The sequence below is a fragment of the Streptomyces ipomoeae 91-03 genome, assembly GCF_000317595.1.
GTDB lineage: Bacteria > Actinomycetota > Actinomycetes > Streptomycetales > Streptomycetaceae > Streptomyces > Streptomyces ipomoeae.
In genome coordinates this window covers 1-57,671 of record NZ_AEJC01000250.1, presented here as the reverse complement: position 1 = coordinate 57,671, position 57,671 = coordinate 1, and the positions used below count along the sequence as shown (strand labels likewise).

Annotated in this window: 36 protein-coding genes and 1 pseudogene (1 of these 37 running past the window's edge); 21 read left to right on the top strand and 16 right to left on the bottom strand. The window is 69.9% G+C overall.

Annotated features, from left to right (window positions below):
- On the top strand, positions 1 to 579 hold the 3' portion of the coding sequence (gene galE, locus STRIP9103_RS16390) for a UDP-glucose 4-epimerase GalE (protein WP_009313041.1). Its footprint begins 480 nt before the window's first position; the window shows 579 of its 1,059 coding nt (coding positions 481-1,059); its start codon lies off the left edge, out of view; the stop codon is at positions 577 to 579.
- Positions 580 to 757: 178 nt separating this feature from the next.
- Positions 758 to 3,829: a putative bifunctional diguanylate cyclase/phosphodiesterase gene (locus STRIP9103_RS16385; RefSeq protein WP_048820389.1), complete on the top strand. Its 3,072-nt coding sequence runs from the start codon at positions 758 to 760 to the stop codon at positions 3,827 to 3,829.
- 32 nt (positions 3,830 to 3,861) lie between these two features.
- Here STRIP9103_RS16385 and STRIP9103_RS16380 read toward each other — a convergent pair whose 3' ends face one another.
- The 3 genes from STRIP9103_RS16380 to STRIP9103_RS16370 form a co-directional block, all read right to left on the bottom strand.
- A complete protein-coding gene (locus tag STRIP9103_RS16380) occupies positions 3,862 to 4,650 on the bottom strand; it encodes a leucyl/phenylalanyl-tRNA--protein transferase (RefSeq protein WP_100243926.1) in 789 nt (262 codons plus the stop codon).
- On the bottom strand, positions 4,650 to 7,928 hold the full coding sequence (locus STRIP9103_RS16375; protein ID WP_009312990.1) for an amino acid adenylation domain-containing protein: 3,279 nt from the start codon (positions 7,926 to 7,928) through the stop codon (positions 4,650 to 4,652). Before STRIP9103_RS16375 ends, STRIP9103_RS16380 begins: the two co-directional genes overlap by 1 nt.
- Positions 7,929 to 8,040: 112 nt before the next feature.
- Positions 8,041 to 11,196, bottom strand: coding sequence for a putative bifunctional diguanylate cyclase/phosphodiesterase (locus STRIP9103_RS16370; protein WP_009313024.1), 3,156 nt, complete (start codon positions 11,194 to 11,196; stop codon positions 8,041 to 8,043).
- 315 nt (positions 11,197 to 11,511) lie between these two features.
- Here STRIP9103_RS16370 and STRIP9103_RS16365 point away from each other — a divergent pair, with 315 nt between their 5' ends.
- A complete protein-coding gene (locus STRIP9103_RS16365; RefSeq protein ID WP_048820387.1) occupies positions 11,512 to 12,702 on the top strand; it encodes an MFS transporter in 1,191 nt (396 codons plus the stop codon).
- Here the strand turns inward: STRIP9103_RS16365 and STRIP9103_RS16360 are convergent.
- The 5 genes from STRIP9103_RS16360 to STRIP9103_RS16340 form a co-directional block, all read right to left on the bottom strand.
- Positions 12,629 to 14,488, bottom strand: coding sequence for a glycoside hydrolase family 15 protein (locus STRIP9103_RS16360; protein ID WP_009312996.1), 1,860 nt, complete (start codon positions 14,486 to 14,488; stop codon positions 12,629 to 12,631). The two genes, STRIP9103_RS16365 and STRIP9103_RS16360, sit on opposite strands and share 74 nt — an antisense overlap.
- Positions 14,489 to 14,842: 354 nt before the next feature.
- Complete coding sequence (locus STRIP9103_RS16355; RefSeq protein ID WP_009313007.1) at positions 14,843 to 15,811, bottom strand: UDP-glucuronic acid decarboxylase family protein; 969 nt, start codon at positions 15,809 to 15,811, stop codon at positions 14,843 to 14,845.
- Positions 15,808 to 17,130 (bottom strand): UDP-glucose dehydrogenase family protein, encoded by a 1,323-nt coding sequence (locus tag STRIP9103_RS16350; protein ID WP_009313002.1) that lies wholly within the window; start codon positions 17,128 to 17,130, stop codon positions 15,808 to 15,810. Before STRIP9103_RS16350 ends, STRIP9103_RS16355 begins: the two co-directional genes overlap by 4 nt.
- Positions 17,121 to 18,203, bottom strand: a complete 1,083-nt coding sequence (galE, locus tag STRIP9103_RS16345) for a UDP-glucose 4-epimerase GalE (protein ID WP_048820386.1) — start codon at positions 18,201 to 18,203, stop codon at positions 17,121 to 17,123. The genes STRIP9103_RS16350 and galE (STRIP9103_RS16345) overlap by 10 nt, the downstream gene beginning before the upstream one ends.
- Before the next feature lie 28 nt (positions 18,204 to 18,231).
- Positions 18,232 to 19,911 (bottom strand): glycosyltransferase, encoded by a 1,680-nt coding sequence (locus STRIP9103_RS16340; protein ID WP_009313043.1) that lies wholly within the window; start codon positions 19,909 to 19,911, stop codon positions 18,232 to 18,234.
- A 54-nt stretch (positions 19,912 to 19,965) separates the two neighbouring features.
- Here STRIP9103_RS16340 and STRIP9103_RS52775 point away from each other — a divergent pair, with 54 nt between their 5' ends.
- The 4 genes from STRIP9103_RS52775 (at position 19,966) to STRIP9103_RS16325 (ending at position 23,751) form a co-directional block, all read left to right on the top strand.
- Positions 19,966 to 20,094, top strand: coding sequence for a hypothetical protein (locus STRIP9103_RS52775; protein WP_009313055.1), 129 nt, complete (start codon positions 19,966 to 19,968; stop codon positions 20,092 to 20,094).
- A gap of 272 nt (positions 20,095 to 20,366) precedes the next feature.
- Positions 20,367 to 21,338 (top strand): NAD-dependent epimerase/dehydratase family protein, encoded by a 972-nt coding sequence (locus tag STRIP9103_RS16335; RefSeq protein WP_009313077.1) that lies wholly within the window; start codon positions 20,367 to 20,369, stop codon positions 21,336 to 21,338.
- A 188-nt stretch (positions 21,339 to 21,526) separates the two neighbouring features.
- On the top strand, positions 21,527 to 22,957 hold the full coding sequence (locus STRIP9103_RS16330) for a right-handed parallel beta-helix repeat-containing protein (protein WP_234022217.1): 1,431 nt from the start codon (positions 21,527 to 21,529) through the stop codon (positions 22,955 to 22,957).
- Between the two features lie 71 nt (positions 22,958 to 23,028).
- Complete coding sequence (locus STRIP9103_RS16325) at positions 23,029 to 23,751, top strand: TetR/AcrR family transcriptional regulator (protein ID WP_048820385.1); 723 nt, start codon at positions 23,029 to 23,031, stop codon at positions 23,749 to 23,751.
- Between the two features lie 32 nt (positions 23,752 to 23,783).
- Here the strand turns inward: STRIP9103_RS16325 and STRIP9103_RS45505 are convergent.
- Together STRIP9103_RS45505 and STRIP9103_RS16315 are read right to left on the bottom strand one after the other, a co-directional pair.
- Positions 23,784 to 25,283 (bottom strand): annotated as a pseudogene (locus STRIP9103_RS45505) (IS200/IS605 family accessory protein TnpB-related protein); the annotation flags it as partial.
- A gap of 162 nt (positions 25,284 to 25,445) precedes the next feature.
- Complete coding sequence (locus tag STRIP9103_RS16315) at positions 25,446 to 28,076, bottom strand: glycosyltransferase family 1 protein (RefSeq protein ID WP_009313053.1); 2,631 nt, start codon at positions 28,074 to 28,076, stop codon at positions 25,446 to 25,448.
- A 452-nt stretch (positions 28,077 to 28,528) separates the two neighbouring features.
- On the opposite strand from STRIP9103_RS16315, the gene STRIP9103_RS16310 reads away from it, so the two are divergent.
- The 6 genes from STRIP9103_RS16310 to STRIP9103_RS53445 all read left to right on the top strand — a co-directional run bounded on the left by STRIP9103_RS16310 (position 28,529) and on the right by STRIP9103_RS53445 (position 39,628).
- Complete coding sequence (locus STRIP9103_RS16310) at positions 28,529 to 29,746, top strand: S8 family peptidase (protein WP_100243925.1); 1,218 nt, start codon at positions 28,529 to 28,531, stop codon at positions 29,744 to 29,746.
- A 309-nt stretch (positions 29,747 to 30,055) separates the two neighbouring features.
- Positions 30,056 to 32,221, top strand: a complete 2,166-nt coding sequence (locus STRIP9103_RS16305; protein WP_009312993.1) for an alpha-1,4-glucan--maltose-1-phosphate maltosyltransferase — start codon at positions 30,056 to 30,058, stop codon at positions 32,219 to 32,221.
- Positions 32,218 to 33,918 (top strand): maltose alpha-D-glucosyltransferase, encoded by a 1,701-nt coding sequence (treS, locus tag STRIP9103_RS16300; protein WP_009313036.1) that lies wholly within the window; start codon positions 32,218 to 32,220, stop codon positions 33,916 to 33,918. Before STRIP9103_RS16305 ends, treS begins: the two co-directional genes overlap by 4 nt.
- Positions 33,919 to 34,012: 94 nt before the next feature.
- A complete protein-coding gene (locus tag STRIP9103_RS16295) occupies positions 34,013 to 35,533 on the top strand; it encodes a maltokinase N-terminal cap-like domain-containing protein (RefSeq protein WP_009312999.1) in 1,521 nt (506 codons plus the stop codon).
- 47 nt (positions 35,534 to 35,580) lie between these two features.
- Positions 35,581 to 38,610, top strand: a complete 3,030-nt coding sequence (gene glgB / locus STRIP9103_RS16290; protein ID WP_009313039.1) for a 1,4-alpha-glucan branching enzyme — start codon at positions 35,581 to 35,583, stop codon at positions 38,608 to 38,610.
- 613 nt (positions 38,611 to 39,223) lie between these two features.
- Positions 39,224 to 39,628 (top strand): hypothetical protein, encoded by a 405-nt coding sequence (locus STRIP9103_RS53445; protein WP_158696880.1) that lies wholly within the window; start codon positions 39,224 to 39,226, stop codon positions 39,626 to 39,628.
- 594 nt (positions 39,629 to 40,222) lie between these two features.
- On the opposite strand, the gene STRIP9103_RS16275 is transcribed toward STRIP9103_RS53445, so the two are convergent.
- From STRIP9103_RS16275 to STRIP9103_RS16265, 3 genes are all read right to left on the bottom strand, one after another.
- Positions 40,223 to 42,475, bottom strand: coding sequence for a HelD family protein (locus tag STRIP9103_RS16275; RefSeq protein WP_048820382.1), 2,253 nt, complete (start codon positions 42,473 to 42,475; stop codon positions 40,223 to 40,225).
- A 181-nt stretch (positions 42,476 to 42,656) separates the two neighbouring features.
- Positions 42,657 to 43,013 (bottom strand): thioredoxin family protein, encoded by a 357-nt coding sequence (locus STRIP9103_RS16270; RefSeq protein WP_258543955.1) that lies wholly within the window; start codon positions 43,011 to 43,013, stop codon positions 42,657 to 42,659.
- A gap of 4 nt (positions 43,014 to 43,017) precedes the next feature.
- Complete coding sequence (locus STRIP9103_RS16265) at positions 43,018 to 43,446, bottom strand: MerR family transcriptional regulator (protein WP_009313008.1); 429 nt, start codon at positions 43,444 to 43,446, stop codon at positions 43,018 to 43,020.
- A gap of 227 nt (positions 43,447 to 43,673) precedes the next feature.
- On the opposite strand from STRIP9103_RS16265, the gene STRIP9103_RS16260 reads away from it, so the two are divergent.
- The gene (locus tag STRIP9103_RS16260; protein ID WP_009313034.1) at positions 43,674 to 44,705 is read left to right on the top strand and encodes a hypothetical protein; all 1,032 of its coding nucleotides are present in this window, start codon (positions 43,674 to 43,676) and stop codon (positions 44,703 to 44,705) included.
- Between the two features lie 211 nt (positions 44,706 to 44,916).
- Here the strand turns inward: STRIP9103_RS16260 and STRIP9103_RS16255 are convergent, their stop codons facing one another.
- A complete protein-coding gene (locus tag STRIP9103_RS16255; protein ID WP_009313017.1) occupies positions 44,917 to 46,302 on the bottom strand; it encodes a cation:dicarboxylate symporter family transporter in 1,386 nt (461 codons plus the stop codon).
- 368 nt (positions 46,303 to 46,670) lie between these two features.
- Between STRIP9103_RS16255 and STRIP9103_RS16250 the strand changes: the two genes are divergently transcribed.
- A complete protein-coding gene (locus STRIP9103_RS16250) occupies positions 46,671 to 48,458 on the top strand; it encodes a sensor histidine kinase (RefSeq protein ID WP_009313000.1) in 1,788 nt (595 codons plus the stop codon).
- Positions 48,455 to 49,141, top strand: coding sequence for a response regulator (locus STRIP9103_RS16245; RefSeq protein WP_009313032.1), 687 nt, complete (start codon positions 48,455 to 48,457; stop codon positions 49,139 to 49,141). The genes STRIP9103_RS16250 and STRIP9103_RS16245 overlap by 4 nt, the downstream gene beginning before the upstream one ends.
- A gap of 21 nt (positions 49,142 to 49,162) precedes the next feature.
- Here STRIP9103_RS16245 and STRIP9103_RS16240 read toward each other — a convergent pair whose 3' ends face one another.
- Positions 49,163 to 49,729, bottom strand: a complete 567-nt coding sequence (locus tag STRIP9103_RS16240; protein ID WP_009312991.1) for a hypothetical protein — start codon at positions 49,727 to 49,729, stop codon at positions 49,163 to 49,165.
- Between the two features lie 215 nt (positions 49,730 to 49,944).
- On the opposite strand from STRIP9103_RS16240, the gene STRIP9103_RS16235 reads away from it, so the two are divergent.
- The 5 genes from STRIP9103_RS16235 to STRIP9103_RS16210 all read left to right on the top strand — a co-directional run bounded on the left by STRIP9103_RS16235 (position 49,945) and on the right by STRIP9103_RS16210 (position 56,877).
- Positions 49,945 to 51,345, top strand: coding sequence for an extracellular solute-binding protein (locus STRIP9103_RS16235; protein ID WP_009313086.1), 1,401 nt, complete (start codon positions 49,945 to 49,947; stop codon positions 51,343 to 51,345).
- A 68-nt stretch (positions 51,346 to 51,413) separates the two neighbouring features.
- Positions 51,414 to 52,268, top strand: coding sequence for a carbohydrate ABC transporter permease (locus STRIP9103_RS16230; protein ID WP_048820397.1), 855 nt, complete (start codon positions 51,414 to 51,416; stop codon positions 52,266 to 52,268).
- Positions 52,269 to 52,273: 5 nt separating this feature from the next.
- Entirely contained in the window at positions 52,274 to 53,113 is an 840-nt protein-coding gene (locus STRIP9103_RS16225) for a carbohydrate ABC transporter permease (RefSeq protein WP_009313010.1), read from the top strand.
- A 799-nt stretch (positions 53,114 to 53,912) separates the two neighbouring features.
- Positions 53,913 to 54,779, top strand: a complete 867-nt coding sequence (locus STRIP9103_RS16215; RefSeq protein WP_009313021.1) for a 5'-methylthioadenosine/S-adenosylhomocysteine nucleosidase — start codon at positions 53,913 to 53,915, stop codon at positions 54,777 to 54,779.
- Between the two features lie 187 nt (positions 54,780 to 54,966).
- The gene (locus tag STRIP9103_RS16210; RefSeq protein WP_048820396.1) at positions 54,967 to 56,877 is read left to right on the top strand and encodes a tetratricopeptide repeat protein; all 1,911 of its coding nucleotides are present in this window, start codon (positions 54,967 to 54,969) and stop codon (positions 56,875 to 56,877) included.
- A 118-nt stretch (positions 56,878 to 56,995) separates the two neighbouring features.
- Here the strand turns inward: STRIP9103_RS16210 and STRIP9103_RS16205 are convergent, their stop codons facing one another.
- Positions 56,996 to 57,628: a hypothetical protein gene (locus tag STRIP9103_RS16205; protein ID WP_009313082.1), complete on the bottom strand. Its 633-nt coding sequence runs from the start codon at positions 57,626 to 57,628 to the stop codon at positions 56,996 to 56,998.
- Positions 57,629 to 57,671: the final 43 nt, after the last annotated feature.

The following is a 57,671-nucleotide window of genomic DNA, read 5'->3' as shown; positions in this document are numbered from 1 at the left end:
GAGCAGCTCCTCGCCGACATCTGCCGCTGGCATCCCGAGTACACCGTGCTGTGCCTGCGGTACTTCAATCCGGTCGGGGCCCACCCCAGCGGGCTGCTCGGCGAGGACCCGCGTGGCACGCCCGACAGTCTGATGCTGTTCCTGGCGCAGGTCGCCGTCGGCACACGGGAACAGCTGACCGTCCACGGCGCCGACCACCCCACCCCGGACGGGACCGCGGTCCGCGACTACATCCACGTCATGGACACCGTCGACGCGCACCGCGTCGCCCTCGACCATCTCGCCGACTCCCCCGGCATGCACGTGTACAACCTGGGTCTGGGCCGGGGCAGCTCGATCCTCGACGTCGTCGCCGCGTTCTCCAGAATCTGCGGCCGGTCCATCCCGTACCGGGTCGCGCCGCGCCGCCCCGGCGACGTGGCCGAACTCGTCGCCGACGTCGGCGCCGTGGCGCGCGCATGGGGCTGGCATCCCACCCGGGACCTCGACGACATGTGCCGGGACGCCTGGCGCTTCCAGCGGTTCAATCCGTACGGCTACGCGGACTCGGCCCGGCGGCCGACGACGAAGGAGGAGTAGCACCGGAATTGAAGGAGTGCCGGCACCGGAACCGCAGGAGGACCGGGCACCGGAACACGACATGCGGGGCAGCGCGGCGGTGTCTACGATCAGTACAGGAAGCCCACGTCGGAGCGTGCCGCACAGTTCGGTCTCCACCGATTCGGGGTGCTTGCCCTTGTTGCCGGTCCACCGTTCGATGGCCACCTACGCCGGCCTGGTAGGGGCCGTCACCGGCGTCTATCTGACCGTCCCGGACCTGCGTGCGCCGCTGTGGGCCGCCGTCGCTCTGGCGGGAACCGTCGCTGTCCTGACCGGGGTTCGTGTCCACCGCCCCGCGCAACGCCGGCCGTGGTGGGCGGCAGCCGCCGGGCTGCTGCTCTTCGCCGCGGCCAACACCTACTACGACGTGCGGGAGCAATACCTCCCCGCGTCCGACCCGTTGCCGTCCCCGGTGGTCGCCTGCTACCTCGCGGCCTACGCCCTGCTCATCGCGGGTCTGCTCGGTCTGGTGCGGCACAAACGGGTGGGCCGTGGTCTGCCCGGCCTGCTCGACGCGCTGATCATCACGGCCGGGTTCGCCCTGCCGATGTGGGTCTTTCTGCTGCGACCGCCGGCCCGGCTGGAGGACCTCACCTGGCATCAGCGCGCGATCGGCATCGCCTTCCCGCTCGGGGACGTCGTGATGCTGGCGATGCTGGCCCTGCTGCTCGCCCCCCGGCCCGTCTCCGGCCCCAACCGTGCCGTACAGCTGCTCGCCCTGGGCACGAGCACACTGCTCTGCTTCGACATCGCCTACAGGATCCTGCGGCTCAACGACGTGTCGCCGGGACGCACCCTGCCGGACTCCGGCTGGATCGTCTTCTGCACGGCCTGGGGGCTGGCCGCTCTGCACCCCTCCATGGCGGCGGTGAGCAGGTCTGAGCCCCGGTCGCAGTCCCCGCTTCCGTCGCGGCGCCGGCTCCTGCTGCTCGCGGCGGCCACACTGATCCCGGCCTCGGTGCTGATCCATGAGGCGGGTGTGGGCGGCATACACGACGACGCGGCGGCCACCGCGGCAGCCGCGCTGCTGGTGCTGGTGATCCTGCGGCTCGCCGTGATGGTGATGGCGCACCACAGCGCGGTCGCGCGGGAACAGACACTGCGCGCCGCAGCCGCCTCACTGGTGGAGGCGTTCCTGCCGGGGGATGTCGCGCGGGCATGCGAAGCGGCGGTCACCGCGCTGTTCGCACCGAAGGCCCGACACGCGACCTTGGTCCTGTCGGCCCGCCACGCCGCGAACCTGTACGGGCGTCTGAACGAGGGAGAGCCCACGCGGACCGGGGCGGAGTGCCTCGCTCGGCACCGCACTCTTCTGGTGCCCGTCGCCGCGCTCGGGCCGGACATCGCCGCGCGCCTCGCGGGCCTGCCGACCGCGCTGGTCTGTCCCATGGTCCTGCCGGGCCGTCCGGCCGACGGCGAGACCTCGGGCGTACTGCTGGTGGCGGGCCCCGAGCGGCGGCTCTCCGAGATGCGCGGCTCGCTCGAGATCCTGGCCTCGCACGCGGGGCTGGCGGCGGAACGCATCGCGCTGCGGCGGGAGATCACCCGCAAGGAGAGCGAGGCGTACTTCCGCACCCTGGTGCACAACGCCTCGGACGTCATCCTCATCGTCGACGACGACACAACCGTCCGTTACGCCAGTCCGTCGGCGCGCGCCGTGTTCGGCAGCTCCGACCTGGTGGGCATCGAACTGCAGGACCTGGTGGAACCCCAGGAGCGCGGCCGGGTCGACCGCACCCTGACGAGCCTGCTGAACGACGGACGGCAGGAAGCGCACGACCACTGGTGGGTGGTGCGGAACTCGGACCGCATCGAGGTGGAGGTGCGCTGCCGCGACCTGCGGCGGGACCGGACCGTGGGCGGGCTGGTCATCACGTTGCGGGACGTCACCGAGCAGCGCCGGCTGGAGCACGAGCTGACGCAGCGCGCCTTCCACGACTCCCTGACCGGTCTGCCCAACCGGACGCTGCTTCTGGAGCGGACCACGCGCGCGCTGCTGCGTGGCCGGCGCGAGTCGGCGATCACGTGCCTTCTCTTCATCGACCTGGACGACTTCAAGATCGTCAACGACACGCTCGGGCACGCGGTCGGCGACCGACTGCTGCGCGCGGTGGCGGAGCGCCTGTCGGCGACGCTGCGCCGGACCGACACGGCGGCGCGTCTCGGCGGCGACGAGTTCGCCGTGCTGATGGAGGACGCCAAGCAGCCCCTTGACGCCGAGCTGCTGGCCGCGCAGGTGATCCAGACGCTGAACCGGCCCTTCCGGCTGTGGGAGGAGTCGGTGAGCGTCTCCGCCAGCGTGGGCGTGGCCACGGCCCGGGACACCACGGACGCCGACGAACTCCTGGCACTCGCCGATCTGGCCCTGTACGCCGCCAAGGCCGCGGGGAAACGGCAGTGGCGGCGTTTCCAGCCCCAGCAACGCATCCGGATGGTCGAGCGCCACGATCTCCAGGCACAGATGGCCGGGGCGATAGGCCGAGGGGAGTTCTCCCTGTGCTACCAGCCGGTCGTGGACATCATCACGGACCAGGTGGTGGGCTTCGAGGCGCTGGCCCGCTGGCCGCACCTGCCCACCGGACCGGTCCCACCGGGGCGGTTCATCCCGCTGGCCGAGGAGTCCGGGCACATCTCGATGCTGGGCGCCTGGGTGCTGCGCCACGCCACGGCCGACATCGCCCGGCTGCAGCGCCGCGTCCGGCTGCCCACGCCGCCGTATCTCAGCGTCAACGTGTCGGCCCGGCAGTGGCGGAACATGAGCTTCCTGGACGAGGTCCACGAGTCCCTCGACGCCACCGGCCTGGTACCGGGCACGCTGCAGCTGGAGCTCACCGAGTCGGTGCTCATGCAGCGGACGGACCAGATCGACGCGCTCATCCGGGAGCTGAAGGACACCGGTGTGCGTATCGCGATCGACGACTTCGGCACCGGCTACGCCTCGCTGCGCTATCTCCGGGACTTCTCCATCGACGTACTCAAGATCGACAAGACGTACATCGACGGCGTCCCGCGGGACTCCCAGCAGGTGGCCCTGGTCGAGGGCATCGTCCGCCTCGCCGACGCGCTCGGGCTCCAGGTGATCGCCGAGGGTATCGAGGAGCAGGAGCAGCGGGAGCTGCTGACGAGCATCGGCTGCCGGTTCGGGCAGGGGTACCTGTTCGCCCGGCCGATGACGGTGGAGGAGGGGGAGCTCGTCCTGCGGCGCGGTCACGGGGCCCCCGGCTCGTGAGCGCGACCACCGTGTCACCCGTGCGCACGCGGTCAGCGCGCTCCCCTCGGCTGGACGAGGCGGCGGGCGGGCAGCATGGCGGTAGGCAGCGGAAGCCTGTCATGCGCGGCGCACCGGAGGTGTCGCACGTACTGCGCTCTCGGTACGAGAACGCCGCCCAGGTCGCGGACGTGCGGGCTGTCCCGCTGAGCGTCGAGCAGCATGCCGCCGGCCTCGGCGAAGCGCGCCGCGAGATCGGTCACCGCGACCTTCGAGGCGCCGGGTCGGTGGAAGAACATCGAGTCCATGCTGAAGACCGATCCGATCTCGAGGCCGAAGACGCCACCGACCAGATCGCCGTCCTCCCACACCTCCACGCTGTGCGCATGCCCCAGATCGTGCAGGCGGATCAGGCCGGCGATCAGTTCTTCGGTGAGCCACACCGGGACGCGGCCGGCCCGGCATGCGCGGACGACCTGCTCGAACCGCCGGTCCAGGCTGGTCGACCACGGCAGCCGGTTGCGCAGCCGCCGGGCCAGGCTCCTGCTGAGGTGTGTGGCCGAGACGGGCAGTACCGGCCTGGGGTCGGGCGACCACCAGGAGACGGCGTAGGGATCGGCCGATTCCTCGCCCATGAGCCGGATACGGCCCTCCTGGACCTGATCGGCGAAGAGCGCCTCGTTGAGGGCGCGGGTGTACTCGTCGGATGCCGGGAACGGATAGACCCCGGCGCGGTACGCCGCCAGGAGGCTTGCGGGACTGAGGTCGGCGCAGAAGGCCACCGGACCGTCGTGGGCCGCTTCCAGTACGTTCAACGCCTCCCAGGCGGGGCGTCGGCTCATCACTGTGCCGCTCCGTGCTCGTGGCGCTCCACCGGCTGGAGATGGTCCGGCTGCCGCAGGAAGTCGATGTAGCGGTCCAGCATCTCCGCGTCCACCGGCGGAACGTCGATCCCGGCGTCCTTCAGCGCCCGTTCCCCGTTGTCGGCGGTGAACTCCGGGAAAACGTCCAGGAAGTACATCTCACTCACCGTGATGTCGGCGCGGTGGCACCGGTCGACGAAGAGCGGGACGAACGGGGTGATCGCGTCGGTGGGGTGCCCGGCCGCGTGCTTCACCAGAGCGGCGGTCCATTCACCGTAGGGGATCTCCTGGACCGGGCAACCGCGTCGGCGCAGCCGCTCGGCGAGCGAACTCAGCAGGGTGGGGCGGGGGTTGGTGAGGTGGTAGACCTCGCCGTGAGCGGGACGGTGGGTGGAGATGTGCCCGATCGCGCGGGCGAGGTGGTCGGCCGGCAGGAAGTCGAGCGGCAGCCGGACGTCGGGGCACAGCCCGGTCCGCGCGATGAAGTCGATGAGGGCGGCCATCTCGCTGCTGGTGTTCATCACGCCGGTTCCGCTGCTGCCCGTGATGTCCATCAGGCGGTGGACGGCGACCGGCAGGCCCGCGTCGGACGCCTTCCGCAGCAGCGCCTCGGCGACCCATTTGGTCTCCACGTATCCCACCGACAGGTACTCGGGGAAGCGAAGCGGCGTGCTCTCCGTCACCTCGCGCACCCCGGCCCGCCCGAATCCGGCGAGCACCGCCATGCTGGAGGTGAAGTGGACGGGGACGGACCGGCCGGCGGCGAGGCGGATGATCTCGTAGGTTCCGTCGACGTTGGCCGCGCGCAACTCGTGGTACGGGTAGATGAAATTGACCTGACCGCCGAAGTGGTAGACGGCGTCGATGATCGATCCCAGCTCCTCGAACCGGCTCGGGGACAGTCCCAGTCCGGGCTTGCCCAGATCGCCGACGACCGGCTGGACGCGCGTGCTGGACAGAACGCTGCGGACGTGCCGCTGGTGACTCGCGCGGATCCGCTCCATGCCGTGCTGGTCGTCGGAGGCCCTGACGAGGCAGAGGATCCGTCCCGTCGTCCTGCGCAGCAGCTCGTCGATCATGTACGCCCCGCAGAACCCCGTCGCCCCGGTGAGGAGGACGTCGCCGGGGTGGCGGGGGTCCGGGGCCGGCGCGTCACGGCCTGCCACCGGAACGCTCCGGTCGGCCTCGGCGGCGAAGTCGATGCTTCCGCCGGCCGGGTGGGCCAGTGTGCCCGCGCGTGCCTGGCGCACGGACTCGGCGAACGCGGCGAGCGTCGGATACCGCAGCAGGGAACGGGTCAGGTCGCGAATCTGGGTGACGCCGATACCGAAGACGACGCGGGTGCGGGCGAGCATCTCCATGGCCAGCAGCGAGTTGCCGCCCAGTTCGAAGAAGTCGTCGTGGGGACGGACGTAGTCCACGTCCAGGATCTGGCTCCACAGCTGGGCCATCCCCTGCGGCACCGGACGGTCGTCGGTGCCGCCCGTCGTCGCCGTGGCCTTGAGTTCCGGTACGGCCCTGCGGTCGAGTTTGCCGCCGGGCGTGACGGGCAGCCGCTCCACCGTGTGGAAGGCCGCCGGGATCATGTAGCCGGGCAGGACCTCGGCGAGCGCCGACCGCAGCCGGGTCGGCAGCACCGTGTCGTCGCCGGCCGACGACGCGGTCGGCGTGTAGTAGGCGACGATGTCCCGGTCGCCGTTGTCGCGCAACCGGGCCACCACCATCGCCTCGCCGACCTCCGGGCGGGAGACGAGCGCGGCCTCGATCTCGGCGGGGTCGACCCGGAACCCGCGGATCTTCATCTGGTCGTCGACACGGCCCAGGACTTCCAGGTTGCCGTCCGAGCGCCGGCGGCCCAGATCCCCGGTGCGATACATGCGGTCCGGCGCGGAGCCGTGCGGGTCGGCTGTGAACTGCTGTGCGGTCAGGGCGGGTTGCCGCCAGATACCGCGTGCCAGCACCGGCCCGCCGATGTAGATCTCACCGCGCTCGCCCGGCGGCACCGGGCGCAGTTCGGCGTCGAGCAGATGGACGTGGCTGCCCGCCAAGGGCCTGCCGACCGGGGCGACGGCGGTGTCCGGCGCGGCGAGCACCTCCTCGTTCAGTTCGCAGAGCATGGAGGTGATGGCCGTCTCCGTGAGGCCGTAGGCGTTGACGAGACGCGCGCCGGGGATCCGGCGCAGAAGGGCGCGGCAGTCCTTCACGCCGACGATCTCGCCGCCGACGATGGCGAGCCTCAGCGACGCGAGGCTCTCGCCGCGGTCCGCGATGGAGAGGAGCCGATGCCAGTAGGCGGGGGTCAGGTCGGCGACGGTGATCCCGTGCTCCGGAAGGCGGTGCAGCAGGTCGGTGGGCGCCCACATCCGGGTTCCCGCCAGGACGAGCGTCGCGCCGCTGATCAGCGTGGCGAAGATCTGTTCCAGTGAGGTGTCGAAGCCGAGCGCCGCGGAGTGCAGCACCCGGTCGCCGGGCGCCAGTTCGTATGCCCGCGCCACCGCGGTGAGGGAGTGGCTCAGCGCCCGGTGGGTGATCATCACGCCCTTCGGAGGTCCGGTGGATCCGGAGGTGTAGATCACGTAGGCGAGGTCGTCGGGCCGCGGGCCGCGGGCCCGCGGCGGCTTCGCCGGCGGTGTTCGCGTGACCGCTCCCCTGGCGGACCCGACGTGGACGATCCGTGCCTCGCACTCGGCGAACGTCAGGGCGTGCTCGCGGCTGGAGACGATGAGGCGTGAACCGGTCTCCCCGACCAGTGCGACCGTCCGTTGCCGCGGTGTCGCCGGGTCGAGGGGCAGGAACGCGCCGCCGGAGTTCAGCACCGCCAGCAGCGCGACGACCAGTTCGGGCCCTCGGTCGAGGCACACACCGACGACGGACTCCGCGTCGACGCCCGATTCCCTCAGCTCGTGGGCAAGCCGTTCGGCGCGGCCGGTCAGTTCGGCGTAGCTGAGCCGGCCCTCGTCCGAGAGCACGGCGAGAGCGGACGGCTCACGCCGCGCCCGCTCCCGGACCAGGTCGGGCACCGTGCTCGGCGCGGATCCGGCGAGCCGCCCCTTGGCGCGGGCGCTCGCGGGGCGCATGTCGGTCCACAGACGGTCGACCAGGCGCCCGCACCGCGCGGCGGACGCCGGGGCGCCGATCGGGCGCCACCCGGCCGGGATCCGGCGTTCGGCGGGCCAGATGGCGTACTGCTCCTCGTCGTTGCGCAACACGACGCACGGCGCCGCCGACTCTGCCGATGGGTCATCAGGTTCCGTCACCTCGGGCCTCCTGCCTCACGCGACGTCCTGCCTCACGCGACGTCCTGCGCAGCACGGCCCGCGCCCTCGCGGGAGAGGGCCGCCACCATCATCGCTTCCTTTCCGCGGGCGCTCAGGGCGTTCCTGCCAGACGACCGAGCGGCGGCGCGAGGACGAGGTGCTCCGCCTCCTCGGCGCTGACCGGCTCCGCGAAGAGGTACCCCTGGCCCAGTCGGCAGCCCATCTCGATCAGCAGCTCCTGCTGCCGCACCTCCTCCACTCCTTCGGCGATCACCGTGAGACCGAGCGTCTCCGCGAGATGTGTGATCCCCTCGACCAAGGCGTACTGCTCGGAGGAGCGTCCGAGTTCGTCGACGAACGACTTGTCGATCTTGAGTATCGAGATCGGGAACTCACGCAGATAACTCAGCGACGAGTAGCCCGTTCCGAAGTCGTCGATCGCGATACGGATCCCGAGGTCGTTGAGCGAGGTCATCTCGGCCAGAACGCGTTCGTCGTTGTACATCAGCACGCTCTCGGTCAGTTCCAGTACGAGAGACGACGGTTCGATGCCGGAGAGTTCCAGGGCCCGCCGGATCACGCTGTGGAACTCGTCGTCCCGGAACTGACGTGGCGACACGTTCACGCTGACGTAGGGTGCGGTGCGGTCGGCCGTCCCGTCGCGCAGCACGGAGTCCTCCCACCGGACGGCCTCGGCCGCGGCCTGGTCGAGCACCCAGGCGCCGAGCGGGACGATCTGCCCGCTCTCCTCGGCCAGCGTGATGAACTGCTCCGGCAGCACCATGCCACGTGTGGAGTGGGGCCAGCGGACGAGCGCCTCGAAGCCGGCGATCCGCCCGCTGACCAGTTCCACGATGGGCTGGTAGAGCACCGTGAACGACGTCTCGATCGACGAACTGTCCAGGCCCTCCAGCAAGTTGGCCCGCTCGGCCATGCCCCGCTGCAGCTCCGGGTGGTAACGGCGCCACCGACGCTTGCCCGCCGTCTTCGCCGCGTAGAGGGCGAGGTCGGCGTGTGTGAGCAGTTCGACGGAGTCGATGCTGTCCTCCGTCGTCGCGACGCCGACGCTGGCGTACGTGCTCACCGGCCCCACACTGAGCCGGAACGGCTCGGCGAACACGGTCATCAGGTGTTCGGTGATCCGCTCCACGCCCGTCGGGGTGACGGCGCCCTCCACCAGGAGCGCGAACTCGTCGCCGCCGATGCGCGCCGCGGTGTCGGAGGCACGGACGGTCGTCTGCAGCCGGAGTGACAGCGCGACCAGGAGTTCGTCGCCCACACCGTGGCCGTGTATGTCGTTGACGACCTTGAAGTCGTCCACGTCGAGGAAGATCACGCCGACCACCGTGCCGTCCCGCTGAGCCTGCACCAGGGCGTGGTTGACCCGCTCCTGGAAGAGCAGGCGGTTGGCCAGGCCAGTGAGGGAGTCGTGGAACGCCTGGTGGGTGAGTTCACGTTCGAGTTTGCGCTGGTCGGTCACGTCCCGCAGAGTGAGCACCACTCCGCCGACGGTCGCCTCCTCGCGCAGGTCGCTCCACCTCACCTCGACCTCGATGGTCGCCCGGTCGGTGCGGACCATGCGCCAGTGGTCACGTCTGGTCTGGTACTCACGGCTGCGTATCCGGCCGAGCGTCTCGGCCACCGTACGGCTGTCCTGCGGCGGCACCAGATCGATGAGGTGGGTGCCCTCCAGGTCCGGAACGCCGAGCAGTTGGTCGGCGGAGGGGCTGGCGTAACGGATCCGGTCGGCGTCGTCGAGGATCAGGATGACGTCGGAGGCGTTCTGCACCAGCGTGCGGAAGTACGCCTCGCTGTTGCGCTGGTTGATCTCCTCGGCGAGGGCGAGTCGCGTCACGGCGAGTGCCGTCTGCGCGGCGAGGGTGGCCAGCGTCTCGCGGAGCACGAGCAGGTCCTGTTCGTCCCCGGCCACGATCAGGACCCCGAGCTGCGGATCGCCCGAGGGGTGGTCCTGCGAGATGAGCGGGCAGACCAGCGCGTGGCCGACATGGGTCGGCCCCTCCTCCGGGTCCGTGAGGTGGGCGGCGAGGTCGAGCCCCACGCCGTCGAGGGTCACCAGGCGGTTCGTGCCGGTCGCGGCCAGTTCCCGTACGGCCGCCGCCCCCGGCGCGGTCAGTGGTCCGTGTACGCCGCCGTGCGTTCCGTTCACCCAGAGCTTGTTGTCCTGCAGGGTGAGCAGCGCGGAACGCGCCGGGCCGTGCGTCATCAACTCCGTCACCGCGGAGTCGACGGCGGTGGCCACATCCCACAGATCACCCGCCCCGCCCAGCGACGACACCGCGGTGCGCAGCGCCTTCTCGCGGCCGACCGCCCGCCGGTAGATCACCACCACGCCCGCCAGGCGGTAGAGCACGAGGAGAAAGAGCACCGCGGAGAACACCCCGATGACTCCGACGTCGGTGTCCACGCCGCGCACCGCGTCCACCAGGAGGATGACCGGCGCGATCAGCGAGGCCAGGGTGAGCAGGCTCAGCCGGCCCGTGCCGGTCTCGGCGGGCCATGCCAGCGGCTCGGTCATCGACCGCATGGACGGATCGAGCGCGGCAGCCGCCCAGGCTCCGTACAGGACCGCCCAGCCGAGATCGACCGCGGTGCCCGTGCTCCAGGTCCCGTTCAGCTGTATCAGGCCGTACGCCACGTCCGCGGCGAGCAGGCCGACGGTGCCCACGGTGAGGAGCATGAGCGAGCGGTTCTTGCCGCCACGGCCGACGAGCAGGCGCAGCAGCATCGCCAGGACGAGGACGTCGCCGAGCGGATAGGCGATGGAGAACACCTTCTGCACCCAGGTGAGATCCTCGGCGCGGGCGTAGGGCTCGATGAGGTAGAGCCACGACAGCAGCGCCAGGCCGACGGTCAGGGTGAGCGCGTCGATGAGGATCGCGCGGTCGCGCCAACTCGTGCGCCAGTGCACGAAGCCCAGCAGTCCGGCCGCGTAGAGCGGATATGCCGCGAGATAGAAACCGTCGGCGACCGACGGGAACGGGACCATGTCGCGAGACAACTCGATGAGGATGATCTGGGCGGCCTGGCCCGCGGCGAAGGCGAGGTTTCCCGCGGCGAGCAACAGCCAGGGAAATCGATGCGCCGGCTGATTGAGAAAGACACCCAGAAGAATACCGAAGACACCTGTCGCTCCAATGGCGACGAAGATCAGCCGCTGTCCCGGAAACGCGTAGTAGAACGCGGTCAACACGACGACGCATGCGCTGATGACGACCATCGCCGTCTGGCTTCGCGGTCGGGCGTTCACCCCAACACCTCCTGCGAGGGCCGGTAATTGACCTGGTTCGCCTGGAACAGGATCGCCGGTATACGCGGCCGCGGTGTGCGAGCTCCTTCTCGCCGGACATCGACATGTCTTCATCCAGGTTACCCGGCTTGCCATTTCTCGCATGTGGACGGAGAGATGGACGCAGAGGTACGGCATCGCGTCGCAGCCTCCCACGCCGTGCGGGAATATGGCGGACGTGATATGCGGGAACAAAGGAGGCCGTGACAGCCGGGGACGCGGAAACCGAGCCGAACCGTCCAGCGACGACCGGTTCCTGACAGAGCGTGGAGTCCCATGCTCTCCGACTACCGCCGGATCTTCTCGCCCGCAGGCAGTCTGCTCTTCTCCGCCGCGGGCTTCATCGCACGTCTGCCGCAGTCGATGATCGGCGTCGGCATCGTCACCATGCTGTCGCGGCTCGGCGGCGAGTACCGGCTCGCCGGGTCGGTCTCCGCCACGCAGGCGCTCGCCGCCGCGGCGATCGGGCCGCAGATCTCCCGGCTGGTCGACCGCCTCGGCCAGCGCCGGGTCGTCCTCCCGGCGACGGCGGTGACGGTCGCCGCCATCTGTGCGCTGCTCCTGTGCGCCCGGTACGCCGCCCCGGACTGGACGCTGTACGTCGCGGCGGCGGTGGCGGGCTGCATGCCCAGCATGGGTGCGCTCGTCCGGTCCCGCTGGGCGGAGATCCACCGGGAGTCACCGCGGCTGCTGCACACCGCGTACTCGCTGGAGTCGGTGCTCGACGAGGTGGTGTACGTCATCGGCCCGGCCCTGGCGATCACGCTGTCGACCAGGGGCGGCGCCGAGGCCGGACCGCTGGCGGCCGCGGTCCTGCTCGCCGTCGGTGTCCTGCTGTTCGCCGCCCAGCGGCGCACGGAACCGCCCGTTCGGCCCAGGCCGCCATGGATCGGGGGCAGCGCGCTGCGCATCCCGGGACTCGGCCTGCTGGTGCTGACGGCGATGTCGGTGGGCGCGTCCTACGGCTCGGTGGAGGTCGTGACGGTGGCGTTCGCCGACGCGCACCACCACAAGGCACTCTCCGGCCTGCTGCTGGGTGTGTACGCGCTCGGTTCCGGGCTGGCGGGCGCGGTCTTCGGCGCGATCGGGCCGCGGGGGGCGATCACGCGGCGGTTGCTGGTCGGCGTCTGCGCGATGGCGGTGACGACGGCGCCGTTGTTGTTCTCGCCGGGTCTCGCGGTGCTGGCGGGAATGCTCTTCGTGGCGGGCATGTCCGTCGCACCGGTCCTGATCACCATGATGGGGCTGGTGGGCCGGCTGGCACCGGCCGCCCAGCTCACCGAGACCATCACCTGGATCGTCTCGGGCCTCTCCGTCGGGGTGGCCCTGGGCTACGCCCTGTCCGGGTGGATGGTCGACACCGCGGGTGCCGCGGCCGGCTACTGGGTGCCGTTCACGGCCGCCCTGCTCGCCGCCTCGACGGTGTCCCTCGCCCTGCCACGGCTGACCCGCGCGAGCACGCGGTGAGAGCGCCCGGTGCCGAGGACAGGGCGAACGCCGTCTCCGCCAGAGCGATGTGACTGAAGGCCTGGGGGGCGTTGCCCAGTTGGCGTCCGGTGTCCGGATCCCACTGCTCCGACAGCAGTCCGACGTCGTTGCGGACGGCGAGGACCCGCTCGAAGGTCTCCCTGGCCTGTTCGACGTGGCCGGTGGCGGCGAGGGCGTCGACGTACCACAGGGAGCACGCCAGGAACGCGCCCTCGCGCCCGTGCATGCCGTCCACGTTGTCGCCGTCCGGTGCGTACCGCCGCACAAGGCCGCCGCGGGCCAGTCGGCGCATCCCCCGGACGGTGCACCGCACCCTCGGATCCCGGGCGGGCAGGAAGCCGAGCCGGGGCATCAGCAGAGCGGAGGCGTCCAGGTCGGTCGAGCCGTACGATTGCACGAAGGACCGCTGTTCGGCGTCCCAGCCCTGGCGGAGGACCTGCTGACGCACCTCGTCCCGCAGCGCCCGCCATCCGGCCGCGGATCCGTTGCGGCCCAGCAGCTCACCCATGCGCAGGGCTCGGTCGGCGGCCACCCACACCATGACCTTGGAGTGGACGAACTGTCGCCGCGGCCCCCGCACCTGCCACAGCCCCTGGTCGGGTTCCCGCCAGTGCCGCTGCAGGAAGCCCATGAGCGCCTCGACCAGGTCCCACACATGGGCCGGCATGGGGATGCCGGCCCGCAGGGACAGCAGCAGCGCGTCCATGACCTCGCCGTAGACGTCCAGTTGGAAGTAGCCGACCGCGGAGTTCCCGAACCGCACCGGCTGTGATCCCTCGTAGCCCGGCAGCCAGGGCGCCTCGGTCTCCGGCAGCTGCCGCTGCCCCCTGAGGCCGTACACGGTCTGCAGATCGGCCGGATCGCCCGCGACGGCCCGCACCAGCCAGTCCAGCCAGGCCCACGCCTCGTCCCGGTAGCCGCTGCGCAGCAGGCAGGACAAGGTGAGTGTGGAGTCGCGCAGCCAGCAGTGCCGGTAGTCCCAGTTGCGGTCGCCTCCGATGCGCCCGGGAAGCGAGGTGGTCGGTGCGGCGACGATGCCGCCCGTGGGCGCGTAGGTGAGCGCCTTCAGCGTGATCAGGGAGCGCACCACGGCGTCCCGCCACGGCCCCGTGTAGCGGCATCTGCCCGCCCAGCACCGCCAGAAATCGCTGGTCTCCTTCAGCGTCGTCTCCGCCGGGACGCCCACCTCCGCGGGCGGCCCGGGACGGTGCGAGGGCGCCCAGACCAGGGTGAGGGCGACCCGTCGGCCGGCCGGGACGGTGAAGTCCAGGACCGTGGGGCCCTCCCGGCCGAGGGCGCGCGCCGGACCGTCGACGCCCAGCCACACGGCATCCGGTCCGGCGACCGCGACGGTGCGGCCGTCGGTGTTGCGGATCCAGGGCACCACACGGCCGTGGTGGAAACGCAGGCGCAGTTCACTGCGCACGGGCACGGCACCCGACAGGCCCTCGATCACACGGACGATGCACGGCAGTTCGACACGGGGCGGCATGAAATCGGTGACCCGTACCGTTCCCTCGGCGGTCTCCCACCAGGTGTCCAGGACCAGCGTGCCGGACCGGTAGGCGCGGCGGGAACAGGGGTCCGGTGCGGCGATCGGGGCGATGCGCCAGAAGCCGTTGTCCGCCGTGCCCAGGAGCGCGGCCAGGCAGGCCTCCGAGTCGAAGCAGGGCAGGCACAGCCAGTCGATCGAGCCGTCGCGGCCCACCATGGCGGCGGTTTCCATGTCGCTGATGAGTGCGTAGTCCTCAATGGGTGCGCTCATGACCGTTGTCGCCGTCCTCCCGTCATTTCATGGGGCGTTCCGTCCTTGATGGCCCTCCCGGCGGCTCAGGGCTGGGCGGCCCCCACCACGGGTGGGGTGGTGATCCGGTGTCCGAAGTAGTCGAAGAGCCCCGGATTCACGCCGAACAGGGAGCGAAGGTCGAGGCCTTCGTGTGGGCAACGCGGCACGATCGGCTTGGCATTCGTGGGCGAGGTGATGCCGGGCAGCGCCCCGCCCCTCAGGCAGGGGTCGGCGCTCGTCCCCGACGCCCGCGACCCGACACGCCCCTGGCGTGTCGCGTGGTACTGGTTGCCCTGGAACGCATCGCCGTCAGGCCTTCGGAGGGCATGGCCATCAGGCCTCCACACGCTCGTCGATGTCCCGGAAGGCCGGCGCGACGGATCGCGTGAACCAGGCCGCCGTGCGACGCAGTCCCGTCTCCAGAGGGACCTCGGGCGCCCAACCGAGCAGGCTCCGGGCCTTGCCGATGTCCGGTCGCCGACGGGTGGGGTCGTCGACGGGCAGGGGCCGGTGGTCGATGGCCGACGGCGAACCCGTGACCTCCAGGACGAGCGTGGCCAGTCGACGGACGGTGTACTCGGCGGGGTTGCCGAGGTTGACCGGCCCTGGGTGCGGAGAGTCGAGCATGGCCGTCAGACCACGGACCAGATCGTCGACGTAGCAGAAGCTGCGCGTCTGACTGCCGTCGCCGTACACGGTCAGCGGTGCGCCCACCAGCGCCTGCCGGACGAAGGTGGAGACGACACGCCCGTCATGGGGGCGCATCCGGGGCCCGTACGTGTTGAAGATCCGCACGATGCCCGTGTCGACTCCCCGACTGTTCCGGTAGGCCGTGGTGAGGGCCTCCGCGTATCGCTTGGCCTCGTCGTACACACTGCGTGGCCCCACCGGATTGACGTTGCCCCAGTAGCCCTCGGGCTGCGGGTGCACGGCTGGATCGCCGTACACCTCGCTGGTGGAGGCGAGCAGGAAGCGCGCCCTTCGGCGCAGCGCCAGCAACAGACAGTTCTCCGTGCCGCGACTGCCCGCCGACAGTGTCTCCAGGGGCATGCGCCCGTAGTCGGGAGGCGAGGCGGGGCTGGCGAGGTGGACCACCGCGTCCACCGGCCCCGGCACGTCGAACGGCGCGGTCACGTCCGAGCGTACGAGCGTGAACCGGGGATGGCCGACCAGGTGGGCGACGTTCCGCGCCTCGCCGGTGCTGTGGTTGTCCAGGCACCAGACCATGTCTCCGCGTCGCAGGAGCGCCTCGCACATGTGGGAGCCGAGGAATCCGCTGCCGCCGGTCACCACGGCCCTCATGACGCGCTCCGTCCGGCTGAGCGGCCCAGCATGTGCACGGTCCAGCCGGCGGCGCGCCAGGACTCCCCGTCGAGCGCGTTGCGGGCATCGAGCACCTGCGGGCGACGTACCACCGCGGCCAGCGCCGCCGGATCGACCGAGCGGTACTCCGGCCAGGGTGTGAGATGCAGGACCAGATCCGCGTCCTCGCAGGCCTTGGAGACGTCCACCGCGTAGGCCAGTCGGGGGAAGGCCGCACATGCGTTGTCCAGGGCCTGCGGGTCGTGGACGCGGACGTCCGCGCCCTGGTCGTGGGCCGCCGCCGCCACACCCAGCGCCGGCGAGTCGCGCACATCGTCACTGCCCGGCTTGAAGGCCGCGCCGAGCACTCCGATGTGACGGTCCCTGAACGAGCCGCCGAGCAGGCGCTTCGCCAGGTCGACCGTACGGTGCCGCTGCCTCGTGTTGATCCGGTCGACCTCGTGCAGGAACGCCACCGCCGCGCCGGCTCCGATCTCCTCGGCACGTGCCGCGAAGGCGCGGATGTCCTTGGGGAAGCAGCTGCCGCCGTAGCCGAGCCCGGGTTCGAGGAACAGCGGGCCGATGCGCGAGTCCGCCCCGATGGCGCGGGCCAGGAGCATCGGGTCGGCGCCCGCCGCTTCGCACACCTCGGACATCGCGTTGATGAAGGAGATCTTGGTGGCGAGGAAGGAGTTCGCCGCCACCTTCACCAGCTCCGCGGTGGGCGGGTCGGTGCTGAAGTACGGTACGCCCGCCCGGATCATGGGGCGGTACACAGCGCGGAGAATCGCATCGGCACGCTGTGAGGCGACACCGACGACGAGCCGCTCCGGGCGCATGGTGTCCCGCACCGCCGAGCCCTCGCGCAGGAACTCGGGATTCCATGCCACCTCGCAGCCGGGCGCGGCCGTCATGACCCGTCGGCCGAGCCGAGCCGCGGTGCCGACCGGAACCGTCGACTTGCCCACCACCAGACTTCCGGGGCGCAGGTGGGGAACGAGTTCGTCGACCACGGCGTCGACGTGGCGGAGGTCCGCCGCCCAGCCGTCGGGCCGCTGCGGCGTGCCCACACACACGAAGTGGACCTGGGCGAAGTGGGCGCCTTCGGCCAGCGACGTCGTGAAACGCAGCCGTCCGGACGCGGTCGCCCGGGCGAGCAGTCGCCCCAGTCCCTCCTCGTGCACCGGGGGGCGTCCGGCCGACAGGGAGGCGATGCGCTCCGGATCGATGTCGATTCCGAGGACCTCGTGGCCGAGGTCCGCCATGCACGCGGCATGCACCGTTCCCACGTATCCGGTGCCGATGACTGTCATCCGCATGAGGTCACTCCTTTGTTCTGGATCTCCGGTTCGATCTCCTGCTCCGACCCGGGGTAGCCGTTGGGGTTGAGTTGCTGGAAGCGCCAGGCATCACGGCACATCGCCGCGAGGTCCCGTGCGGGACGCCACCCCCAGGCCCGGGCGACAGCGCCCGCGTCGGCGACCAGTTCGGGCACGTCACCGGGGCGGCGCCCGACGATCTCGTACGGGATCGCCCGGCCGCTCGCCGCCCTGAACGCGGCGACCACGTCCAGTACCGAACTGCCGGTACCCGTACCGAGGTTGAACAGCCGCATGCCGGGTTCACCGGCAAGACGGTCGAGGGCCATCCGGTGGGCTTCCGCGGTGTCCATGACGTGGAGGTAGTCGCGGATCGCGGTGCCGTCGGGGGTGGGATAGTCGCCGCCGAACACCCGCAGCCGCTCCCGCCTGCCGACGGCCACCTGTGCCACGTACGGCATGAGGTTGTCGGGCGTGCCGAGCGGGTTCTCACCCAGGAGTCCGCTGGGATGGGCGCCGGCCGGGTTGAAGTACCGCAGGCATGAAACCGACAGTTCCGGCCAGTGTCGGCAGACGTCCGCGAGGATCTGCTCGCACAGCCACTTGGAGTTCGCGTACGGATTGGCCGGCCGGGCGGGAGCCGACTCGTCGAGGAGGCCGCCGTCGGCGTCACCGTAGAGGGAGCAGGAGGAGGAGAACACCAGCCGGTGAACGTGGTGTTTCCGCATCTGCGACAACAGGGCGGTCGTACCGCCGACGTTGATGTCGTAGTACTGGATGGGCATCCGAGTCGACTCGCCGACGGCCTTGTACGCGGCGAAGTGCACCACCGCGTCCACGACGTGCCGATCGAACACGGCTGAGAGAGCGTTCCGATCACGAATGTCCAGCTCATAGGCGGCGCTGAGGGGGCGGCCGGTGATCCGTTCCACCCGGGCGAGGGCCTGGGGCGTGCTGTGGGAGTGGTCGTCGACCACGATCACCTCGTATCCGTGGTCGAGCAGGTCGACGCAGGCATGGCTGCCGATGAAGCCCGCCCCGCCGGTGACGAGGACGGTCGATGGTGCGCTCATTCGGGATCTGGACGCCGAAGTCATGACTTCACCAACCGAGAACCGCAAACAAGTAGGAGGGGAAGACGTAGATGGCCAAGGCCAGGGGAAGCAACGGCGCCAGAGCAAGAAGCAATGGAGTACGGGCCGTGATCATTGCGGACCGCAGGCGGGTCCCCGCCGCCTTGGCGGCCTCCAGGACGTGCAGCACGGACACGGCGATGCCGACCACCGCGTACGCACAGGCACCAAGTATGCAAAGGAAGACGTAGCCCACCGCTGGGCCGGTCATCTCGCCTACGACAGCTGCCACCGACAGCGCTGTCACGATTCCTCCATACGGGAGGACCAGCCGTTTCGGCAGTACTTCCGACCCGCTTCTGTCCTTGGGGGTGACCTTGAAGTAGATCGGCCGGCGGAAGGTCTCCTGCACGATGGCGCCCAACACGCCCCAGGCCACCCATGGCCACCGGGCCAGCGTGAAGAGCCACAGTTCCCAGCTGAGTACTGGCGCCGAATGTGGACGCAGCAGGCCTCGGCGCCGCAACAGCAGGAGGAGAAAAAGCATACAGAGGCCCATGGCGAAGAAGTTGCCCAGGAAGGCCAGGTAGTTGACGCTGACCCATATATTTCCGGAAATCGATGCCGCTGCGGGTAGCACCAATCCGGCGATCGCCGCAAGTGCCAGCAACGGGTAGTAGATCAGCACGATCGTGAACCGGATGCGCAGTCGCACGGGCAGACGATGCATGTGACGCGGGATCATTCCGAACATCATGGCCACGAGACTGCGCGACCACTGGTATTCCTGGGTCACCATATCCGCGAAGGTCATCGGGCCGAGGCCGTGAGCCTCCGCGTCGATCGCGAAAGCTCCCTGCCATCCTGCCGAGTTGAACAGGAAGGTGGTGGTGAAGTCCTCTGCCAGGTCGGGCCCGAGGCCCCCGATGTCACGCAGCGCCCGCGTACGTACCCCATAGTGCGACCCAATGCATACGGGGGCGAGCCGATTCGCATGTCCGAGTTGGAAGGGGCCATGGAAGGGTGCTTCCCGGTACAGACGGCCGCGAGCTGCCCACGATGTGCGGGCATTTGCATCGCAAATACTCGGTGCCGCCACATAGCCGATGGCCTCGTCCGAGAAGGGCCGGACAACCTCCGCCAAGTAGGTGGAGGACGGCTCGTGGTCGCAGTCGAGTTGCACGACGACGTCGTATTGCGAGTAACCCCAATGATCGTAGAAGTAGGCGAGGTTGCCCTCTTTGCATTTCGTGCGGCGCGGCCAACTACTCCGGTTGTACTCCGGGACGCCTTTCCGTGTCGACACACGAATCCCCTGAGCCGCACACCACTCGTAGATCTCCGGGGACGGGTCCTCATCGCACAACCAGACGTCATACGCGTACGGGAACTCTTGTGCCTTCATCGCCTCCAGGGTGCGCCGCGCCATAGCCCATGGCTCGGAAGGAGCTCGCGTCACCGCGATGGCCAGCCGAAGTCTCGGAATCTTCAGTGACGGTCGCACGCGAGGCAGCCGAGCCACCGCGATGAGGAAGTAACACGCCTGGGTGGACAGGTAGAGGAGCAAGACGCTGGTGACGCCCATCCCGACCCAGGACACCAGATGCCCCGGCTGCAGCCACCACAGCCAGAACCAGGAGAAGGCCACGGCCCACAGGGCGGCGATGCCAGCCATGATCACCTTGTCGCGACCGGACAGAGTCGACACATAAGTGCTCCGCTCCGCCTGGAGTGATCGCGGTGGCCGGGCGAAGAGCGGTCCGTGAGGGGTGATCCGGCCGACATTACCGTCCGAGAGATCCCGGAGCTGGAGCTCAAGGATCTGCCGCTCCCGGTCGTCGAACTTTCTCCCCTGACGGCTTCCGCGATGCTGTGGAGCTTCTGTCTGTGAGTGCGTCATCAGGCACATCCCAGTAGGTGCGTGGGACTTCCCGCCCATTGGGCGGCTGCTTCGGGAGACTCCGCCGAGAGCGAGTATTCGACGTACGTTTACGGTCAAGACTTACATCGTACACATACTCAAGCCGCTTCCGCTTGACGTCATCGAGCAGCGGGCGCAAACTGCAAAATATACGACGTAAACATACAGAGTTGGCATCTAGCGACACCGAACAGGTGCCGCCGCTGGCTCCGGTGGCCGGCCGACGACAAAGGAGCCACCTCATGCGATTGACAGTCATCGGGACCGGATATGTGGGCACGGCGCATGCCGCGCGCATGGCGGACCTCGACCACAAGGTCGTCGGCATCGACGTCGACGCCGACCGCATCGCCTCCCTGTCAGCCGGCCGCGCCCCTGTCCACGAGACGGGCCTGAGTGAACTGCTCGCGCGAACCATCCGCTCCGGGCGCCTCCGGTTCACCACCTCGTTGGCCGAGGGCGCCCAGTTCCCCAGGACTCACTCCGTCTGTGTGGGCACACCCCAGCGGGCCCAGAGCAACGCCCCGAGCAGCCACGGCACGAAGAACGCGCCGCTGCTGGCACGGCGGCACGGGGCCCGCTTCCTGCCGGCAGCTACCAGCGAGGTCTATGTCGACCCGCTGATCCATCCGCAGCCCGAGGTCTACTGGGGCAACGTGAACCCTGTGGGACCCCGCAGCGTCTACGACGAAGCCGAACGCTACGCCGAAGCGCCCACCACCGTGCACCGGCGCACCTATGGGACCGAGACGGGCATCATGCGGATCTTCAACGCCTACGGTCCCCGTATGCGGCCCCGAGGCGGGAGCCTGGTATCCACCTTCGTCCGGCAAGCGCTGGCCCGCGCCGCACCCACCATCTACGGCGACGGCGGCCAGACGCACAGCTTCTGCTACGTCGACGACCTCGTCCGAGGCTTGATCGCCATGCTCGACAGCCACCACGAGGGGCCGGTGAACCTGGGCAACCCCGCCGAGTACAGCGCCCGTGAACTGGCCGAACCCGTCCTGGCAGCCATCGGCTCATCCTCCCCTCTCGACCGCCGCCCCCTGCCCACCGACGACCCCACGCGCCGTTGCGCCGACATCACGCGCGCCCGTGAGCTGCTCAACTGGGCGCCCGAGGTCACGTTGACAGAAGGGCTGCGCCGCACGGTTGATCGGTCCGCCAGGACTCTCACCCAAGGACGGCTCAGGCAGCCGTTGGAGATCTGATCCCCATGTGGCGCACCCGCACCCTCGCCACGGCGGTCCTCGGGCTCCTGGTCGGTGGCTGCACCGCGGCTCCCCACTACGGAGCCCCGTCGCCCAAGACGTACTACGTGAGCACCCACGGCGACGACTCCGCCGAGGGAACCTCGACGGACAAGGCCTGGCGCACCCTGGGCCGTGCCGAACAGGTCATGCTGCGTCCCGGTGACCGGCTCCTGCTCGAAGGCGGGGCCCGCTTCGCCGGCACGATCACGGTCAGCGGCAACGAAGCCGGGGACGCCGAGAGGCCGGTGATCGTCGGTTCCTACGGGAGCGGGCGGGCGACGCTCGTCGCCGCAGGCTCTGCCGGAGTCTCCGTGCACAACACCGCAGGCGTCGAGATACACGACCTGATACTCCGAGGCCGCGGCTCGGCGCGCACCAGCCAGGCGGGCGTCAACCTGTACAACGACACCCCGGCCGAGGCACGCCGGGCCCACGTGATCGTCTCCGACGTCGACGCATCCGGTTTCCAGGTGGGAATCGGGGTCGGCTCCACCATCTCCGGCAGCGGCTTCACCGACGTGCTGATCCGCCGCGCAGAACTCCACGGCAACAAGGACACCGGGTTGCTCACCTACGGGCCGGAGTTCGATGACAACCGTCCCGCCTACGCTCACGAGAACATCGACATCACAAATGTCCACGCATACGACAATCCCGGCGACCCCGCCGCGATCTACCGTCCGACTGGCAACGGCATCGTCATCGGGGGCGTACGTCAAGCCATCGTGCGCAACTCCAGTGCCCACGACAACGGCAGGCAGGCCGCGGCCAAGGCGTACTACGGGCCGGGGGGTATCTGGGCGTACGACTCCACAGGCGTTCTGGTGGAGCACAATTCCGCTTACCGCAACCACTCCGGTTCCGATGTGGATGGTGCCGGGTTCGGCATGGACACGAGCGTGTCCAACTCGACCCTCCAATACAACCTGTCGTTCCAGAACGACGGGTCTGGTTTCTACGTGTTCTCTCGCTGGGGACATCCGCATCCCAACAACACCATTCGTTACAACATCAGCAGCAACGACGCACGCAAGATGCCCCACAACGGCGGTCTGACGGTCCACGGCTCCAATATCAGCAACCTGCAGATCTACCAGAACACAGTGGTCATGACCCGCTCGCCGGCGGGCGAGGGCACCGCGGTGCGCGTCCACCCCAACAACAACGCCGTGAGCCTGCGCAACAACATCCTGGTCACCGACGGAGACCCGCTCGTCGTGTCGGACACCGACCTCTCCACCAGTCAGGTCATCTTCCAGGGCAACCAGTACTACACCGCGAAAGGCCAGTGGCTCGTGCGCTGGGGCGATGAGAACTTCCGGGGTCTTGAGGACTGGCGCTACAGCACAGGGCAGGAACGCCTGGACAGCCGCTCGACGGGTGCTACCGCCTCTCCCTGCTTCGACGGAGGCCCGCTGCCCGAGGCCGATTCGCCGTCCGACGCCCGCCGCTTCGTTCCCGACTGCCGGCACGCCGGGCTCGACCTGCATGCGCGCTTCGGCCTCGTCCCGGTCAGCGTCGACTACTTCGGCCGCGCCGTCACGGCACCGCCGAACACTGGGGCTGCACAACCCTGACCCCGAAGGTGTACTACGTATACGTACACTCAACAGGGACACGGCCTCGGCCGACCGTCTGGAGGCAGGACATGGCCAAGGAGCGGGCCGACGAGGCCCAACCGGCGCGGCGCGCCAGTGATCGCGGCCGATATGGGCGACTCAGCCGGGATCGCGTGCTGGCCAGTGCGCTGGCTCTTGTGGATCGGGAGGGACTGTCGGCGCTGAGCATGCGTCGGCTCGGTGCCGAACTCGGTGTGGAGGCGATGGCGCTCTACCGGTACGCCTCCAGCAAGGACGCCCTCCTGGACGGCCTGGTCGAGGCCCTGTACCTGGAACTGGAGTCACGCCTGGCCGCCGAACCCGATCCCGAGGCTGGTGCACTGGCCTGGCGCGCGGGACTGCACCGCATCGCGCGGGCCACCTACGACGTGTGTCTCGCCCACCCTCAGGCGGCACCCCTTCTCACCACGCGCATGCTGGCGGTTCCACTGGCGCGGCGGCCGGTCGCCGTGCTGCGGGACCACGAAAGGATACTCGCGCTGCTCCGGGAGGGTGGGCTCGACGATGTCCGCAGCGCTGCCGTCTTCCAAGCTCTCACTGCCTGGCTGCTCGGCTATGTATCCGTGGAGCTACGGCCCATGGTGGATAACCCCGACGAGCCTGATCCCGCTTTCCGTCTCGGCCTGCACCGCCTGTCGGCTCAGGAACTGCCGACCCTGCGGGAGACGGCCGCCTCACTCGCCGAGCGGGGCGGTCCGGAGGCCCTGGCCACCGGGCTGGACGCGCTGCTCGACCGGTTCACGCGGGAGTAGAGGGTCCGGCCGCAGATACCTCGCCGTTCCCAGAGACTGAGCGGGAGTGAGTCCTGTTGCCAGGGTCCGTGCTCAGTCGAACGCCCCGAACGGTGTTGGGCGTTCTGGTCGACCGCTTTCGCTCCGTGTCCAGCGCGCACGGATCGTGTCCGTGGTCCGGGAATGCGGGGCGGCCCGCGGCCGGAGGCCGCTGATGGGCACAGCCTCACGCCCCGGGGTGGCCGGTTCGGTCTGGACGGTCCGATGCCCCTGCTCATCGCTCCGGTGAGCAGGGGGCGGTGTCGTCCGTCGCCGGACCGGGTGTCCCAGGGCGCGTCTTCCGATCGCCACCGCTGCCGCATGATGGCGTGTGGTCTTGCGGGTCTTCTCCGCGGCGAAGTCGAGGTCCTCCACCGCGATCGCCAAGCCGTGGCGTCTGGCCATGGGGATACCTCCCGCGCGAGCGAAGCCGAGCGTGGGGGAGCAGCAGGCGGATCAGGGCGTGGCGGATCTGGGCGTCGCGGTGGTGGGCGGTGCCGGTGAGGTCGTAGTCGAAGCGGCGGGGTGCGCCGAGGGGGTTGCCGTGGGCGTCGAGGCGCCAGGCGGCCAGGTGGTCGGCGTTGGTGTCCACCCCGACCAGGCCCTGCGCGCGGGCCGCCTCCAGCGGCACCGCCGGGGTGGGGGGGATGGTCCAGGAGGCGGTGAGGTACCAGCGGCCCCGGCCGGTGTCTTCGTGGATGCGGTACGCGACGGCCCGGTTCGCGGTGACGCGGTCGGCCCACTGCTCACCCCGGTGCGCGAACCCCACACGGGCGGTCAGCACGTAGCGGCCGTGCGGGGCGTTCGCCAGATGCGCCAGCGGCGCGGGCAGCCTGAGCGACACCTCACCGCCGGGAGTGACGCGGACGGTCTCGTTGCCGAACCGCTTGCCGGACTCCCCGTCCGCCTGCAGGAAGCGGCGCCCGGCCTGCCACCGCCGGCGCCACTGCTCCTCGGTGAGCCGAGCGGCATCCAGGTGGTGACGGGTGTTCAGCAGCCCCTTCCCGCCCCGCACCACACGCACCACCCCGGCATCCCAATCGGCCCGCGCCGCCTGAAGCCGCTCATCGAGCACCCGCAGGCGCCGCGACTTGGCGAACCACTCCTGCCTGCTGCCGTAGCCGCCCGGAGCCTTCTTGCCGCCCTTCCCCCCCGACCGGCAGGGACAGGCGGTGCGCGATGGTCCTGACCCCGGCCTGAAGGCTGTGGATGTGGGCGAGCTGACCGCGCCGCGCCAGGGCCCACTGATCGTGAGTGGACTTCGTGATCGACCCCGCCCACCGCGAGGACGACTCCTCGGTCAGGACACGCTTGCGCTGCGCCCACCGCTCACTGTCGTGCCCCGGTCCGGCCGCACACCGCGCCTTCAGATCCCGGGAGGCCAGCGACCCCAGATGGTCACCGACCAGATGCAGCACCTTCTCGTCCCCGGCGGTCAGATTCTTGAGCCGGGTACGGACCGCGACCCCCGTGGGACCGGGCACCCCGCCACCCCCACCCGGTGCCGCACAAATCCGTCACCACACCCAACGGCCACCACCGACGAAGGTCACACATTCGAGGCGAGAACTTCCGTTCCCCACCCCACGAGTGCTCCTGCCACCGCCCGGAGACTCACTCGTGCACGCCTCGTCGTACCCACCGCCGACCGAGGAACCCGGCCGCCCTCCGGGACCTCACCGCATCAACACCCCCGCGCCCTCCCCCATCTCCTCCGCCGGTACCGCCACCAGCCCCAGCTCCGCCGTCGACGCCAGCAATCGGTGGGCCGGCAGGATCCGTACCGTGTAGCCGAACGGGCCCGTGCGGTCCAAGGACAGTGGCCCCTCGTACACCCAGCCGCCCCCCTCGTCCGGCCCACCCGTCGGCTTCAGCGGGACGTACGTCGCGTCCGTGATGCGGTCCTCGTTGTCGACGCGTCCCGACACCGCCTGGACCTCCACGTCGTCCGGGGCCAGGTCCCCCAGACCGACCCGTACACGCAGCACCAGCGACGCCCCCAGCTCCGCCGCCGTGCCGGTCGGGGCGGCGGAGGTCTCCACATGGTCCACCGTCACCCGGTGCCACGCGGACCGCACCCGCGCCTTCCACCCCGCCAGCTCGCGCGCCGTGTCCGGCGTCAGCGCACGATGCGCCCGGGCCGCCGGCGCGTACAGGCGTTCCACGTACTCGGACACCATCCGGCCCGCCAGCACCTTCGGGCCCAGATGGGTGAGCGTCTGGCGGACCATCTCGATCCAGCGGTCGGGCAAGCCGCTCGGCCCGCGTTCGTAGAAGCGCGGGGCCACCCGCTGCTCCAGCAGGTCGTAGAGGGCCGCGGCCTCCACGTCGTCCCGGCGGTCCTCGTCCATCGCCGTGCCGTCCGCCGTGGGGATCGCCCAGCCGAAGTCCGGCTTGAACCATTCGTCCCACCAGCCGTCCAGGACGGACAGATTCAGACAGCCGTTCAGCGCCGCCTTCATCCCGCTCGTCCCGCACGCCTCCAGCGGTCGCAGCGGGTTGTTCAGCCAGACGTCGCAGCCGGGGTACAGCTTCTGCGCCATCGCCATGCCGTAGTCGGGGAGGAACACGATCCGGTGGCGTACGCGCGGGTCGTCCGCGAAGCGCACCAGCTCCTGGATGAGGCGCTTGCCACCGTCGTCCGCGGGGTGGGCCTTGCCCGCGACCACTATCTGCACCGGCCGCTCCGGGTGGAGCAGCAGATCCATCAGGCGGTCCTGGTCCCTGAGCATCAGGGTCAGACGTTTGTACGACGGGACTCGGCGCGCGAAGCCGATCGTCAGCACGTCCGGGTCCAGCACTCCCTCGATCCAGCCCAGTTCGGCCGTGCCCGCGCCGCGCTGGCGCCAGGAGGCGTACAGGCGTTCCCGTACCTCCTGTACCAACTGCTCGCGCAGGACCCGGCGCAGTTCCCAGATGTCCTGGTCGGGGATGTCACCGACCGCGTCCCAGCGGTCCGAGCCGCCCACCGTCATGGCGTCCTCGGTGCGTTCGGCGCCGATCTGGCGGGCGCCGAGGCGGAAGACCTCGGGGGCCACCCAGGTCGGGGCGTGTACGCCGTTCGTGACCGAGGTGATCGGGACCTCGTCCGGGTCGAAGCCGGGCCACAGGCCCGAGAACATCTCCCGGCTCACATTGCCGTGCAGGAGGGACACCCCGTTCGCCCGCTGCGCCAGCCTCAGGCCCATCACCGCCATGTTGAAGACGTTCGGGTCGCCGCCCGAGTACGTCTCCATGCCAAGGCCGAGAATGCGTTCGACGTCGATGCGGGGCAGCTCGGCGTCGGGGCCGAAGTGGCGGGCGACCAGTTCGCGGTCGAAGCGGTCGATGCCGGCGGGGACGGGGGTGTGGGTGGTGAAGACGGTGCCGGAGCGGACCGCCTCCAGACCGGCGTCGAAGTCGAGGCCCTGGTCGGAGAGTTCGGCGATGCGTTCGAGGCCGAGGAAGCCGGCGTGGCCCTCGTTGGTGTGGAAGACCTCGGGGGCCGGGTGGCCGGTGAGGCGGCAGTACGCGCGTACGGCGCGGACTCCTCCTATGCCGAGCAGCATCTCCTGGAGCAGGCGGTGTTCGCTGCCGCCGCCGTAGAGGCGGTCGGTCACGCCGCGTTCACCGAGGGCGTTCTCCTCGACGTCCGAGTCGAGCAGGAGCAGGGGGACGCGGCCGACCTGGGCCTGCCAGATACGGGCGTGCAGCAGGCGACCGCCGGGCAGGGCCAGGCCGACCTGGGCCGGAGAGCCGTCGGACTCGTGCAACGGCACCAGAGGCAGCTCGTTCGGGTCGAGTACCGGGTAGTGCTCCTGCTGCCAGCCGTCTCTCGACAGTGACTGGCGGAAGTAGCCGTGCCGGTACAGCAGGCCGACGCCGATCAGGGGTACGCCGAGGTCGCTGGCCGCCTTCAGATGGTCGCCGGCAAGGATGCCGAGGCCGCCGGAGTACTGCGGCAGCGCGGCCGTGATACCGAACTCGGGGGAGAAGTAGGCGATGGCCGCCGGGAGTTCGGCGGTCTGCGCCTGACCTTGATACCAGCGGTCACCGGTGACGTAGTCCCGCAGTTCGTCGGCCGCCACCGTGAGGCGGCGCAGGAAGCGGCGGTCCTCGGCGAGTTCGGCGAGGCGTCCGGTGGAGACGGAGCCCAGGAGTCGTACGGGGTCGCCGCCGGACGCGGCCCAGCGCTCGGGGTCGACGGACTGGAAGAGGTCACGGGTCTCCGCGTGCCAGGCCCAGCGCAGATTGCGCGCCAGTTCGCTGAGCGGGTGCAGGGCTTCGGGGAGGAGGGGTCGGACGGTGAATCTGCGGATGGCCTTCACAGAGGGTTCCACCTTCACGCCAGGACGTACGGGCCGGAAGGACGCACTCCGCTGTGCGCCCGCTCGTCACCCACGACGGTAACGGCGCGGACGGCTCGGCTCTACGGCGCGTCCCCCGGCTGTGCGGTTCGGGTATCGATGTCGAGTCCGGGTACCGGGTGTCGGCAACCGGTATGCATGCACGGCGCATCCGTACCCCGCCTCCCCCGCCGTACAGTCCGTCCCCGCACGTTCAGGCCTGAATTCGCCGCAACCTCCACATGTACCCCACGGGCGATATGGCCGATTCCGCCCCTCTGCTCGACCTTGTGGTGCTTCGCACCGCACGAGAGGCTGCCGAGTGGCGTACCGGTCGACCTCGGCCGAATCCGGCGGACCCCGGGGGCCCGACCTCGCACGGCCTCGGCGAACTCCGGTGGCGGTACGCCGAGTCGAGGAGGGGGTACGTACGCATGCCACACCTGTCAGAGGCGAGAAACAGGCGTCTGCGCTGGACGGGAGGGCTGGCGGCGGTCATCACGGCCGCGGCGCTTTCGGCCATCACCCTGCCGGCGCACGCCGCTCCGGAGGGGCTGGTCCTCGGAGCCGGTGGCCCCGGTTCCGTCAGCGGCAGTTACATAGTGACCCTCAAGACGGGCACGAAGGCCCCGTCGAAGGCCGGGAAGGGTGTCGCGGAGAAGTACGGGGCGAAAATACGCCACACGTACAGCTCGGCCCTGAACGGATATTCCGTGAAGGTCAGTGAGAAACAGGCCAAACGGCTCGCGGCGGACTCCCGCGTGGCATCGGTCGTCCAGGACACCAGGGTCACATACGACCACAACCAGCGAAATCCGCCCTCGTGGGGCCTCGACCGACTGGACCAGCCGGGCCTGCCGCTCGACAAGAGCTACACCTGGCCGGAGTCGGCGGGCCAGGGCGCCACCGTGTACGTGATCGACACCGGTATACGGATCACGCACAAGGACTTCGGCGGCCGGGCCAGCCACGGCTGGGACTTCGTGCAGAACGACAGGACCGCCCAGGACGGCAACGGCCACGGCACCCATGTCGCCGCCACCGCCGTCGGCACCACGTACGGCGTCGCCAAGAACAAGAAGGCGAAGGTGGTCGCCGTACGCGTGCTGGACGACGCGGGCGCGGGTACGACCGCCCAGGTCATCGCCGGTATCGACTGGGTCACCCAGCACGCGAGGAAGCCGGCCGTGGCCAATATGAGCCTCGGCGGCTTCGCCAACGCCCAGCTCGACGCCGCCGTACGCAACTCCATGGCGTCCGGGGTGACGTACGTGGTCGCCGCCGGCAATGACGGGCTCTCCGCGGGTCTCTACTCGCCCGCCCGCGTCAAGCAGGCGATCACGGTCGGCGCCACCGACAAGAAGGACGTCCGTGCCTACTTCTCGAACTGGGGCCCGAGCCTCGACCTGTTCGCTCCCGGTGTGAACATCACCTCGGCGTCACACAAGAGCGACACCGGGAAGGCGACCTTCTCCGGTACGTCGATGGCGACCCCGCACGCGGCGGGAGCTGCCGCGCTGTATCTGGCCGACCATCCGAGGGCCGCACCGGCCGAGGTGGGCAAGGCGCTGGCGCAGCGCACGGTTTCGGGCAAGGTCAAGGACAGATATCCGGGCTCTCCGAACAAACTCCTCCAGGTCGACAACCCGTAGCAATCTCATGGAAAACCTGTGCGAGACCCACAGGAGTCCCGTAGGACCCCTGTAACACCACAGGTGAACAGCCCTTCACCCAGGGCGACTACAGTGGCCGGCCTCGTCCCCAGTGGACGAGGCCGGTCCTGTGTCTGGACATCCGTCCACGACACGGCCGGTCTTGTGTGTAGACATACGCGTGAGTAGTTAACAAAGTGCCGGAATGCCCACCCGCACTCCATGGGAAGGCTCCACCGGTACGTCCCGCTGGCCCCACCTCCCCACACCCTCATCCGCCCACCCACGTTGACGCGGACAGGAGCGGTCATGCCCGCCACGCACCACTCGTCAGCACCTCCGACGACCAGCACCACCAGCACGCCCGATACCACCCCGGACGCGCCCGGTACCACCCCTGACGCCACCGAGAGCGCCCTCTCGAGCCCCGCGCGCCGGGCGCACACAGGACCGCCCGCGCCGGTCGACGCCACTTCGCCACCAGATACCCCGGCCATTGGGCGGATACCGCTTCTCGACGTACGGCCGTGTGTCCATCAGGGCCGCCGGCCGGCGAAGGCCGTCGTGGGCGAGGCCTTCGAGATCTCGGCCACCGTCTTCCGCGAGGGCCATGACGCGGTCGCCGCCAATGTCGTCCTCAGGGACCCGGAGGGCCGCCCGGCTCCCTGGACCCCGATGCGCGAACTCGCCCCCGGCACCGACCGCTGGGGCGCCACGGTCTCCGCAGCGAGCGAGGGGCTGTGGACCTACACCGTCGAGGCGTGGAGCGACCCGGTCTCCACCTGGCGGCACGCCGCGCACATCAAGGTCCCGGCCGGCATCGACACCGAACTCGTCCTGGAGGAGGGCGCGCGCCTGTACGAACGCGCCGCCGCCGAAGTCCCGAAGGAGCACGGCCGCCGCGACGTGCTCCTCGCCGCCGTGGACGCGCTGCGGGACACCGCCCGGCCGGACGCGTCCCGTCTCGCGGCGGCGTTGACGCCGGAGGTGGACGAGGTCCTGGCCCGCCATCCGCTACGGGAACTGGTCACCAGCAGTGACCCGTTGCCGCTGCTCGTGGAGCGGGAACGGGCCCTGTTCGGGTCCTGGTACGAGTTCTTCCCCCGCTCCGAGGGCACCCCCGAGCAGCCCCACGGCACCTTCCGCACCGCCGCCCGCCGCCTGCCCGCGATCGCCGCCATGGGCTTCGACGTCGTCTACCTCCCGCCCATCCACCCCATCGGCACCACCTTCCGCAAAGGCCGCAACAACACCCTCTCCCCCACCCCCGACGACGTCGGCGTCCCCTGGGCCATCGGCTCACCCGAAGGCGGCCACGACGCCGTCCACCCCGCCCTCGGCACCATCGACGACTTCGACCACTTCGTGCGACGGGCACGGGAACTGGACCTGGAGGTGGCCCTGGACTTCGCCCTGCAGTGCTCACCGGACCACCCCTGGGTCGACAAACACCCCCAGTGGTTCCACCACCGCCCCGACGGATCGATCGCCTACGCGGAGAACCCCCCGAAGAAGTACCAGGACATCTACCCCATCGCCTTCGACGCCGACATGCCCGGCCTCATCACCGAGACCGTCCGGGTCCTCAGGCACTGGATGGCCCACGGGGTACGCATCTTCCGCGTCGACAACCCCCACACCAAACCGGTCGTCTTCTGGGAACGGGTCATCACGCGGATCAACCGCACCGACCCCGACGTGATCTTCCTCGCCGAGGCCTTCACCCGCCCCGCGATGATGCACACCCTGGCCCAGATCGGCTTCCAGCAGTCCTACACCTACTTCACCTGGCGCAACACCAAACAGGAACTCACCGACTACGCCACCGAACTGGCGGGCGAGGCCGCGAGCTACATGCGGCCGAACTTCTTCGTCAACACCCCCGACATCCTCCACGAGTTCCTCCAGCACGGCGGCCGGCCCGCCTTCGAACTGCGCGCGGTGCTCGCCGCGACCCTCTCCCCCACCTGGGGCGTGTACTCGGGCTACGAACTGTGCGAGAACACCCCGCTCAAACCCGGCAGCGAGGAGTACCTGGACTCGGAGAAGTACCAACTCCGACCCCGCGACTGGGAGACCGCCGAACGCGAGGGACGCACCATCGCCCCGCTGCTCGGCAGGCTGAACGCGATCCGGCGGCGGAGCCCGGCGCTGCGCCAACTGCGTGACCTGCACTTCCATCACGCCGACAAGGACGCGGTGATCGCGTACAGCAAGCGCGCGGGTTCGAACACGGTTCTGGTGGTCGTGAACCTCGACCCCCACCACACCCAGGAGGCCACGGTCTCGTTGGACATGCCGCGACTCGGGCTCGACTGGCACGAGTCCGTGCTGGTGCGCGACGAGCTCACCGGTGAGGTCTACACCTGGGGCAGGAGCAACTATGTACGTCTCGAACCGGGCCGCGCGCCCGCACACGTACTGACCGTCCTGCGACCGTCCAACCCGCAGATCGGAGGGTCACCCGCAAAATGATCGTCAACGAGCCCGTTCCGGACACCTTCGAGGACACGCCGCAGAAGGACCGGGACCCGGACTGGTTCAAACGCGCCGTCTTCTACGAAGTCCTCGTACGCTCCTTCCAGGACAGCAACGGCGACGGCATCGGCGACCTCAAGGGCCTGACCGCCAAACTCGACTACCTGCAGTGGCTGGGCATCGACTGCATCTGGCTCCCGCCCTTCTTCAAATCCCCCCTGCGGGACGGCGGTTACGACGTCTCCGACTACACCGCCGTCCTCCCCGAATTCGGCGACCTCGCCGACTTCGTGGAATTCGTCGACGCCGCCCACCAGCGCGGCATGCGCGTCATCATCGACTTCGTCATGAACCACACCAGCGACCAGCACCCCTGGTTCCAGGAGTCCAGGAACAACCCCGAAGGACCCTACGGCGACTACTACGTCTGGGCCGACAAGGACGACCAGTACCAGGACGCCCGCATCATCTTCGTCGACACCGAAGTCTCCAACTGGACCTTCGACCCCGTCCGCAAGCAGTACTTCTGGCACCGCTTCTTCTCCCACCAACCAGACCTCAACTACGAGAACCCGGCCGTACAGGAGGAGATCATCTCGGCACTGCGGTTCTGGCTGGACCTGGGCATCGACGGCTTCCGGCTCGACGCCGTGCCCTACCTGTACCAGCAGGAGGGCACCAACTGCGAAAACCTCCCGGCCACCCACGACTTCCTGAAACGGGTACGCAAGGAGATCGACGCCCACTATCCCGACACCGTACTGCTGGCCGAGGCCAACCAGTGGCCGGAAGACGTCGTCGACTACTTCGGCGACTTCCCCAGCGGCGGCGACGAATGCCACATGGCATTCCACTTCCCCGTCATGCCGAGGATCTTCATGGCCGTCCGAAGGGAATCCCGCTACCCCGTCTCCGAAATCCTCGCCAAGACCCCGGCCATCCCCTCCAACTGCCAGTGGGGCATCTTCCTGCGCAACCACGACGAGCTGACACTCGAAATGGTCACCGACGAAGAACGCGACTACATGTACGCGGAATACGCCAAAGACCCGCGGATGCGCGCCAACATCGGCATCCGCCGCCGACTCGCCCCCCTCCTCGACAACGACCGCAACCAGATCGAACTGTTCACCGCCCTGCTGCTGTCCCTGCCGGGCTCACCGATCCTCTACTACGGCGACGAGATCGGCATGGGCGACAACATCTGGCTCGGCGACCGCGACGCCGTACGCACCCCCATGCAATGGACCCCGGACCGCAACGCCGGATTCTCCTCCAGCGACCCCGGACGGCTGTTCCTCCCCACCATCATGGACCCGGTCTACGGCTACCAGGTCACGAACGTCGAGGCGTCGATGTCCTCACCGTCGTCACTGCTGCACTGGACCCGCCGCATGATCGAGATCCGCAAGCAGAACCCCGCCTTCGGCCTCGGCGCCTACACCGAACTGCCCTCGACCAACCCCGCCGTCCTGGCCTACCTCCGGGAGTACGAGGACGACCTCGTACTGTGCGTCAACAACTTCTCCCGCTTCGCCCAGCCCACCGAACTCGACCTGCGCGCCCACGAAGGACGCCACCCCGTCGAACTCATCGGCGGCGTCCGCTTCCCCGCCATCGGTGAACTGCCCTACCTCCTCACCCTCGCGGGCCACGGCTTCTACTGGTTCCGCCTGCGCAAGGACGCCGTGTAGCCCGACCGGAACCCAGGGTGGGCCGGTTTCCCCCGGCCCGCCCTGGGCACGCAATCAGAAACCCCGACCGCCCCCGGGGAAAGGACACGACGCCATGTCGGAAGCAGCCACGCACTCCACTGCGACGGGTCCTGGAACGCCGCCCGCCGTCGCACCGGCCCCCGCCCCGCCGACTCCCGGCTGGCTCACCTCACTCGAGCCACTGCTCCGGGAGTGGTTGCCGAGGCAGCGCTGGTTCGCGGGGAAAGGGCGACCGATCAGCGGGTTCAGCCTGGTGGCGGCGACCGAGATGCTGCCGGTGGGGTCCGCGAAGGCGGGGCTGCTGCATCTGCTCGTACGCGCCCATCAGCCGCTGGTGCCCGCGCAGGGCGCCCCGGCCCATCCGGGCGACTGCTACCAACTCCTGCTCGGCGTACGGAAGACGCTGCCGCCCCGGCTCGCTCCGGCGCTGATCGGACATGCGACCGAGGGGCCGCTGTCCGGGCAGACGGTGTACGAGGCACTGCACGACCCGCGCCTCGCCGACGTCCTCCTGGAGGCGCTGCGGGCGAAGGCGCGCGTCGGTGAACTCCGCTGCGAGCGGGACATGCGCCTCGACATACCGCAAGGACTCGTGCCGCGTGTGGTGACGGCCGAGCAGTCCAACTCCTCGATCGTCTATGGCGATACGTTTATCCTGAAACTCTTCCGACGGGTCGTGCCCGGCGCCAACCCCGACCTCGAACTCCCGTTGGTGCTGTCGCGCGAAGGGTGCCCCCGGGTACCGGCTCCGGCGGCCTGGATGGTGGCCGACCTGGGCCCCGCCCCCACCCCCGAGCACCACGTCCTCGGGGTGCTCCAGCCCTATCTCCAGGGCGCGGCGGACGGCTGGGAGCTGGCGCTGAGCATGCTGGCCAAGGGCGAGGACTTCTCCGCGGAGGCGCGGGCACTGGGCCGGGCGACGGCGGAGGTGCACCTCGCGCTGACCCGGGCCCTGCCGACGGTCACCCTGGGCCGACCCCAGCTGGAGCTGCTGGTCGCCGGGATGACCGAGCGACTGGAGGCGGCGGCCCAGGCCGTACCGGCCCTCGGCCCCTACGCCCCCGCCCTCCGCACGGCCTTCGCGGCGCTGGCCGACCTGGCCGCCGAGGGCCACACATGGACGGCTCAGCGCATCCATGGGGACCTGCATCTCGGGCAGTGCCTGCGGTCGCCGTCCGGGGGTGGCGCCGAGGTGGTCGATGGCGGGGGCGGGGACGAGGACGCCGGCGGTGGCGGAGGTGAGTGGTCGCTCGTAGATTTCGAGGGCGAGCCGTCGAAGCCGCTGGCCGAGCGACGGATGCCTCAGCCGGTCGCCCGCGACATCGCCGGGATGCTCCGCTCCTTCGACTACGCCGCGCACTCCGTGCGACCACCGGCCGACGACTGGGCGTCCGCCTGCCGGGCCGCGTACTGCTCCGGCTACGCGGACGTCTCCGGGACCGACCCGCGCACCGATCCCGTACTCCTGCGCGCCTACGAGACCGACAAGGCGGTGTACGAGGTCCTCTACGAGGCCCGCCACCGCCCCGACTGGCTCCCGGTACCGCTGGCGGCCATCCACCGCCTCGCCACCGACGCCGACCCCACCCCTTGACCCCGCTCCACCCCAAGCACCCGAGTCCCACCGAGGAGGCCGTCCCTGTGACTCCCCGCCCGTCGCCCGACGACAGCACCCAGAACCCCGACTCCGCCGCCGCCGAAGGGCCGGCCCCGGCGAAGAAGACGGCCGGGAAGAAAGCCGCGGCGAAGAAGACGACGGCCAGGACAGCGAAGAAGGCGGTCACAAAGGCGGCGACGACGAGCCCGGCGAAGGCCGTCGCGAAGAAGACCACCGAGGGGACGGCCACGGCCAAGAAGACGACGGCCGGGAGCAAGACCGCGACGACGAAGACGGCTACGACGACGGCTGTGGCGAAGACGGCTGTGAAGAAGGTGGCCGCCACGAAGACGGCCGCGAAGAAGGTGGCTGCGAAGAAGGTCGCCGCCAAGAAGACGACTCCGGTCGAGACGGCCACGGCGAAGAAGGCGACCCCGGTCAAGACAGCCACGGCGAAGAAGACCGCAGAGAAGTCCGCGACGAAGACGACCACGGCGAAGAAGGCCGTGACCAAGAAGGCCGTGGCCAAGAAGCCGGTCGCGAAGAAGGCCGTGGCCAAGGCCGCCGCCGAGAAAGCCGTCGCCACGAAGGCCGCTACGAAGAGGACGGTGAAGCCGCGGCAGGAGACGGAGGAGGCGGCGCTGGTCCCGGCCGTCCCACCGGCTCCCGGTACGGCCGTGGCGGAGCCCCCGGCCACCGAGCCCACCACCGTCGAGCCGACGATTCCCAGGCCCTCCACCCCCGGGCCCTCAGCCACCGAGCCCGGTGCCGCCGAACCGACCGCTCCCACTCCCTCCACCGAGTCGGTCCGCATCCCGGCCCCTGCCCATGCCACCGACCCGAACGACGCCCCCGCCCCCGTCCCCGCCCTCACCCAGCCCGCCTACTCCCCCGCCATGGACGGCGACGACCGGCATCGGCTGCTCTCCGGTACCCACCACTCGCCGCACTCGGTGCTCGGGGCGCATCCCGCACCCGGTGGTGTCGTGTTCCGGGCCTTCCGGCCGTACGCGCTCGGGGTATCGGTCGTCGTCGGATCGCTGCGGGCCGAGTTGCACGACGACGGGGAGGGGTTCTTCTCGGCGCTGCTGCCGTTGCGGGAGGTGCCGCCGTCGTACCGGCTGCTGATCTCGTACGAGGGGAACGAGCTGGAGACGGATGACGCGTACCGTTTCCTGCCGGCCATCGGGGAACTGGATCTGCATCTGATCGGCGAGGGACGGCACGAGGAGCTGTGGCGGGCGCTCGGGGCGCAGCCGATGACGCACCAGGGTGTGACCGGCACCCGCTTCACCGTGTGGGCGCCGAACGCGCGCGGAGTGCGGCTGGCCGGGACGTTCAACTTCTGGGACGGCACGGGTTGTCCGCTGCGCTCGCTGGGATCCTCGGGGGTGTGGGAGCTGTTCGTGCCCGGGATCGGTGAGGGCGAGCTGTACAAGTTCGAGATCACGCGCCCGGACGGCTCGAAGACCCTCCGGGCGGACCCGCTGGCGCGCCGCACGGAGACCCCGCCCGGCACGTCGTCCATCGTCCACGCCTCGCACCACGAGTGGGGCGACGGGGACTGGATGGCGAGGCGGTCCGAGGTCCCGGCACACGAGGCCCCGTTCTCCGTCTACGAGGTCCATCTGCCCTCCTGGCGGCCGGGGCTGACCTACCGCCAACTGGCCGAGCAACTGCCGGCGTACGTCTCCGAGCTCGGCTTCACCCACGTCGAGCTGCTGCCCATCGCCGAGCACCCGTTCGGCGGCTCCTGGGGCTACCAGGTCACCGGCTTCTACGCCCCCACGGCACGCCTCGGCACACCCGACGACTTCAAGTACCTGGTCGACGCCCTGCACCGGGCCGGGATCGGCGTGCTCATGGACTGGGTGCCGGCCCACTTCCCGCGTGACGACTGGGCGTTGGCCGAGTTCGACGGGCGTCCGCTGTACGAGCACGAGGACCCGAGGCGGGCGGCGCACCCGGACTGGGGAACGCTGGAGTTCGACTACGGGCGCCGCGAGGTGCGCAACTTCCTTGTGGCGAACGCCCTTTACTGGTGCGAGGAGTACCACATCGACGGGTTGAGGGTGGATGCCGTGGCGTCCATGCTCTACCTCGACTACTCGCGCGAGCCGGGCCAGTGGACGCCGAACGAGCACGGCGGCCGGGAGAACCTGGATGCCGTCGCCTTCCTGCAGGAGATGAACGCGACCGTGTACCGGCGGGTGCCGGGGGTCGTGACGATCGCCGAGGAGTCGACGGCCTGGGACGGCGTCACCCGCGCCACCCACCACACCGGGCCCGGCGGCTTCGGCGGCCTCGGCTTCGGGCTGAAGTGGAACATGGGCTGGATGCACGACTCGCTGAGCTATATGCAGCACGAGCCGGTGCACCGCAAGTACCACCACAACGAGATGACGTTCTCGATGGTGTACGCGTACAGCGAGAACTACGTGCTGCCGATCTCCCACGACGAGGTCGTGCACGGCAAGGCCTCGCTGGTGTCGAAGATGCCGGGCGACTGGTGGCAGCAGCGCGCCAACCACCGCGCCTACCTGGGCTTCATGTGGGCCCACCCGGGCAAGCAGTTGCTGTTCATGGGCCAGGAGTTCGCCCAGGGCGCGGAGTGGAGCGAGGCGCACGGTCCGGACTGGTGGCTGCTGGACCCTGCGTACGGGGCCGAGCCCGACCACCGAGGTGTACGGGACCTCGTCCGTGACCTGAACCGCGTCTACCGCGCCACGCCGTCCCTCTGGCAGCGGGACACCCAGCCGTCCGGTTTCGCCTGGATCACGGGTGACTCCGCCGACGACAACGTCCTGGCGTTCCTGCGGTTCGACGCGGACGGCGTTCCGCTGCTGGCCGTCTCCAACTTCAGCCCGGTGCTTCGTGAGGAGTACCGGTTGGGGGTGCCGGAGGACATCCCGGCGTGGCGTGAGGTTCTGAACACGGACGCGGCGTCGTACGGCGGGGGTGATGTCGTGAACCTCGACGTGGTGAAGCCCGAGCCCCACGCCTGGCACGGCCGCCCGGCCAGCATCCGCGTCACGCTCCCTCCCCTGTCCACCCTCTGGCTCCGCCCCGCCTAGCCCCCTCGCCCCCGCCGCCCCTACCCGTCCCATCCCCCAGGGGCTCCGCCCCTTCGACCCCGCCGCGCGCGCCCCCGACACCCGCACCACCGAACTATGCGGGCTCAACTCATACCGCACCGGCAACAACCGCAACCCCCGCACCACCGGCCCACTCCGCCACGGCAACTGATCCGGCGGCAGCGTGAGCTCCGCACGAGCGAAGTGGTCGAAGATCCGACCCACCGCCGTGGTCACGATCATCCCGGCAAGCTCCCGTGCGGCACTGGGACACTGATGCGCCCCGGCCCCCCAGGCGAGATGGGCCCGCGTACTGATCACGGAGTCGACGATGTGCGAGGACCCGGCGGCGAGCAGATCCCGATGGGCGGCGGCGACGGACGGGGAGACGATGTCCCCGGCACGAATCCAGAAGTTCCCCAGCCGCACATCACGCGCGGCGAACCGGAAGCACAGATTGGCGGTCGGCGGATTCGCGAGCGCCGCCCGGTTGACCGTCTCACCGACCTGCCCGGCGGACAGACTCCGCCGCACGGTCGCGTTGCCGCGCAACACCTCCAGCAGGGTGTTGCAGACCATGTTCCCGGTGATGTCGTTGAGATAGACGGCGTTCATGAACAGCTCACGGCCCAACTGCTCGTCGCTGAGCGAGGGATCGGAGAGCAGCATGTACGAGGTCAGGTCCTCCCCCGGCCGCGACCGCCGATGCGCGGCCAGCCGGGTCATCGCGCCCAGCGCCCGCCCGGTGGCCGCCCCCGCCTCCGGACCGCCGTCGAGCATCCGCCACAGGTCCATGACCATCTCGTCGCCCAACTCCACCGGGCAGCCGAAGAGCTTCGTCGTCACCATGAGGAGCAGCGGCCGGGTGTACTGCGCGGCGAGGTCGGCGAAGCCGCTCGTGCCGGCCTCCGCGGCGAGCATGGCGATGAGTTCGTCGGCGTACTTCGCGACGGCGGCCCGCAGCTCCCACCCCTCGGGGCTGTGCCCGTCCGGGAAGGGCCGCATCGCCGAGTGGTAGGTGTGCCGGGCGGCCCGGTGTTCGTCGTCGTCGAAGAACATGGTCTGCCGCACCTCGTACCCGGCGAGCAGCGGCCAGTCCTTCGGCAGTCGCCCCTCCGCCCGGGCCCGCCAGTGCCGTACGTCGCGCCGCCAGACGCTGTCGTTGCGCAGGACCTCCAGCACCTCGCGGTAGTCGAGAACCAGCCACACCGGCACGCCCATCAGCCCCACGGGTGCCACGGGGCCGTACGTTCTGCGCAGTCGCTCGTAGACGCTGCCCGGGTCCACGTCGAACTCCGAGGTCAGCAGGGGTTCCACGGGTAGTGATTCCAGTGTGGGGTTGCCTGCCGGAGCGGCCGCGAACGGATGAGTTTCCATGACCGACACGCATACCGCATGACGCCTGCACGAGCAGTGACGATGACGTGAACTGTTACGGCTTGGTGATCCCTGACGCACGTGAGGTGACGGTGGCGGCCATCGTGGAGTGCGGGTAACACCACCATGGGTGCAAACGCCCCCGTCCGGGGCGCGCGAGACCACGCCCCACGCCCCCCAGCCCACAGCCCGGGTCCCACCCGGCACTCACCCCGCAGGACCCGGCCCACGACCCTCAGCCCGCCGCCAACGCGTCCAGTCCCTCCGCCAACGCCTCCGGCAGCTCCTCCGCGTGCACGACCCCCAGCGCCTGCGTGGCCCGTGTGAGCGCCACGTACAGATCGCTCGTACCGAAGCGCCCCGGCTCGACGACGAGGACCGAGTCGAACTCCAGCCCCTTGGCCTGCCGGGGGTCGAGGAGGACGACGGTCCTGGTCAGGTCCGGTTCCGCGCCGGCCGTGACGCCGTCCAGGCGGGCCGCCAGCGCCCGGTGCAGCTCGCGCGGTGCGATGACGGCGAGCCGCCCCTCGGCCGGGGTCAGTTCGGCGACCGCCTTGGCCACCTCCCCCGGCAGGTCCCGTACGGCCGCGCGGCGCGCCCAGGGTCGTACGCCCGTCGACCGCACCGAGCTCGGTGGCTCGAAGTCCGGCCGTTCGGCGCGTACGACACCGGCGGCGACCCGCATGATCTCGGCGGGGGTGCGGTAGTTGACGCCGAGCCGGGTGTGCTTCCAGCGGTCCTCGACGTACGGGGAGAGGATGTCCGCCCATGAGCCGACGCCGGCCGCCTCCGCCGTCTGGGCGGGGTCGCCGACGAGGGTCATCGAGCGGGTCGGCGAGCGCCGCATCAGCAGCCGCCAGGCCATCGGCGACAGCTCCTGCGCCTCGTCGACGATGATGTGCCCGAACGCCCAGGTCCGGTCGGCCGCCGCCCGCTCGGCCGCGCTGCGGTGGTCCTCCTCCTCGTGCCGCTCCGCGAACCGCTCGGCGTCGATGATGTCGTGCGCGGACAGCACCTCCGAACCGTCGGGATCGCTGTCCTCCTTGTCCTCGAACTCGTAGGTACGGGAGGCGTACGACACGTCCAGCACGCCCTGCGCGTAGGCGATCTGGGTCTCCCGTTCCCGCTCGGCGCGGGCCCGCGCGACCCGGTCGTCCTCGCCCAGCAGTTCGGCGGCCTCGTCGAGGAGGGGCACGTCGGCGATGGTCCAGGCGCGCGTGACGGGACGGCGTACGGCGTCGGCGTCCGCTTCCGACAGGAACCCGTCCGGCTCGGCGAGGAGGTCGGCGATCAGACGGCGCGGGGTGATCCGGGGCCACAACTGGTCGATGGCGGACCAGACTTCGGGGTTCTCGGCGAGCTCGTCGCGGATCTGGGTGATGTCGGAGGCGTCGAGGAGGTTGGAGCCGTCGTAGGGGTCGGTGCCGATGCGTTCGGCGACCATGTCGGTGAGGGTGTTGAGGATGTAGCCCTCGAAGTGCTCGCGGGCCACGTTGTGCGGGAGTTTCGCCTCGCGGGTGCGTTCGCGGGCGACCCGTACGAGGTCGTCGTCGAGCATGAGGATCTCCCGATCGTGCTCGATGGCGATCACCGGGTCGGGCAGCACCTGCCGGGCCCGTACGACGGCGGCGAGCACGTCGGCCATGTCGGCACGCCCCTTCACCCGGGCGGCCTCCGGGCTGTCGGTCGCGGTGGCCCGTACGCCGGGGAACAGCTCGCCGACGGTCGACAGCAGCACGCCCGTCTCGCCCAGCGAGGGCAGCACCTCGCCGATGTAGCCGAGGAAGGCGGGGTTCGGGCCGACGATGAGGACGGCGCGCTTGGCCAGCAACTCCCGCTGCTCGTACAGCAGGAACGCGGCGCGGTGCAGCGCGACGGCCGTCTTGCCCGTTCCGGGGCCACCCTCCACGACCATCACACCCTGGTGCGGCGCGCGGATGATGCGGTCCTGCTCGGCCTGGATGGTCTGCACGATGTCGCCCATCCGGCCCGTGCGGGCGGAGTTGAGGGCGGCGAGCAGCACGGCGTCACCGGTGGGGTCCTCGTATCCGGTGCGGGTCTCGTCGCCGAGGTCGAGGATCTCGTCGTGCAGGGCGGTGACCCGGCGGCCGTCGGTGGTGATGTGCCGGCGGCGGCGCAGCCCCATCGGGGTGTGGCCGGTGGCGAGGTAGAAGGGCCGGGCGACCTCGGCCCGCCAGTCGATCAGGATCGGGGTGCGCTCGGCGTCGTCCTCGCGCAGCCCGATCCGGCCGATGTGATGGCTGCCCCCGTCGGCGAGGTCGAGCCGCCCGAAGCAGAGCGAACCGTCGACGGCGTTCAGCGCGGCCAGCAGCCCCGAGCGCTCGGCGACCAGGATGTCCCGCTCCAGCCGCGCCTGCATGGGCGTGTTGCCCTGCGCCAGCGCCTCGCCGACCGCGCCCTCGGTCTCACCGCGCAGGGCGTCCACGCGCGCGTACAGTCCGTCGATGAATTCCTGCTCACGCCGCAATTCATCTTGCGAAAAGCCGGTGTTTGACAATTCCACTCCCGCCCGGATATACTGTGCTCACTGAACTTCTTTTGCGACCGATTCCCTGAAGTCGCGAACCCCTGAAGATACGCGAAGAAATCCCCCGAGCGCAATTGCTCGGGGGATTTCTTCGTTTATGGCTCGGAGGACGTTCGGCGGCTCAGAGGACGTCGGCGAGTTCCTCCAGCAACCGTCGCTTCGGCCGGGCACCGACCATCGCCTTCACCGGCTCACCACCCTTGAACAGCATGAACGTCGGCATCGAGAGCACCTTGTACGCGTTGGTCGTCCCCGGATTCGTGTCCACGTCCAACTGCACCACCTTCAGCCGCTCCCCCTCCTCCGCGGCGAGCGCGCTCAGCACCGGCCCCATCTGCCGGCACGGCGGGCACCAGTCGGCCGTGAATTCCACCAGCACCGGCAGCTCCGCCCCGATCACCTCCGCCTCGAAATCGGCATCCGTCACCTCGGCGACACCCATAGCCTTGATCACGCGACTACCCCTCTCACGAGACAACCCCTCACGAGACAATCCCTCCCAGTTCACATCCCGGCTCCGGACCACCCGGAACCTCCGCCTCGGCCGCCAGCCGCTCCCGCGCCGCCTCCGCCCGCGCCAACTGCTCCCCGACCCGCACCCGTACGGCCGTCAACTCGCCGATCAGCGCGTCGAGTTCGGCGAGCTTCCGCCGGTACACCGCGAGCGACGCCGGGCACGAGTCGCCCTCCGGGTGCCCCGCTCGCAGACACTCCACGAAGGGCCGCGTCTCCTCCAGCTCGAAGCCGAAGTCCTGCAACGTCCGGATCTGCCTGAGCAGCTTCAAGTCCCGCTCGTCATACGTCCGATATCCGTTACCGCTCCGCCGCGCGGGCAGCAGCCCCCGCGCCTCGTAGTACCTGAGCGTCCGTGTCGTGGTCCCGGCCCGAGCCGCCAGTTCGCCGATGCGCATACGGCGACGGTATTCCTTGACGCCGGGGTCAAGGCAACGGGTGATCGGGGCGGCTGGTGGGGGGCCGGCCGGAAGGCCGACGGGATGACCGGCCGGGGGGCCGAAGGGAGCGCCGGTCGGGCGACCGACGAGACTGAGGGGTCCCTGCCCCTTGCCCCCCTGCCCCTGCCCCTGCCCCTGCCCCTGCCCCTGCCCCTGCCCCGAAGAGTGCACCGCTGAGAGGACCGATGAGCAGTCGTACGACACCGCCCCGCCCCGTCGACGTGGAGGTGCTCTTCCCCGCGCTGGCCGACCACCGCCGAACGACGACCCGGCTGCACCCGCGCCCCGGGAGTCCGACCGTGCGGGACTCTTCGGTGGGCGGGCCGTTGTTGTGGCCGGCCGACGAGCCGTGGCCGATGTGCACGGAGCCGCACAAGCGCGACAGCGGACGGCGCCCCGAGAACATCCGGCGCTACCGGCGGGTCCTCGCGGCGGCCTGGGCCCGCACCCCCGCCCCGGGCGAACGCCCCGGCCCGACCGACGAAGAGCGCGAACTCCTCACCGAACTCCAGCGACGACACCGCGTGCCCGACCTCCCGGACACCGCCCCCATCCCGATGATCGGCCTCGCCCAGCTCTACCGACGCGACATCCCCGACCTGACCGCCGGCCCCGCCGACCGCGACCTCCTCCAGCTCTTCTGGTGCCCGTTCGACGCCCACAGCGCGCCCGGCGGACTCCTGCACGGCATGTCGCTCCGGCTGCACTGGCGGGACTCCGGCGCCGTCACCGACGCGACCGCCGTACTGGACACCCCACAGCCCGAACCCGAGGTGGTCGGCTTCGACGGCTATGTACCCGAGCCCTGCGTCCTGCACCCCGAGCAGGTGACGGAGTACCAGTACGCCGACCTCCTCCCGCCCGACCTGCGCGACGCGATCGACGAGTGGGACGCCGACGGCGACCTCTACCAGTACGACCTCTCCATCACCGAGGGCTGGAAGGTCGGCGGCTACGCGTCCTGGCACCTCACGGACCCGTACCCCATGAACTGCGCCGACTGCGCCACCCCGATGGAACTGCTCCTGGCCATCGACAGCTATGAGTGGGACGGCCGGGAGTCCAGCTGGACGCCGATGGAGGACCGGGGTGTCACCCTGCCGATGCGCGACGTCAAAACCCCGACCCAGGTCATGGTCGGCCGCACGGGCACCGGCTACGTCTTCATCTGCCCGACCGATCCGGTGGCCCATCCCCACCGGATCAGCGTTCAGTGACGCAGTGACGCAGTGACCACGAAAAGGCCGAGCGGCCAGGTCAATAGGGGGAGGACCTGGCCGCTCGGTGTTCTGGGGAGCTGTGCAGTTGTTCAGGTGGTGCGGAGACCGTACGGCCGGGTCTACGGGGGGGGAGGACCCGGCCGTACGGCGTTCTCGGAGCCGTGGGACGTGGACCCGCGGCGCTACCCTCGGCGCCCCTCGTGGAGCGTCACGCCTTGGCGAGAGTCTTCTCACCGTCCGGCTCGGCGTCGGTGTCCGCCTCCGGCACGGCCCCGTGGTCGTCCAGCAGCGTCTTCTCGTCGAAGGGCAGCTGCCCGGCGAGCACCTGGTCGACCCGGGCCCGGTCGATCTCCTTGGTCCATGTACCGATGAGGACCGTGGCGACGGCGTTGCCCGCGAAGTTGGTGAGGGCGCGGGCCTCGCTCATGAAGCGGTCGATGCCGACGATGAGGCCGACGCCGTCCACGAGGGCGGGCTTGTGGGACTGAAGACCACCGGCGAGGGTCGCGAGGCCGGCGCCGGTGACGCCCGCCGCGCCCTTGGAGGCGACCAGCAGGAAGAGCAGCAGCGCGACCTGCTCACCGATCGCCATCGGCGTACCCATGGCGTCGGCGATGAAGAGGGACGCCATGGTCATGTAGATCATGGTGCCGTCGAGGTTGAAGGAGTAACCGGTCGGGACGGTGATACCGACGACGGGCTTGCTGACACCCAGGTGCTCCATCTTCGCGATGAGGCGCGGCAGCGCGGACTCGGAGGAGGAGGTGGACAGGATCAGCAGGAACTCACGGCCGAGGTACTTGAAGAGCGAGAAGACGTTCAGGCCGGAGACGACCTTCAGCAGCGCGCCGAGGACGATGAAGACGAAGAGGAAGCAGGTGATGTAGAAGCCGAGCATCAGCACGGCGAGGCTCTTGAGCGCGTCGAGGCCGGCGGAACCGGTCACGGCCGCGATGGCACCGAAGGCACCGATCGGGGCGGCCCACATCACCATGGCGAGGATGCGGAAGACGAGACGCTGGATGTGCTCGATGCCGCGCAGGATCGGCTGGCCGGCGTTGCCCATGGCCTGGAGCGCGAAGCCGGCGAGGAGGGCGATGAGCAGGGTCTGGAGGACCTCGCCGCCGGTGAAGGCGGAGACGATCGTGGTCGGGATGATGCCGAGCAGGAACTCGGTGGTGTCCTTGGCCTCGGCCGACACCTGCGCCTGACCGGTCTCCTTGATCGCGTCGGTGACCGCGAGACCCGTGCCGGGTTCGACGATGTTGCCGACGACCAGACCGATCGCGAGGGCGACCAGCGACATGATCAGGAAGTAGACCAGCGCGATACCGCCGACCGCGCCGACCTTGGCGGCCTTCCGTACGGAACCGATGCCCAGCACGATCGTGCAGAAGATGATCGGGGAGATCATCATCTTGATCAGGTTCACGAAGCCGGTACCGATGGGCTTCAGCTCGACCGCGAAGTCGGGGGCGATGAGACCCACGGCGATACCGAGGGCCACGGCCACGATCACGGCAATGTACAGGTAGTGCGTGCGGTCCCGCCTGGCGGCGGGTGCTGTAGGTGCCGTATTGGTGGTGCTGGCCACGGCTGCCCTCCTCGTCGACGACGTCGTCGGCTGTCGGCTCTCCCGGCGTGCGGCTCACGTCCGGTGGGGTGGAGGAAGACGGTCTCCGGGGGGGGAGACGGTCTCCCGAGAATGCGGGAGTGGGGTCCCGGGCGGAAGCGGGTGCTCCCTGGTGGGGAGCGGGGCTCCCGGCGGGCGGGAGCGGGTGCTCCCTGAGTGGGAGCTGGCTCCCGGTGGCGGGAGCGGGTGGCTCCCTGATGGGGGAGCCGGGCCCCTACGGCTCGGGGGTGACGCTCCCGTTTCATTGGGGTGACTATCTCCCGCCCTGTGAGGGCGGTCACCCTTACGTTCATTTAGTTCGCGCTCACGTGGAGAGGCAGACTGTTCGCATGCGCGTGCCCCGCTTCCCCCGCCCCCGCAGCCTGGCCGGCCAGCTCTTCGCCGTGCAGGCCGTGCTGATCGCGGCCGTCCTCGCCGGGTACGCGCTGTTCACGTACATCAGCGACCGCTCCCAGGCGGAGGAGGCGGCGGGCCGCCAGGCCCTGGCGGTGGCGGCCACGGTCGCCGACGCGCCCTCCGTACGGGACGCGATACACACCGACGACCCGACCGACCGGCTCCAGCCGTTCGCCACCGAGGTCCAGCAGCACGCCGGCGTCGACTTCGTGACGATCATGACCCCCGACGGCATCCGCTGGACGCACCCGGTGAAGGCGCGGATAGGGCAGCGCTTCGTGGGCCACATCGAGAAGGCCCAGAAGGGCGAGTCCTTCACCGAGACCTACACGGGCACCCTCGGCCCGTCCGTCCGCGCGGTCACCCCGATCACGGAGAACGGCGAGGTCATCGGCCTGGTCAGCGCTGGCATCAAGGTCCAGGCGATCAGCGACCGGGTCCAGGACCAGCTGACGGCCCTGATGGGCGTCGCCGCCGGCGCCCTGGCCCTCGGCGGCCTCGGCACGTACATCGTCAACGCCCGCCTCCGCCGCCACACCCACAACATGAACGCCGCCGAACTCAGCAACATGCACGACTACCACCAGGCCGCCCTCCACGCCGTGCGCGAGGGCCTGGTCATGCTCGACGGCCAGTACCGGGTGGCGCTGATCAACGACGGCGCGCGGGAACTGCTGGGCGTGACGGACGACGTGGTGGGCCGCTCGGTCGCCGAACTGGGCCTGCCCGCTCCCCTGACGGGCGCGCTGCTGGCGTCGGAGCCCCGCGTGGACGAGGTCCACCTCACGGCGGACCGGGTCCTGGTCGTCAACACCTCCCCCGTGTCCGGCGGCGAGCGCCGAGGCACGGTGGTCACCCTCCGGGACGTCACCGAACTCCAGTCCCTGATGGGTGAGCTGAACTCCGAACGCGGCTTCACACAGGCGTTGCGGTCACAGGCGCACGAGGCGGCGAACCGTCTCCACACGGTCGTCTCCCTCATCGAGCTGGGCCGGGCGGACGAGGCGGTCGACTTCGCCACGGCCGAACTGGAACTGGCCCAGGCGCTGACCGACCAGGTGGTGGCGGCGGTGACGGAGCCGGTGCTTGCGGCGCTGTTGCTGGGGAAGACGGCTCAGGCGAACGAGCGGGGCGTGGAACTGGTGGTTTCGGAAGACAGCCGCATGGACGACGGCTTGCTACCGGAGTCGTTGTCGGCGAGGGACCTGGTCACGGTCCTGGGCAACCTGATCGACAACGCGGTGGACGCGGCACAGGGGACGGTGGGGGCGCGGGTGACGGTGACCGCGTACACGGATGGGCCGGATGCCCCGGGGACATCGGAGGTGCCCGGCACGTCGGAGACAACGGATGCCTCCGACAGGGTCTCGGGGCCCCCGGGGGCCTCCACGCTGGTGCTGAGGGTCGCCGACACGGGCAGCGGCGTCGACCCCGCCCACGCCGAGGCCGTCTTCGAACGCGGCTTCTCGACGAAACCGGCGGGCCCCGGTGGCAGAGGCCTGGGCCTCGCCCTCGTACGACAGGTGACCCGCCGCCACGAGGGCACGCTGACGGTGTCGGAGGCGCCCGGGGGCGGCGCGCAGTTCGAGGTCCGTCTGCCGTTGCGCACGACGCCGGTCACCGAGTCCGTGCGTCCGGCCGGGTCAGCCGCCCAAACGACCGTTCAGCCGGTGACGACCGCGCCCACCGCGCCCTCTGCCTCGGGAGGCGACCGCTCATGACCCAGTCGGACCCCATCAGAGTCCTGGTCGTGGAGGACGACCCCGTGGCGGCCGACGCCCACATGATGTACGTCGGCCGTGTCCCCGGTTTCACAGCGGTCGGCAAGGCCCACACGGGCTCGGAGGCGCGGCGCGCGCTGGACCGCACACCGGTGGACCTGCTGTTGCTCGACCTGCACCTGCCGGACGTCCACGGCCTGCAACTGGCCCGCTCGCTGCGTGCCGCCGGCTACCACGCGGACGTGATAGCGGTGACGTCGGCGCGGGACCTGACGGTGGTGCGGGAGGGCGTATCGCTGGGGGTCGTGCAGTACGTCCTGAAGCCGTTCACGTTCGCGACGCTGCGGGACCGCCTGGTTCGCTATGCCGAGTTCCACGCGGCGGCGGGCGAGGCGAGCGGCCAGGACGAGGTGGACCGCGCACTGGCGTCCCTTCGCGCGCCGGGCCCGGCGGCCCTCCCGAAGGGGTTGAGCGCGCCGACGTTGGAGCGGGTGACGGTGGCGCTGCGGGACGCGGGCGAGGGCCTGACCGCGGCCGGTATCGCCGAGGCGGTGGGCATCTCCCGGATCACGGCGAGGCGGTATCTGGAGCACTTGGTGGACGCCGGTCAGGCAAGACGGCAACCGCAGTACGGGCAGGTGGGGCGGCCGGAGTTGGTGTACCGGTGGGGGAAGGGGCAGTAGGAACGGCCGAGTCGAGGAGGATCAGGGGCGCCGGGGGCGCGATCGGCTGACGGGCCCGGCGTAGAGGACGACCTGGACCCCCAACCCCACAACCGTGATCGCCTCGACGACGGAGAGCACGACAAGCCCTGGACTGGTCCTGCCGCTCACCCAGTAGACGAGCAGCCCGGCGAACGGGACGACACAGAAGGCCAGCAGATCGATCCCGCACTGGATGGTCTTCCGGGAACGCCGCCGGGCGTCGGACCGATGGGCCACTTCCCAGTCGAAAACCTTCTCCGCACCGGCGAGCCGTGCCAGCCGCGGCCCGAGATCGCCCCGCACGTACGCCCCGATCGCGGAGATCTTCTCGTCGTTGACGAGGTAGGTCCACCCGAGCACGACACAGACGGGCGGCAGCGCGAGCAGCATGGCGGGCTGCCTGGCCTGGGCGGTGGCCGCGATGACGGCGGCGAGGACGGTGAGGGTGACGTAGAGGAGGTTGTCCCGAAAACCGATACGGGTCTTCTGCTCGTCCTTGACGGTCTGGTACTCGACGATCAACAACTGCCCGACGGAGACACCCCCGTCCCGCTCCTCCTCCGACACCCTGTCCCCCTGTCTCGTCCCCGCCCGGCCCCAATGTGGCCGCCGCGCAGGCCACTTGGCGGTACAGGGGGAAGTACCCCGAAGAGAAGCACCTTAATGGGGCGCCCACCACCTCAAAGCCGCCGCAGACGCATTGACCTGACCAGACCACCCCCCTTACCGTCACCGGGCACCACCCAAGGCCACAGCGACGTAGCCAGCAGGAGGTCGTGCCCGTGCGCCCCACCGCACCCCACCCCCGCCGAATCGCCCGACTCCCTCTCCTCCTCGCCCTCACGGCAACCGCAGCGACAGCGCTCACCGCCTGCGGCGGCAGCTCCGGCAGTGACCCGAACACCCTGAAGGTCTCGTTCAAACAGTCCACGGACAACTCGATCCGCGTCATGGACACCTTCCTCGCCGACATCAAGAAGCAGTTCGAGAAGGCGAACCCCGGCAAGAAGGTGGAACTCGTCCCGATCAAGGCCCCGGACTCGGAGTACTACACAAAGGTCCAGCAGATGCTCCGGTCCCCGAAGACGGCCCCGGACCTGGTCTACGAGGACACGTTCCTGATCAACTCCGACATCACGAGCGGATATCTGAAACCCCTCGACGGTTACCTGGCCGACTGGAGGGACTGGGACCAGTTCATCGACACGGCCAAGACGGCGGCGAAGGCCGAGGACGGAAAGACGTACGGAATACCGGACGGCACGGACACCCGAGCCCTGTGGTTCGACAAGGGGATCTTCGAGAAGGCCGGCCTGCCCGCCGACTGGCAGCCGAAGACATGGGACGACATCCTGACCGCCGCCCGCACGATCAAGGAGAAAGTCCCCGACGTCATCCCCCTGAACGTCTACACGGGCAAACCCGCGGGCGAGGCCGCCACCATGCAGGGCTTCGAAATGCTGCTCTACGGCACGGACACCGCGACAGCCTCCACGTCCGACCCCCTGTACGACGAGAAGTCCAAGAAATGGATCACGGGGAGCGAGGGTTTCAAGGACGCCCTGACCTTCGTGGAAACGGTCTACAAGGAAAAACTCGGCCCGGAGGTCTCCGATGCCCTCGACCCCAACATCACGACCCGGGTCCGTGGCGAATTCCTCCCCGAGGGCGAACTCGCCATCAACCTCGACGGCTCCTGGCTCCCGCAGGACTGGCTGCCGGGCAGCGGCCACGAATGGCCCCAGTGGTCGGAGAAGCTCGGTCTCGCGTACATGCCCACCCAGCACGGCCAGTCCCCCGGCAAGGTGAGCATGTCCGGCGGCTGGACCTGGGCGATCCCGTCCAAGGCGGCGAATCCGGACCTCGCGTTCGAGTTCATCAGGGCGATGCAGACGAAGGCGAACGCGCAGAAGTGGTACATCTCCAACTCCGGGATAGCGGTCCGCAAGGACGTCGCCGAGGACCCCGCCTACGTAAAGGCCCAACCCGGAATCAAGTTCTTCACGGACCTCGTCCCCCACACGCACTACCGCCCGGCATACCCGGCGTATCCCAAGGTCTCGACCGCCATACAGGAGGCCATGGAGGGAGTGACGACGGGTGACGTATCGGTCGAGGACGCGGCGAAACAATACGACGAGGACCTGAAGTCGGCGACGGACAACCAGGTGACCGAAGGGTGAGCCCCCGCTCCTCCACCCCACCCCGCCCCGCCACTCACCCGGTCCCTCGCCCAGCCACTCACCCCGCCATTCGTTCCCTCACCCGGGCTCTCCCCCTCACCCCCGCCGTCATCCTCCTTCTCCTCTTCCTCGCCGGCCCGATCGCCTACTGCGCCTACATCGCCTTCACCGACCTCCAACTCACCGGCCAGGCCGAGGACTCCTTCATCGGCTTCGAGAACTTCCGTACGGCATTCGGGGACGAGGCATTCCTCAACGCGGTCTGGCTGACCCTCGTCTTCACCGTCGTATCGGCCCTGCTCGGCCAGAACACCCTGGGTCTGGCCCTCGCCGCCCTCATGCAACGCGCCTCGAAACCCGTCCGCACCCTCACCGGCGGAATAGTCGTCACGGCATGGGTACTCCCGGAAGTGGTCGCCGGTTTTCTCCTCTACGCCTTCTTCCGCCGCGAAGGCACCCTGAACGCCGTCCTGGAATGGCTCCATCTCCCCACCCAGAACTGGCTGTACACCCTCCCCATCCTGGCGGTCTCCTTCGCGAACGTCTGGCGCGGCACCGCATTCTCCATGCTGGTCTACTCGGCCGCCCTGAACGAAATCCCGAAAGAAATCACGGAGGCGGCGGAAGTGGACGGAGCCGGGGGCCGGCGCCGCCTCTGGCACATCACCCTCCCGATGATCCGCCGCTCCATCGCCACGAACCTCATGCTCATCACCCTTCAGACCCTCTCCGTCTTCGGCCTGATCTGGGTGATGACGAGAGGCGGCCCCGGCGGCAAAAGCCAGACGCTCCCCCTCTTCATGTACGAGGAGGCCTTCCAGAAGAGCATGATCGGTTACGGCACGGCCGTCGCGCTGCTGCTGTTGCTGGTCGGCGCCGTCTTCTCCCTCCTCTACACGCGCCTGCTACGGACGGAGGTCTGACCACCATGACCGCCCGAGCCACGCGGGTGGGCCGTTCTCGCCGTCTCGCCGCCGACGCCGGCCTCCTGGTCGTCGCCGCCGCGTTCGTCCTGCCCCTCGCCTGGGTGCTGCTGTCCTCCGTGGACCCGGACGCGGACCTGCGGGTGAAGACCCCCGACGGCCTCACCTTCGACAACTTCGACGCGATCCTGACCGACGACATCACGTTCACGCCGCTGCGGAACAGCCTGGTCCTGTGCGGGGGCGCGACCGTGCTGACGGTGGTGTGCGCGGCACTCGCGGCATATCCGCTGTCCCGCTTCAGATCCCGCCTGAACAGGCCGTTCCTCCTGACCATCCTCTTCGCCACGAGCCTGCCGATCACCGCGATCATGGTGCCGGTCTACGCGTTGTTCGTACAGATCGACCTCATCGACACCATGCAGGGCACGATCTTCTTCTTCGCCGCCTCCCAACTCCCGTTCGCCATCTGGTTGATGAAGAACTTCATGGACGGCGTACCGAAGGAGTTGGAGGAGGCGGCGTGGACGGACGGCGCGTCGTCGCTCCAGTCGCTGGTACGGATCGTGCTGCCGCTGATGGGTCCGGGGGTGGCCGTGGTGACCGTCTTCTCGTTCGTGATGATGTGGGGGAACTTCTTCGTCCCCTTCATGCTGCTCCTCACGCCGGATCAGATGCCGGCGGCCGTGAGCATCAATGAGTTCTTCGGGAATCGGGGGACTGTGGCGTACGGGCAATTGGCCGCGTTTTCGATCATTTACTCGACGCCGGTGATTTTGCTTTATGTGCTGGTGGCTCGGCGGTTGGGTGGGGGGTTCGCGTTGGGTGGGGCGGTCAAGGGGTGAGGGGGAGGGACGTCGTTGTCCCAAGGCTTCAGCTCGGGCGCGAGCTTCGGCGGCCATGTCCAGTGCGTTGGCGCGGGTGTAAGCACCGCCTCGGGGGGTGAGCCGGTCCACCCGGAAACCAGTCCTTCCCCTGGGCCGGATGCGCGGTCTCCACAGCAAGCGCCGTCTTCCCGATACCCCCGAGCCCGGACACAGCGGCGACCAGGACCGCCGCGGACCCCCGCGTCCGAGGCACATCCGCCGGATCAAGCGCCCGCAGCGGCTTCTTCGTCTCCACTCCCCGCCCAGTGAACCCACCAGGCCTCGGCGGCGGCGAAGCCATGGCCTCCGGCGCGGCAGCCGCCCCGGCGGCCTGCTGCACCACAACCTGGGCGCCGACGACCTCCCCCGGAAAAACCCCACCCCGGAAGTCGATGTGATCACCGCCGTACCAGCCCACCCCACTCCCCGGCGCATGCGCCTCCATGGCCGCCACCACAGCGCGCGCGACCTCGGGATCGCCGGCGAGCAACTCCGCCACACCGGCACCCCACGCCCCCACGTCCCGCCCCGGCACTCGCGCCGCCAGTTCCGCCACGGCCCGGCGCCCGGCGTCCCCGCCCGCACCGTCGGCCAGGGCCGCAGGCAACGCCGCCTTCATGTGACCGTCCGTCCCACGTTCCGCACCGTGGGTCAACGGTACGGCGTCGGAGGCGAGTTCGCGCCGATATCGCCGCCCCCCGGAACCGGCGGAATGGAACCGGCCCCAGCGCAGGCCAACGCTCCGACAGGACACCGGACTTGGCAGTACCTTGGACAGGTGCCCAAACCCGACACACAGCCCACGACGGCAGTAGTACTCACCGCTCTCCCCGTCGAGTACAACGCCGTCCGCGCGCACCTCACGGACACCGAGGAACTCGTCCACGACGACGGCCCCCGCGTCGAACGAGGCCGGATCGAGGACACCTCCTGGACGGTGGCGATCGCCGAACTGGGCGAGGGCGCCGTGAACGCCGCCGCGCTCACCACACAGATCGTCGGCTGGCTCCGCCCGGAGGTCGTCCTCTTCGTCGGAGTCGCGGGCAGCCTGAAGCGCGACATCGAGATCGGTGACGTCGTGGTCGGTACGAAGGTGTACGGCATCCAGGGCGGCAAACAGACCCCGGACGGCTTCCAGGCCCGGCCCGAGGTCTGGCACGGCTCGGGCCGGCTGGTGCCGGCGGCTCGTTCCGCGCTGCGGGACATGACGGACGTCGTACGGGGCCATCTGAAGCCGATCGCATGCGGTGACGTCGTCCTCGCCGACGACAGGTCCGCCCTCGCCGAACACATCCGCCACCACTACAACGACGCCTGCGCCATCGAGATGGAGGGCTCCGGCGCCGCCCACGCGGCCCACCTCAACGGCCAGTTGGACGCCCTCGTCATCCGAGGCATCAGCGACCGAGCCAACCGCCACAAACACAAGGCCGACGCCTCCGGCTCCCAGGAACTGGCCGCCGAACAGGCCGCCGCGGTGGCCGTCGCCGTCCTCCGCAAACACCGTCCACGCGGCGGCGGCACCTCCGACTCCAAGGAGGGGCCCTTTCGCACCACCGAGAACGCCGTCTACGGCGGAGACCACTTCGACTTCCGGCACAGCACCTTCAACGGCACCTTCATCGCCAAGTCCAACGGACGCTGACGACCGCCGGCCTCACGGCCACCTCCACGGCCCGGTCCCGGTGGCCACGACCACGCTCCCGCCCCGGCCTCCTGGCTTCACCGGCCGCACAGCGGAGCTGGCCCGCCTCCTCCCTCGCCTGGCCCCGGCCCCCGACGACGACGACGCCGCCGCCCCGCTCCCCCTCCTCATCTCCGCCGTCACCGGCATGGGCGGCATCGGCAAGACAGCGCTCGCGGTGGAGGCGGCACACCGGGCCCGGGCACAGGGCTGGTTTCCCGGCGGCACCCTTTTCGTGGACCTGCGCGGCTACGACGACAACCCGGTCACGGCGGACCAGGCGGTCCTGGCCCTGCTGGACGCGCTTGGTGTACGGGGCCCGGATCTGCCGCCGACGACGGCACGGCAGTACGACGAGTACCGCGCTCTCCTCGAAGCGCGCCGGGATCGGATGCTGCTGATCCTGGACAACGCCTCGGCGCCGTCCCAGTACCTCCCCCTGCTGCCCGGCACGCATCACCATCGGGTCCTGATCACGTCCCGAGACCATCCGAACGTGTCCTCCGTACGCGTGATCGACCTCGACGCACTGGCCCCGGAGGAGTCGGTCACCCTCATCACCCGGGCCCTGCACGACGGCGACGAACGCGACGACCGTCCGGCGCGGGAGTCAGAAGCCCTGCGCGAACTGACCGCCCTCTGCGGCCACTTGCCCCTCGCCCTCGAGATCGCCGCCGCGATGCTCCGCCGACGCCGGTACCGTTCCGTCGGCTCACTGGTGGCCGAGATCAAGGAGTCGGAGAACCCGACCGTCGTCTTCGACAAGGGCAGCCCGGGTACGGATCTGTACGGCCGCTCACTCGTGCTCCGACCGGTTCTGGAGACCTCGTACCGCCGACTGCCACCCGATCAGGCCCGGTTGCTGCGCCTGCTGTCCCTTGCCCCCGGTGCGGAGACGACCACTGAGACGGTCACTGCTCTGGCTGACCTGGGCACGGATGCCACGCTGTCCTTGCTGGAAGACCTGGCTGCCACGCATCTGGTCACGCCGGTCCGAAGCGGCGAGGGATCGGTCTCCATGCTTCGGTGGCGATTGCACGACCTGGTACGGGCGTTCGGAGAGGGTGTCGTGGCCAGGAGCGAGGCTTTACGGGAGGAAGGCGAGGCGGCTCGGGAGCGGGTGCTGTCGTTCTACTGGCGCTGGGCGGATGCGGCCGATGACCGGTTGCGGTGGCTGCCGGGGAGTCAGGAGCCGGAGCGCTTTGCAGACCGGGGAGAGGCATTGGCCTGGCTGGACGGGGAGCGTGCGGGGCTGGTGGCGGCAGTGTTGTGGGCGCGGGAGGAGCGGTTCGCGGACACGGCTGTGCGGCTCGCCGAATGCCTGGGCGTGTATCTCGAGTGGCGCCGGTACTTCGACGACTGGATCGCCGTCTCCCGTGCCGCGCAGGAAGCCGCCCGCCGCGCCGGGGATCGCCGCAACGAGGCCACGGCGTGGGACGCACTCGGCAACGCCCTGCGGGAGGTGGGCCGGCTGGAGGAGGCAATCGACGCCCACACCCGCGACCGGGACCTGGCCCGTGACGCCGGGGACCGCCACGGCGAGGCCACGGCATGGAACAACATCGGCGGCGCCCTGTGGAAGGCGGGCCGGTGCGAGGAGGCCATCGACGCCATCGCCCGTTCCCGGGACCTGTGCCGTAACGTCGGGGACCGCCACGGCGAGGCCATGACATGGAACAACATCGGCCTCGCCCTGCGGGAGGTGGGCCGATTGGAGGAGGCAGTCGACGCCCACACCCGCGCCCGGGACCTGCACCGAGACGTCGGCGACCGCCATGGCCAGGCCATGGCGTGGGGCAACCTCGGCCTCGCTCTGGAGGAGGTGGGCCGGGGCGAAGCGGCGGTCGAGGCGTATGGCAAGGCCCTGGAGATCTTTCAGGAGTTCGAGGACTGGTACCGGGCAGGCGAGGCCCTCCAAAACCTGGCCATCGCCCACGAGGACGCCCAACGCCCCGCCGAAGCCCGCGACCACTACCTCCAGGCCGCCGACGCCTACACCCGAGCCAACGCCCCCACCGAAGCGGCCCAAGCCCGCGCCTGGGCCGCCGAACTCGAATAACCCCGCCCGCTCTCACCCCCCATCCGCGAAGCCCCCGCACCCTCATCCAGGACATCAAGGCGGGCAAGGCCGACCACCTCCTGTAGCCGCCCTCGCCCAGTCACCCCGCCGACGGCAGTCAAGGGACGAGCGGCACCAGGCCGGTCGGGAGCCCACCGATCGGCTCCTCCTCGGTCGGGCCCGCAGACGGCGTCTCCCAGCTCTCCATCGCGACCGCCCGCTCCACCACGGCATATCCGATGCCCGCGGCTTCCCCGTACCGAGCCAGGGAGACCCGCACCCGCATGGCGCCCCTCAGCTCCGGGCGGCCGACGCCGATGTCCACGGTCTCCACTCCATCGGTCCGGATTTCAAGGAGCTCGACGCGTGCCGGCACATACGCATACCACGCCTCACTCTCACTCCCCAGCTCATCCAACAGCCAGGCGTACTTCAACAGCGGGGGTGCGTCGGAGCCGGGTGCCCAGTGGGTGTGTTCATGGTCGGCGGGAGGGGGAGACACGGGCCCGGCCACGCTGAAGGTTTCCAGGAGGGCCGGCACTCCCGCCTCCGGCTCGGGGCTCAACGCGACCTCGGCTCCATCCGGCCACGCCACCTCCACATACGGCGTCGCCTCCACCAGCGAGATCCGGCGTACGACCAGGCCCAGCCCCGCGCTCCCCCGCTGGATCGCCGCGAGGTCCGTGACCAGCGGTGCCCACCATTCCGCCGCGGGCCACCGCGCCGCCGGACGGTTCGGTCGAGCGCTCATCGCGCATCACCTCCGAGATCGCGCATCCTCTCGGGCTCCGAGT

Coding starts and splice junctions, on each gene's coding strand:
- STRIP9103_RS16385 (WP_048820389.1), top strand. CDS start 758: ATGGCCACCTACGCCGGCCTGGTAGGGGCCGTCACCGGCGTCTATCTG.
- STRIP9103_RS16380 (WP_100243926.1), bottom strand. CDS start 4,650: ATGAGCCGACGCCCCGCCTGGGAGGCGTTGAACGTACTGGAAGCGGCC.
- STRIP9103_RS16365 (WP_048820387.1), top strand. CDS start 11,512: ATGCTCTCCGACTACCGCCGGATCTTCTCGCCCGCAGGCAGTCTGCTC.
- STRIP9103_RS16360 (WP_009312996.1), bottom strand. CDS start 14,488: ATGAGCGCACCCATTGAGGACTACGCACTCATCAGCGACATGGAAACC.
- STRIP9103_RS16355 (WP_009313007.1), bottom strand. CDS start 15,811: ATGAGGGCCGTGGTGACCGGCGGCAGCGGATTCCTCGGCTCCCACATG.
- STRIP9103_RS16350 (WP_009313002.1), bottom strand. CDS start 17,130: ATGCGGATGACAGTCATCGGCACCGGATACGTGGGAACGGTGCATGCC.
- galE (WP_048820386.1), bottom strand. CDS start 18,203: ATGAGCGCACCATCGACCGTCCTCGTCACCGGCGGGGCGGGCTTCATC.
- STRIP9103_RS16335 (WP_009313077.1), top strand. CDS start 20,367: ATGCGATTGACAGTCATCGGGACCGGATATGTGGGCACGGCGCATGCC.
- STRIP9103_RS16330 (WP_234022217.1), top strand. CDS start 21,527: ATGCTGCGTCCCGGTGACCGGCTCCTGCTCGAAGGCGGGGCCCGCTTC.
- STRIP9103_RS16325 (WP_048820385.1), top strand. CDS start 23,029: ATGGCCAAGGAGCGGGCCGACGAGGCCCAACCGGCGCGGCGCGCCAGT.
- STRIP9103_RS16310 (WP_100243925.1), top strand. CDS start 28,529: ATGCCACACCTGTCAGAGGCGAGAAACAGGCGTCTGCGCTGGACGGGA.
- STRIP9103_RS16305 (WP_009312993.1), top strand. CDS start 30,056: ATGCCCGCCACGCACCACTCGTCAGCACCTCCGACGACCAGCACCACC.
- treS (WP_009313036.1), top strand. CDS start 32,218: ATGATCGTCAACGAGCCCGTTCCGGACACCTTCGAGGACACGCCGCAG.
- STRIP9103_RS16295 (WP_009312999.1), top strand. CDS start 34,013: ATGTCGGAAGCAGCCACGCACTCCACTGCGACGGGTCCTGGAACGCCG.
- STRIP9103_RS53445 (WP_158696880.1), top strand. CDS start 39,224: ATGAACAGCTCACGGCCCAACTGCTCGTCGCTGAGCGAGGGATCGGAG.
- STRIP9103_RS16265 (WP_009313008.1), bottom strand. CDS start 43,446: ATGCGCATCGGCGAACTGGCGGCTCGGGCCGGGACCACGACACGGACG.
- STRIP9103_RS16260 (WP_009313034.1), top strand. CDS start 43,674: ATGAGCAGTCGTACGACACCGCCCCGCCCCGTCGACGTGGAGGTGCTC.
- STRIP9103_RS16250 (WP_009313000.1), top strand. CDS start 46,671: ATGCGCGTGCCCCGCTTCCCCCGCCCCCGCAGCCTGGCCGGCCAGCTC.
- STRIP9103_RS16245 (WP_009313032.1), top strand. CDS start 48,455: ATGACCCAGTCGGACCCCATCAGAGTCCTGGTCGTGGAGGACGACCCC.
- STRIP9103_RS16225 (WP_009313010.1), top strand. CDS start 52,274: ATGACCGCCCGAGCCACGCGGGTGGGCCGTTCTCGCCGTCTCGCCGCC.
- STRIP9103_RS16210 (WP_048820396.1), top strand. CDS start 54,967: ATGGGCGGCATCGGCAAGACAGCGCTCGCGGTGGAGGCGGCACACCGG.
- STRIP9103_RS16205 (WP_009313082.1), bottom strand. CDS start 57,628: ATGAGCGCTCGACCGAACCGTCCGGCGGCGCGGTGGCCCGCGGCGGAA.